Source organism: Limnohabitans sp. INBF002, assembly GCF_027924905.1.
Lineage (GTDB): Bacteria > Pseudomonadota > Gammaproteobacteria > Burkholderiales > Burkholderiaceae_C > Limnohabitans.
The window spans coordinates 222480-280150 of sequence record NZ_AP027055.1 but is presented as its reverse complement, the minus strand read 5'-3'; the positions used below and the strand labels follow the sequence as shown (position 1 = coordinate 280150).

The window sequence follows — 57671 nt, the reverse complement described above, 5'->3', positions numbered from 1 at the left end:
CGCTGCGTAGGCCGGAACGGTTTTTATTGGCTTTGCAGGCCTGTGAATGTGATGCGCGTGGGCGATTGGGTAAAGAGGATGAGGCTTATGCGCAAGGGCCTCGCTTGGCGTTGTTGTTGAAAGCGGCTCAGTCGGTGGACAGCGCATCTGTCAGCGCGCTGGCTTTGCAAGAAGGTCTCAAGGGGCCGGCTGTGGGGGCGCGGTTGGATGCGGCGCGCTTGGCGGCTATTTCTGCTGCGCTTTCTGTCTAACCCAACCAACTCGCGCGTCAAGCGGTGTGGGGTGCGCCTGCGGCAGCGACATTAGGCGCGAAGCGACGGCGGAGCAGAGCAGGTACACCCCACACCGCTTGACACCGAAGGGGAGTTAACCAGCTACAAAACCTTAGAAATCCCAGCACATACAAGGCTGAGGATGACAGTAGACGCAAGCGGAATAAATATCTCACGCCCAAAAAGCTTGAACCGAATATCCCCAGGCAAGCGCCCAAAACCCAGCTTTTGCAGCCAAGGCGTGACAGCGTTGATCAGCAACAACGCCAAGAAAACAACGATCAGCCAGCGGGTCATGTCGGCAACTTACAGCGCGTAGGTGCGGTCACCTTGCGCAAAGCCCATGGGCTCCCACTCGGTGGTGCCCAAGGCCACCACTTTGAACAGCTCGCCCATTTCGTGCTCGGTGATGAGTTTTTGGGCCATGCTCTTTTCGTCCATCGGCGCATCCACCAACGGGGGCAACAAGCCACAGTTGATCAAAAAATGCGCTTGGCTGGTGTAGCCCAACACGTTCAGGCCTGCGTCTTGCGCGGCCAGCGCCACGCCAGTGAAGTTCACATGTGCAGTAATGTCTTTACGGCCCACATCCACCAGCGGGTCTGTGTCTGACTTGTGCAGCTGGTGGCACATCAACGTGCCCATGCTGCGTTGGGGGTGGAAGTATTCGCTCTCGGGAAAGCCGTAGTCGATGAGGAACGCTGCGCCGCCCTTGCCTGTGGCTACTTCGCCCGCTTTGAAACGGTCGGCCAAGGTGGCCACAAAGGCCTCGGCTTGGCTGTGAATTTCGGTCAAGTAATCGTGCTCGCCTGGCACTTCCATGGGTGGACGCAAATCGGTCACGCGGTCTTCCCATTGCAACGGCGAAGCACTGGCCGCGTTGGCAGAAGCTTCGCTGTCCGACGGGGACACGCCCGCTTGGCTCTGGCTCAACGCGTCTGCGTTCCACACCACGCCACGCTCGTGCCATACACCGCTTTTACGCACCAGCAGTTGCACGGGCATGGCGTCTAGCACCTCGTTGCCCACCACCACGCCGCTGAGTTGTTCGGGCAGCGCATCAACCCATTGCACTTGATGCGCATGGGCTTTGAGGGTCTCTTGTTGGCGCGCGCGCAGGCTGCCCGACAAATCAACGATGGTGTAGCGCTTCACGCGATCACCCAAGTTATCCAGCAGCTGCAGGGCCAAGGCGCCAGAACCTGCGCCAAACTCCCACACCTCGTCGGTGCCCGTGACTTGCAAGGCTTCGGCCACTTGGTGGGCCAGCGTGCGCCCAAAGTGCTTGGACATTTCGGGAGCGGTGGCAAAGTCGCTGCCACTCTCCGGCGTGAGGCCAAATTTACGCAGACTGTTGGCGTAGTAGCCCATGCCGGGGGCGTACAGGGCCAGCGCCATGAAGCGGTCAAAGCCCAGCCAGCCGCCCGCATTGGCAATACTGCGCTGAATCAGGGTGTACAAAGCCTGCTGGCCCGGGTCGTTGGATAATTGAGGGGAATTCATTGGGTGCAGATCGTAACTCGACCCACACCGGCTTCTACACCTCACTTCCACCACAGGCACCTCACACCATGCGCTCTTGGGCACTCATCACTGGCGGCAGCGTTCGCTTAGGCCGCGAAATCGGCCTCGCCTTTGCACGTGCGGGGTGGAATGTGGCCTGCCATTACAACCGCTCAGACGCCGAGGCCCATGCCCTGTGTGTCGAGCTGCGCGCCTTGGGCGTAGACGCCTTGACCGTGCAAGGTGACTTAGAAGACGAAGCCAGCTGCCAAAGCATTTTTGACACCACGGTGGCCATCACCGGCACGGCGCTGCAGTGCGTGGTGAACAACGCGTCGTTGTTTGTGCCGGATGAGGGCGCCGACTTTGACGAAGCACAGGCCTTGGCGCAAATCAAGGTGAACCTGATGGCGCCCATGCGCTTTGGCAAGTGGCTGGCGGCGTTGCACGCACCAGCTCCCGAATTAGATGCATCTGCCAACGAAGGCACATTCAACGGGCACGCCAAACCGAGCGTCATTCACGTGTTGGACCAAAAGGTGTTCAACCTCAACCCCGATTATTTTTCGTACACGCTCTCGAAGCTTGCGCTGGAGCGCGCAGTCAGCCTGCAAGCCCAGTCGCTCGCGCCCACCTTGCGCGTGAACGCTGTGGCCCCTGGCCTGATGTACTTGAGCGGGCCACAAACCCAAGATAACTTCAACCGTGCCGCGCAAGCCAACTTGCTGCGCCAACCCATCAACCCTGCCGACGTGGCCAACAGCGTGGTTTTTTTGGCGGGTAACGCCAGCATCACCGGCACCACGGTGCGCGTGGATAACGGGCAACATTTGGTACCACTCGCACGTGATGTGATGTTTGTGGTCGAGGAGCTTTTTAAATCATGAACGACCAACTTTTACTGAACTGCCGCCGCTTGTTTTTGCGCGGCCTCACCGTGCAAGCGCACATCGGCATCCATGACCACGAGTTGCGTGCAGCGCAACGCATCATCCTTGACGTGGACTTGTATGTCTCGTTCGCGGGCACCAGCCCCAAAGACGACCGCATCGACGAAGTGGTGGACTACGACTTTGTACGCGCCGTGGTGCACGCCCGCATCGCACAAGGCCACATCAACCTGCAAGAAACTTTGTGCGACGACATCCTCACACACTTGCTAGAACACACCGGCGTGATGGCTGCGCGCGTGTCCACCCGCAAGCCCGACGTCTACCCCGACTGCGAAGCCGTGGGTGTAGAAGTGTTCCGCGCCAAACCAGGAGTGCTGTGACATGGCGAGCAAAGGCACCCAAATTTTGAACCTCACCGGCTTGCGCTTTGATGCCAACTTGGGCATCTTGGAGCACGAGAAAATTGATCCGCAGCCCATTCAAGTGGATGCCGAACTGAACTTAGGCACGCAACCCCTGCTGCCCCACGACGATGACATTTGCCATGTGTTGGACTACCGCAAGGTGCGCCAAATCATCATCAGCGAGTGCACGGCTGAGCACGTCAACTTGCTCGAAACACTCATTGGCAAACTCGCCCACCGCCTCATGCAACTGCCGGGCGTACTGGGCGTGCGCGTGAAAATCGCCAAGCTGGAAATTTTTGAAGACTGCGAAGTGGCCATTCGCATGGAAACAGGACAATGGTGACTATGACGACCGCTGAAAAAGACCTCAACAAAGACCCGAAGCAAATCAAGATCGAGCACGAAAACCACAAGCTCGAAAAACGCCTGTGCCGCCAAGTTGGCCAAGCCATCGTGGACTACAACATGATCGAAGAAGGCGACAAGATCATGGTTTGCATGTCGGGCGGCAAAGACAGCTACGCCATGCTCGACATCTTGCTCATGATGCAGCAGCGCGCGCCCATCAGCTTTGAGTTGATTGCGGTCAACCTCGACCAAAAGCAACCCGGCTTTCCTGCCGATGTATTGCCCAAGTATTTGGCGCAAGTGGGCGTGAAGTTCCGCATCGAAACGCAAGACACGTACTCCATCGTCAAAGAAAAAATCGCCGAAGGCAAAACCATGTGCAGCCTGTGCTCGCGCCTGCGCCGTGGCATTTTGTACCGTGTGGCGGGTGAGCTGGGCTGCAACAAAATCGCACTGGGCCACCACCGCGACGACATCTTGCAAACCTTCTTCTTGAACATGTTCTTTGGCGGCAAGCTCAAAGCCATGCCTCCGAAATTGGTGAGCGATGGCGGCGACCACATGGTCATTCGCCCCTTGGCCTACGTGGCCGAGAAAGACTTAGAGCGTTGGTCCAAAGTGCGCCAGTTCCCCATCATTCCCTGCACGCTGTGCGGCAGCCAAGACGGCTTGCAACGCCAAGTGGTGGGCGAGATGTTGCGCGATTGGGAGAAGAAGTTTCCAGGCCGCATTGAGAACATGTTTGCAGCCATGCAAAACGTGGTGCCGTCGCATTTGATGGACCACACGAAGTTTGATTTCAAGAACTTGGTGACCACGGGGGTGGCGTCAGAGGATGGCGACAAGGCGTTTGACCATGAAGAGTTTCCTATGGCTACCTTGCCTGGGATGCAGGTGGTGACGCTTTAGTTTTCTGAGCTCTTTTTCTGAGCTCGCTTCGGAGAGGGACTTAGGGCAGGTTCCTCATTCTGGAGTACCAGAAATCGTCACCCGCCCTAAGCCCCTCCCCGAAGTCTGCGTTCGACGTTGCTTCGCTCGTCTACTTTCGCGCATGCATGTGTTGCTACTGATGGAATGGCGTGGCACGCGATGCAGCTCTGGGGCCATAGCTGTTGTAGCGAGTACCCAAAGCGTTGCGAGCATAGGGTGCGGCGGCTGACGATTTCTGGTACTCCAGCATGAGGAAGCCGCCGCACCCTATGCTCGCAACGCGCCCGCGCCAAAGAAAAAGTCAGCAACAAATGTCGACAGCTATATATTGAGCTTGTTAAACACAAACCGTGGCAAGTGCATCACCACCAGCATGATGATCTGCCAAATGCCTGGCGTGTAAAACACAGGCTTACCGGAAGCGATGCCCTTGACGATGTCTTTGGCCACTTGCTCGACCGAAGCCATTTTTTGCCCCTTGGCTTTGAGGTCGCTGGTCATGGGCGTGTCTGTGGGGCCCGGCTTGACCAACACCACTTTCACACCTGTGTGCGCCAAACGGTGCTGCATGCCCTGCGCGTAGCGCGACACCAAGCCTTTGGCTGCACCGTACACATAATTGGTTTTACGACCACGGTCGCCCGCCACCGAACCAATGATGGCAATCGTGCCGTGGTTGGCAGCCACCATGGGTTTGGCAAAGGCTTCGGCAAACAACACGGGTGACACGCCGTTGATTTGCAAGGCTGCATCGCAAGCCAGCAGATCGTCTTGGCAAGTGCCTTGGTCTGACAACACGCCATGGGCGATCAACACCACATCCACGGCGGCCTGGGCAACGATGTGGCTCACGGTGCGCTGAATGGCTGTCGCATCGGCAAAATCAGACGTCATCACTTGCACATCGGACTGTGGGCTGCGCACGCGCAGGTCGTCGGCCACACGGCGGGTGCGCGCTTCGTCGCGACCCACGAGGGTCAGGCGCACAGGGGCGGCTTGCACCCACAAGCGTGCGCAGTGTTCGGCCATGGCCGAAGTGGCGCCAATGATGACCATGTGTTGCATTCTTAAACTCCCATCAAACGGCGCGACATGGCAGAGCTGATGCCCGCGTCACGGTGCGCCAAAAATTCAGACAAGCGCGGATACCCGGCTTCAAACAAATCGCGTGGCATGCGCGCATCTTTGGCCATGTACAAGCGGCCTTTCGCCTCGCGCACGATGGCATCCAATCGATCCATCAATTGCAAGGTGCGCTGGCCGCGGTTGGGAAAGTCCAGTGCCAACGTCACGCCAGGCTCTGGAAAACTCAACATGCCTTTGGCTTCTCGGTTGCCAAAGGTTTTGAGCACGGCCAAAAAAGACCCCTCGCCCGAAGCGGCAATGGCATCGAGCATGGCCTGCACAGCAAGCTGCCCGCCCTCGCGAGGCACCACACTTTGGTATTGGTAAAACCCTCGCGGGCCATACATGCGGTTCCAGTCCTGCAAGTTGTCCAGTGGGTACGAAAAGGGTTCGTAGTGCGCCACGTCAAAACCACTTTTGAGTTTTTGCAGCTCGTAGTAAGCCATGTTGAACGGCTTGAGTGACAAGCCATTCACCAACGACAGCGGCGGCACAAACGGCATGCGCAAGGGTTGGCTGTGTGTTTTTTGTTGATGTGCTGCCAGCACCGCCTTGAGCGACGGCATCGCTGCCGCTTGTGGCGCGCTCATGGGGTTGGCACGCATAAAAATGCCCCGTGCGGTTTGGCCTGCCAAACAATCAATCCACGAAACCGTGTGTTCCCAATCGTGCTCCGACGCATCCGCCAACTCAAAGAACTCGGCCAAGCCTTGATAGGGCAAGGTTTCGGTGCGCAGCCATGGGCTGCCCACACGGCGCAACTGCAACTCTGCCGTGACGATCACACCCGTGAGCCCCAAGCCCCCCAGCGTGGCGCCCATCAACGCGGGCGTCTGGGTCCAATCCAGCGACAACACCTCGCCCGTGGTGCGTGCCAAAGACACGCCCAATACATGGTCACCAAACGACCCAACCGCGTGGTGGTTCTTGCCATGCACATCGTTCGCAATCGCACCACCAACCGTGATGAGTTGCGTGCCAGGCGTGACGGGCAGCATCCAACCGCGTGGCACAAACAGGCGTTGAATGTCGCGCAGCAACACACCGGCTTCGCACACCAAACGGCCCGTGGCGTCGTCAAACGCCATGAATTTATTCAGCCCTGTGGTGTGCCACAAGTTGCCATGGGGGTTCAGGCACACATCGCCATAACTGCGGCCATTGCCAAAAGCCAAGCCAGGCTGGTGCGCGGCCAACACGGTGGCCACATGCGAACGGTCGGTCAGCACGTGCACATCGTGCAAATCGTTCGACAAACGGCCCCAGGCGCTGACGGGTTTCATGCCAACGCCTGCTTGAACACAAAGCGCTTGTCGAGGTGGTACTTGATGTACGACCCCAAGGTCAAGCCAATCGCACCACCCAAATAACGCATGGCGTCTGTGCCAAAGAGGTGATGAAACGCAAACTCAATGCCCCAGAAAATGGCCGTGGTGAACACGCCCATGAAACCGTAAAGGATGAACAAGCGGGTGTCGTGCCCAAGGTTGTCGGCCTTGAAGTCGAACACGTGTTTTTTCTCAAGCACGTATTTGATGGGGAAGCCCATGGCCGTCCCCGCCAACACCGACAGCTCAATGGCATACGCACCGCTGTACACCCACATGGATGCGGCTTGCGTGCCAATGTTGGCCACCGTGGCAAAGGCAGACACCAGTGCGTACACCAGCGCGATGCGCGCAGCCGTCTTCATGACAACACGCGCGCCAAGGCCAACACCGCCACCATGAACGCACCCACGCCCCAGCTGACTTTGTCTTTGAGGGCAAACACAATCGGGTCGTCATGCATGCGGCCACGATGGGCAATGAGCCAGGCACGTGAAATCCAAAACAGCATCACCGGACAAGCCAACCAAATGAGTTGCGGCGTGGCATACAAGTGCGCGGCCTGTCCATCTTGGATGTACAGCGCCAGCACCAACACCGCAATAAAACCTGCGCTGCCGCCCAAGCTAGACACCAGCTCTAAGTCGTCCGGCTCGTAGCCGCGCCCACGCAAAGCGCCTGTCTTGCCCGCCTCGCGCGCCACTTTGAGTTCGCTGTAACGTTTGATCAGCGCCAAGCTCAAGAAGATGAACATCGAAAACAGCAACAGCCAAAACGACACCGCCACATCAATGGCCGCCGCACCAGCAATGATGCGCAAGGTGTAAAGCGCCGCCAAGGTCAACACATCGACCACGGCCAATTGTTTGAGGTGCAACGAATATGCCACCGTCAACACAAAGTAAACGCCCAAGCTAACTGAGAACAACACGGGCATGAATAGCACCGACAACACCACGGCAACTAGCAGCAACAACGGCCACACCATCCACCCCGTGACCAGGCTCAACGCCCCCGATGCAAACGGACGATGACGCTTGCGCGCATGGTGGCGGTCGTCTTGCACGTCGACCAAGTCATTCAGCAAATACACGCTCGATGCGGTCAGGCTGAACACCACAAACGCCATCAGGGCCAACACATCGCGTGGCGCATCTGCGTATTGGTGGGCCGCCATGAGCGGCACAAACACCAAAAGGTTTTTCATCCACTGGTGCAAGCGCATGGCTTTGAGCATGGCCTGCCAAGACGGCGGCAGACCGCTGTCAAACACTTGGCCCACATGGCCTTGTGCTTGCGCGCGGCTCAGCAGCGATGCTGAAGCATCCACCACATGGGCGGTGTGCGCTGTGGCCCACACCTGCAGGTCGGGCCAGTCGTTGCCCACGTAATCAAAGCCAGATTCGCCAAAACGCGCCACCAAAGCGTTTGCTTTGGCGGTGGACTTGAGGTTGGTATCACCCTCTGTGGCCAGCACCTCGTCAAACAAATGCAGGTGCTGCGCCACTTGTTCGGCCAACACGCGGTGGCTGGCCGTGGCCAACACCAAGCGGCGGCCACTCTGCTTTTCCGCACGCAGCCAATCTAACAAGTCTGTGTTGTAGGGCAAAGCCGAAGCATCCAGGTGCACGCGATGGGCCAGCTCGGTTTTCAGCACTGCCTTGCCGCGCAAAAGCCACAGCAGAGGCTTGAAGCACTGAAACGGATGCTGAATCAAAAACTGGCTGGCACTCTCCACCAACAAGTCGGTGCGAATCAGAGTGCCATCTAGGTCGACCACCAGCGGCCGACTCAACGCGTGCAACGAACCACTCATGCTTTGAAAGCCACCACTTTTTGGTGTTGCTCGCCCAAGCCTTCAATGCCAAGGGTCATCACGTCACCGCGCTTCAAATACACAGGCGCTGGCTTGCCATCTTTCTTGACACCCATGCCCACACCGGGAGGGGTGCCTGTGCAAATCACATCGCCAGGTTTGAGCGTCATGAATTGGCTGAGGTAGCTCACGATTTTGGCGACGCCAAAAATCATGGTTTTGGTGTTGCCGGTTTGCATGCGCACACCGTTGAGGTCTAGCCACATGTTGAGCTTTTGCGGGTTGGCCACTTCGTCACGCGTGACCAGCCAAGGACCGATGGGGCCGAAGGTGTCGCAACCCTTGCCCTTGTCCCATGTGCCGCCGCGCTCGAGTTGGTATTCGCGTTCGCTCACGTCGTTGATCAGGCAATAGCCCGCCACGTGATCGAACGCCGCCTTTTGCGACACATGACGCGCTTCTGTGCCAATCACGATGCCCAGCTCCACTTCCCAGTCAGATTTGACCGAGCCTTTGGGCAACATCACATCGTCATTCGGGCCTTGGATGCAGCTGATGGCCTTGGTGAACACGATGGGTTCTTTGGGAATGGGCATGCCCGCTTCAGCGGCATGGTCGGCGTAGTTCAGGCCAATGGCCAAAAACTTGCCCACGTTCGCCACCGGGCAGCCCATGCGGGGCTTGCCTTTGACCAAGGGCAGTTTGTCTGTGTTGAGTTTGGCCAATTTGGCGAGAGCTTTGTCGCTCAGTTGCTCGGGCGTCACGTCTGGGATGATTTTGCTCAAGTCGCGCAGCTTGCCTGCGGCATCAATGAGGCCTGGTTTTTCTTTGCCGGGGTTGCCGTAACGCACGAGTTTCATGAAGAGCCTTTCAAAAATTAAATCAACGACACATCAGCGCCAGCGATGCATCCAAATGGTCCATCGGTGAACGCTTAAATCCAGAGCGCGCAAAGCGCTGCAACTGACCCAAGGCAAACGCCAGCAAGGCCGCAGCGCGCACTTGCGCGTCGGCGGTGGGCGAGGCCGATTGGTTGGCCTCTGCCGCGGCACGCAGCACTTGGCGCAGAGCCGACTCAATGCGCTCAAACAATTGGTTCATGCGCTGGTGCAAGCGCTCGTTTTCAAACACCAAGGCATCGCCCACCATCACGCGGGTCATGCCTGGGTTTTTTTCGCCAAACTGCAACAGCACCGTCACCATGCGCGCGGCCTTGTGTGCGCCATCGCCTTCGCGCTCGGCAATTTGGTTAATCAACCCAAACAGGCTGTGCTCGATGAAATCAATCAAGCCTTCAAACATCTGCGCCTTGCTGGCGAAGTGGCGATACAACGCAGCCTCGCTCACCTCCAGCTTGGCTGCCAAGAGCGCGGTGGTGATGCGCTCAGTGCCTGGCTGTTCCAACATGCCCGCCAGCGTTTGCAAAATTTGCTCACGCCGTTGGCCTGGCTTCATGCGTTGGCGAACCTTGGGCTCCTCGCGGTCGGAAGCTGCGTCGTCGGGCAAGGCGTTGTCAGACATGGCGTGCAAGTGAAGTTAGTGCGAACGGATCATGGTGCCGAACGCTTGCTCGGTCAAGACTTCCAGCAGCATGGCGTGTGGCACGCGACCGTCAATGATGTGCACCGCATTCACGCCGCTCTTAGCGGCATCCAAGGCGCCTGCAATCTTAGGAATCATGCCGCCGCTGATGGTGCCGTCGGCAATCAGCTCGTCAATGCGACGGGGGGTCAGCTCGGTCAGCAGTTCGCCCGCTTTGTCCAACACACCGCGGATGTTGGTGAGCATCAACAGCTTTTCAGCGTTCAGCACCGTGGCCAGCTTGGCCGCCACCACGTCGGCGTTGATGTTGAAGCTTTCGTTGTTTTCACCAAAACCAATCGGGCTGACCACGGGAATGAACGCATCGTCTTGCAAGGCTTTCACCACGCTGGGGTCGATGCTGACGATGTCGCCCACCTGGCCCACGTCGTATTCTTTGCTGGGGTCTTTGCTGTCGTGCACCGTAAGTTTCTTGGCGCGAATCATGGCGCCGTCGCGGCCGGTCAAGCCCACGGCTTTGCCGCCCGCTTGGTTGATGAGGCCCACGATGTCTTGCTGCACTTCGCCGCCCAACACCCACTCCACCACTTCCATGGTTTCGGCGTCGGTCACGCGCATGCCTTCGATGAACTCGCCTTTTTTGCCCAAGCGTTGCAGCAAGCCTTCAATTTGCGGGCCACCGCCGTGGACCACCACGGGGTTCATGCCCACGAGCTTGAGCAACACCACGTCTTCGGCAAATGCCTTTTGCAGCGCAGGGTCGGTCATGGCGTTACCGCCGTATTTGATGACCAAGGTTTTGCCGTGGAACTTGCGGATGTAGGGCAGGGCCTGGGCCAGGATGTCGGCGGGAGAAAAATCGCTCATGGGGTGCAACTCCGTGTGTTTACTAAGCGTTGTTTACTCTGCGTGGTCTGTCGCAGAAGCGTGTGCGGCTTGTGGGCCAAGCACCAGATCGCGCACCATTTCGCGCAACAGTTTTTTCTCTTGGAAACTCAAAGCACGCTCCAACACGCGGCGCACGCCCAACAACAACTGGCGGTCCACCTCTTGTGGAATGCCGCGTGTGTTTTGCAGCTCTTCGCGCAGCTCTTCACGCAGGTCTTCGGGCTCGTCGGCCCACCAGGTGTTGATGACGGTGTTGAGCTGCTCGCGCAACTGCTCGGGGTCAATTTGCGGCACAGCGTGCATCGAGCTGGCGTGGCGTGAACCACCTTCGCGCAAGGCTTGTGCGCCCAACACCACGCGCTGGTCGGCTTGCGACAGCAAGCGCGCCCAACCTGGGTCTTCGCGGTTGAGCTGCGTCATGTTGCGCGAAGCTTCGTCGGCCAGCAGGTGCACCGACATGCCGTGCAACTGGGCTTCGTCAATCAGGCTGATCAGTCGTTCGTCGTCGCTGCCCACCAAGAGGTGCTCGCACGCACCGCGTTCGGCCAAGCGTTTCAGGTCTGCGCCCAAAGTGCGCAGCATCGACAAACCGCCGTCTTGGCTGTGAGGCAGCACGGCACGGCTGACTTGTCCGCCAATGGCTTGGTCATCGGGGGTGTCGCTGTACCAATAAATGCGGCGCAGGTTCAGCTCCAAGCCGTTGTGGGCCAAGGCGTTGCTGAGCAGCTGATGCAGCTGCGGACGCACATGGTCTTGTGCGGTGTCGGTTTGGCCTTGCAACCACGCCAAAAAACGGGCGTCGATGAGGGCAATGCAAGATTCAGCGCCTGCGTGCGCTGCAGCGTGAGAGGAATGTGTGCGTTTCATGAAAGTACTAAAGGTAAGAAGATAGAAAACAGCTTCTGAGCGTGCTAACTGTGCCCGCCCACAAGCTGCATTTATTTTAGGGCTGAGACCGCATGCCTGCAGGGGATAATCACAAAACTTCTAAGAATTGCTGACATGACACATCCCATTTTGATTACCGGCGGAACAGGCTTCATTGGCTCGCACACCGTGGTCGCCCTCGCTGAGGCGGGCCAGCCCGTGGTCGTTTTGGACAATTTGTGCAATTCCAGCGCCAAAGTGCTGGACCGTCTGGCCAAGCTGGGCGCCAGCCCCCTTGCGTTTGTGCAAGCCGACATCCGCGATTCGGCGGCCTTGGACGCCCTGTTTGCCCGCTACAACTTTGCAGGCGTCATCCACTTTGCAGGCCTCAAGGCTGTGGGCGAATCAGTGGCCCAGCCTCTGCGCTATTTAGAAAACAACGTCAGCGGCACGATTAACCTGCTGCAAGCCATGGACCGCGCCAACGTGCGCCGCATCGTGTTCAGCTCGTCGGCCACCGTGTATGGCGACCCAGTCAGCGTACCCATTCCCGAAACCGCCGCCCTCACCGCCACCAACCCCTATGGCCGCACCAAGCTCATGTGCGAAGACGCGCTGCGCGAGCTGCACGCGGCTGACCCACGCTGGAGCATCGCCATCCTGCGCTACTTCAACCCCGTGGGCGCGCACGAAAGCGGCTTGCTGGGCGAAGCGCCCAACGGCATTCCCAACAACCTCATGCCCTACATCACGCAAGTGGCCTTGGGCCAGCGCGCGCACTTGCAAATTTTTGGCAACGACTACGACACCCCCGACGGCACCGGCGTGCGCGACTACCTGCACGTGAGCGATTTGGCAGCGGGTCATTTGGCCGCGCTGCGTGCGTTGAACGAACCCAAGCTGCTCACCGTCAACCTCGGCACCGGCCGTGGCGTGAGCGTGCAAGACATGGTGGACACCTTTGCTAGCGTCAACAGCGTGCCCATTCCTTATAAAGTAGTACCGCGCCGCCCTGGCGATGTGGCCCAGTGTTTGGCCGATCCACGCCAAGCCAAAGACTTGCTGAATTGGGAAACCTTGCTTGACCTAGAGCGCATGTGCGCCGACGCATGGCGCTGGCAGTCCATGAACCCACAAGGTTTTGACACACCCCTATGAAAAACCACGACGACGGCACGCTGTCCCTGTTTGACGACTTCCCGCCCGCCTACGAACCTGCGACCTTGCCGGCTGCGGCAGCACCTAAAAAACCTCGCGCCAAGCGTAAGGTGGCAGAGCCCAAGCTAGAAGTTGCCGACGCCAATGCGGGTGAAGCAGTGCCTAGCCCTGCGGCGCAACCCGTCGTCACTGACACTGCCCCGTCTGTTTCTGGCACTGCACACGATGCAGTTCAAGCGCCAACGCCTGAGCCAGCGGTCGACCAAGGCGTGCATGTCGAAACCACGCTGCATTTGGCAGGCCTGGTTGAACCCCAACGCCGCCGCAACAGCCCTTGGGCCAGCCTAGACATGGCCGCCTCGCAAGTTGCTGCGCAAATGCCGCACGTGATGGTGGTCATCACCAAAGGCGAAGCCGGCGGCGCGCAATCGCACGTGCGGGACTTGTGCCAAGCGTTGCAAGCACGCGTGCAATTCACCGTGGTGATTGGCGGACCGGTGGACGAATCGGTGCTGGGCCGCGAGCTCAGCGCGATGGGCATCACCGTGTGCCCCATGCCCGACATGGTGGAGTCACTCAACCCGCTCAAGCTTTGGCCTGCGGTGCAGCAGCTGACCGAACTGATCAACAAACACAAGCCCGACCTCGTGCATGGCCACAGCGCCATTGGTGGTGTGGTGGCTCGCATCGCGGCCAAACGCGCATATGTGCCCGCGCATTCTTCAGGGGTGCCGGCGGTGTACACCGTGCACGGCTTTGGTTTCAAACCCGAAGTGCCACTGGTGCGCCGCACTGCGTCCGCACTGGCGGAGCGTTTGCTGGCCCGCTGGACCACGCAAATGATTTGCGTGTCCAAATACGAACGTGAGCTGGCCTTTGACTTGGCCATTGCGCCTGAGCGCGTGCACATCATTGCCAACGGCATTGCACGTTTGCCTGCGCCTGACACCAAGACGCAAGACGACACCGCCGACACAAACGCGGCCCCCGCACACACCCCATCTGCCTTGCCGCGCCTCATCATGGTGGCGCGCATGAAAAGCCCCAAACGCCACGACCTGCTGCTGCAAGCCTTGGCCAAAGTGCGCAACGCCTTGGGCCACGAGCTGCCCGTCACACTGGCTGGCGATGGCCCGCTGCAGGCACAGCTGCGCGCACAAGCCAAAGCGCTGAACCTCAAAAACATCACCTGGGCAGGCGACGTGAGCCATGTGAGCGAGCTGCTCGCACAACACCAGGTGTTTGTGCTGCTGTCCGACCACGAAGGCATGCCCATCACCGTGCTCGAAGCCATGCGTGCGGGCCTGTGCGTGCTGGCCAGCAGCCTGCCTGGCATTCGCGAGCAAATCAACGCCTACCAAGACGGCATCTTGGTGGCCAACACACCGGAGGCTGTGGCAGAGAAACTTTTGCAACTCGTGCGTGACCCGCACATGTGCAAGCGCCTGGGCCGTGCTGCGCAACAAAAATTTGAAGACTGCTTTGCCGCCGAGCCCATGGCCGAGCGCGTGCTGGAGGTCTACCACCAATGCACGCAAGAAACCACAACAGCCAAACAACTCACCGCTGACGCAGCCACCAGCACGCACAACAGCGCAGGCCTGGTGTCCGCCTCGGTGCGCCGCCGCGATGCCCTGCAACGCTGGGCCTTGTGGGGCGTGTGGATGTTGGCGCCTAGCTTCATGGCGGCACAGCTGTTGGAAGACGCGGGCCTCATGACTTACCAGTTTGGTGAAACCCTCTGGTGGTGCGTGCTGCCCTATGCCGTGGCCACGCACTTGCTGATGCGTGCCTCGCACCTGCCCGTGGCCGAGCGCAGCGGTGTGTTGTGGGTGTCCACCACCGCGCCGTTTGTGTTCACGCCTTTGGGCTTTGCGCTGTTGCAGCAGCCTTACTCTCGTGCAGCGGTGGTCTGGGCCTATGCCGCCACCACGCTGTGGCTGTGGTGGGGCTATCGCCGCCATGTCAAACACCGCGCCTTGCGCTTGGTGCACATTGACGCCAACGTGCCCGCCCAACTGGCCGCGTGCCTGAGCCCCAACACGCTAGACCCACAAGCCGTGCAGCTCATCGCATGGACCCCCAACAGCGACACGCCCCTGCCCGCCTGCGACGGTGTGGTGCTAGACCGCCATGTGCGCAGCAGCGACGAGCGCACACGTTTGTTGGGCGAGCTCAAAATGCAACACCTGCGCCTGTACAGCGTGGAAGCCGTGGCCGAACTAACCAGTGGCCGCAAGATGCTGCCCACCGCCGCTGACTCGCTGTGGGAAATCGACAACGACCCGAGCTACGACCGTGCCAAACGTTTGCTGGATGTGGCCACCGTCATCGCGCTGGCCCCCTTGTGGGTGCCACTCGCCGCAGGCGTGGCGTTGGCTGTGCGCTTTGATTCCAAAGGCCCCGCGCTCTATTCGCAGCCCCGTGTGGGCCGCGATGGCCAAGTGTTCACGCTGTGGAAATTTCGCAGCATGGTGCACGGCTTGCAAGCCCCCGGCGTGCACTTTGCGCAAGCCGAAGACCCGCGCATCACACGCGTGGGTCGCGTGTTGCGCCGCAGCCGTTTAGACGAACTGCCGCAGCTCTTCAACGTGCTCATGGGCCACATGAGCCTCATTGGCCCACGCCCCGAGCAAACCGCGTTTGTGCGCGACTTTGCAGCCACCATTCCCAGCTATCCCTATCGCCACCTCGTGCGCCCTGGCCTCACCGGCTGGGCGCAAGTGCAACAAGGCTACGCCGACAGCGCCGACACCACGCGCATCAAACTCAGCTACGACTTGTATTACGTGGCGCACTACTCGCTCGCGCTCGATTTGCTGATTGCGGCCAAAACCGTCAAGACCGTGTGCACGGGTTTTGGCGCACGCTAAATAACGCCAAGCTGTTCTCCATACGCGCCCAACATGACCACCGCCTCTCACGCACGCCGCATCTTGTTGCTAGAAGAGCCCACCTGGGGCGGTGTACACACCATGACGCGCACCTTGGTGGATGCGCTCAGGGCACATGGCTGGCAAGTCACCGCGCTGCCTTGGCAGCAAACGCAGTGGCCCGCCTTGGTCAGCGCCGCCAAGCAACACGACGTCATCGTCGCCACGCACAACTTTGGCCCCACCTATTGCGGCGCGGCACTGAAGGCCATCACAGGCAAGCCACTGGTCAGCTGGGTGCATGGCCCGTTGATGGATGTGCTGCACGAAGCCGGCGCATCGGCGGTGAAAAAACTTTGGCTCAAACTGCTTTACAAACAAGTCAGCCAGTTTGTGTGTGTGTCGCGCACCACGCAAAATTCGTTGCTCGGCTTCATCACGCTCGGCAAGCAACAACGTTGCACCGTGGTGCCCAACGGCATTGCGCCCATGCCTGAAGGCCAAGCCATCCATGTGCATGCAGGCCACGGCGGCGAAGGCATGCCGCCTTTGCTGCTGGGCTATGTAGGCCGCTTGTCCGCCGAGAAACGCCCGCACCTGCTGCTAGACACCTTACGCTATTTGCCCGACGAAGCACAACTGGGCATCGTGGGCGAAGGCCCCATGCACCGCAAAATGATTCACGACGGCATGGACCTGATGTACCAAGGCCGCGTGCATTTTTTGGGCAAGCACCCCAGCGGCACGAGCCTGTACACGCCATGGCAAATGACGCTGCTCACCTCGCGCTACGAAGGCTGCCCCATGACCGCGCTAGAGTCGCTGGCCTGCGGCGTGCCCTGCGTGTCGCTGCCCATCCCTGCCATGCGCGAGCTGTACGATCTTGACGCACCTTATCTGCTGGCCCGAGGTGACGCCCCCGTGGCCTTGGCCGAAGCCGTGATGACGGTGTTGAGCTTGCCCGAGCAACAAGTGCGCGACGACATGGCCCGTATCGTGGCACGCCACCACATCGACCACTTTGTGGGCAACTGGCAAGAGGTGCTGCGCACATGTTGAACGTCACCACGCCGTTGAGCGCCAGCGCTCAAAAGCCGACCGTCTGTGTTCACTTCGTGCGAGGCGGCCCTGCGTACTTGCCAGAGATTGATGCGTATGTGGACTTCATCACCTCGCACGGTCACCAAGCCTTGGTGCATGACACGGGCGCTACCGTTCCCCTCAACGCGCAAGTGGCGTGGTGGATGTGCGGGCGTGTCTCTGCAGCAGAAGCACGTCGCTTAAAAAACGCATTTCACATCCACGAATACGCGTCGACTTCAGCCCCACCACACGCGCGGCTGAAAGACTTCGTCAAACACTGGACCCAGCCCAAACCCGACTACCGCTTGTTTCAAAACGGCTGGGTGCGCGAACGCATGGGCTTTGACGACGGCGTGCCCCACGCCCTGCGCGACATGGGCGTGGCACAAGCCTTTTTCGATGCGGCAGCCCCCGCATTGCCCGAACCTTCGTACGAAGACGATGCCCCCGCACGCATACCGCCCAACGAATTTGACTTGGTCTACTTGGGCGAAATGAACCGCTTGCTGCCCTTTGTGCCGCTGCTGCACAGCATTCACGATGCTGGCCGCACCTTGCTGCTGGTGGGCGATGTGCCCGATGCGTTGCGCACGCAGTTGCCCGCCAACGTGACGTGCACGGGCCGCGTACCCCATGCCGATGTGCCACACCAATTACGCCGCGCCCGCTTTGGCTTGAACCTGGTGGGCAACATCGAACCCTACAACCAACAAACCTCCACCAAGCTGCTGGAGTATTGCGCCGTGGGCCTGCCCGTGGTGAGCAACGACTACGCGTGGGTGCGCTACTTTGCCGCGCACTACCAAGGCAACCTGCACTTGCTGCGCGACGACCCCAACAGCTGGCAACACAGCTTTGGCGAGGCGCTAGACGCCTACCCCTATGTGGTGCCCGATGTGCGTCAACTCGCTTGGCCCAAACTGCTCGGCAAGCTGGCCATTTGGAAGCATTTGCACATCCTGCCTGAAGCGCCCAAACCCTCGTGGCCAATACACGCAACAGGCGTACTGGGTGGTTCCCGTTGAGCTGGGTCAGCCGCTTGCGCATCAGCAGCACCAGCCGCGTGGTGGCGCTGTCCAGCGCAGTGGCGTTTGCCACACAAGTGGCGTTTGCGCTGCTGATGCTGCGCTTGTTCTCACCGCAAGAAGTGGGCGAGTTTTCAGTCGTCAGCCAGATCGGCTTTTTTTGGATGACCCTCGCTTTGGCCCAATCGCCATTGGGCATGCTGGCCAACCAACATTTACCCGCGCACATCGCGGCACAACACGCATGGCGCGCCAGTTCTTTGCGTGGCTTGGGCTTGCTGCCGGTGGCGGCATTGGCCGTGTGGTTTAGCCAGCTGGCCATGTGGCCCACCTTGCTGTGGGCTTTGCTGCTGGCGTTTTGCCAAATGGGTTGGATGTTGGCGCAAAGCCTAACTCTGCGCATGGGCTCGGCTTGGCAGCAAGCGGCCGTGCGTGTGCTGCCTCCGCTCACAGCTGCGACGACCGCGCTCACGGCGGCACTGTTGGGCGCGTCCGTGGGTTGGGGTAGGCCAACCTTGGTGCTGTCTGCGCTGCTGGGCTATGCCTTGGGTGCTGCATGGCTGGTGCCGGCCTTGCGCGCTCGTGATGTGCGGGACGTGCATGCTGATAGCACCCCATCCGCTGACGCGGCGACCTCAACACACGACGCCACACAAGCCTCCATCACCCAACAATCCGACCCGCGCAGCGCCACACTGCGCATGGCGCACACCTTGGTCGATGCCCTGCTAGCCACCGCCATCATCGTGGTGTGGCAGCGTTTGTATGGCTCGCAAGAAACCGGTTGGATGAGCGCCCTGCTGCGCGTGCTGGGCTTCTTACCTGCGGTGGTGCACATGGCTTGGGCGCAAGTGGCTTTGGCGCAGGGCCACCGCCCAAACAGCCCTCACACGGCCAGCGGCACCCCGTGGTGGCTAGGCCTAGGCGCATTCGCCTGCGTCATTGTGTTGGGCTTGTCGTGCGCCGTGGCGCTGTACCAAGAGTGGTTAGACCCGCGCTGGCACGGCGTGTGGGCCTACATTGCGCCACTGGTACTGTGGCAAGGCAGTGCGTGCTTGTCTGCGGCGTTTAGCCACAGGCCTTTTCAAACACACGCGGCACACGCCTATTCGTGGGCGTGCATGGCGCTGGGTGTGCTGCAAGCCTTGGTGTTGTTGGCCCCCATGGGTTTGGCGCAGCCCATGGATGCAGAGCAGCACATGGCTGCGTTTGCGTGCGTCAGCAGCTTGGGGCTGCTGGGGTTGACGGTGTGGATGGCGCGGTTGCGTTAGCAAACGTCAACGCAGCCACATCCTTAGCCACCAACAAAGGCGGCGCATCCAACAGGTGCAGCGGCCATTCAATGCCAATTGCGGGATCGTTCCACAACAAACTACGCTCAAACTCGGGGTGGTAGTAATCGGTGGTTTTGTACAAAAACTCTGCGCTTTCGCTGCTCACCAAAAAACCATGCGCCAAGCCCTCGGGTATCCACAGCTGTTTTTTGTTTTCTGCAGACAGCTCTAGTCCAAACCATTTGCCAAACGTCTCAGAGTTTGGGCGAATGTCCACCACGACATCAAACACCGAACCCTGCGTCACGCGCACCAGCTTGCCTTGCGCGTGTTGGGTTTGGTAGTGCAACCCGCGCAGCACACCCTTCGCCGATTTGCTGTGGTTGTCTTGCACGAAGTTGCGCTGCAAGCCCGTGGCTTGTTCAAAGTCGCGGGCATTGAAGCTTTCAAAAAAGAAGCCTCGTGCATCGCCAAACACTTTGGGCTCTAACACCAGCACGCCGTCAATTGGGGTGGTTGTGACTTGGTAAGGCATGGTTTATTTCAGCAAGCCCAACAAATATTGACCGTAGCCGTTCTTGGCCAACGGCGCAGCCAGTTTTTGCAAGGCTGCGGCATCAATCCATTTTTGGTGAAACGCAATTTCCTCAGGACACGCCACCATCAAGCCTTGGCGTTTTTGCAGCGTGCCAATAAAGCTGGCGGCTTCCAGTAAGCTGTCGTGTGTGCCTGTGTCGAGCCACGCATAGCCACGACCCATGATTTCCACATTCAGCTGACCCATCTCTAGATAGCGCTTGTTGACGTCGGTAATTTCTAGCTCACCGCGGTGAGAAGGCTTGACGGCTGCAGCAATGTCGCACACCTGTTCGTCGTAAAAATACAGCCCTGTCACAGCGTAGTTGCTTTTAGGCTTCGCGGGTTTTTCTTCAATGCTCAAGGCACGAAACTGGGCGTCAAACTCCACCACACCATAACGCTCGGGGTCGTGCACATGGTAGGCAAACACACTGGCGCCACTGGTGCGGGCATCTGCGTTGTGCAATTGTTTGACCAAGTCGTGGCCGTAAAAAATGTTGTCGCCCAGTACCAAAGCACTGGGGTGATCTGCCACAAAGTCTTTGCCGATGACAAACGCTTGCGCCAACCCATCTGGGCTGGGCTGCACCGCGTATTCAATGTGCATACCCCATTGGCTGCCGTCACCCAACAGCTCTTTAAAACGTGGCGTGTCTTGCGGGGTGGAGATCACCAACACCTCGCGAATGCCACTCAGCATCAGCGTGGTGAGCGGGTAATAAATCATGGGCTTGTCGTAAACAGGCATGAGTTGCTTGCTCACGGCCTGTGTGACGGGGTACAGGCGAGTGCCTGAGCCGCCCGCGAGGATGATGCCTTTGCGCTGTTTGGTCATATCTGTGCTTCTTATTTAGAGTATTTCGGTCAGCATGCGGTCTACGCCCTGTTGCCACGGTGGCAGCACCAGGCCAAAAGCTTGCTGCAGCTTGTTTGTGCACAAGCGCGAGTTGAATGGTCGTGCGGCAGGTGTAGCAAATGCAGCGGTTGGCACGGGTGCGATATCGCTGACTTTCCAAGGCAAATCAGGGCTCATACGTTTGGCCTGTGCGATCACATGGCTGGCATAACCATGCCAAGTGGTTTCCCCGGAAGCCACCAAGTGGTACACGCCACCCAAAGAAATATTTTGCGTATTCAGCACACGGCGCATGGCGTGTGCGGTGATGTCGGCAATCAAGTCTGCGCCCGTGGGTGCGCCATGCTGGTCGTTGATGACCGTGAGCTTGTCGCGCTCTTGGGCCAAACGCAGCATGGTTTTGGCAAAGTTGCCACCGCGCGCCGCGTACACCCAGCTGGTGCGAAATATCAAATACTTGCAGCCACTGGCCGCAATGGCTTGTTCGCCTTCGTGCTTGGTTTGGCCATAGACGTTGAGTGGGCCTGCACCCTCACCCTCTTCGCGTGCATGGCTACCACTGCCGTCAAACACATAGTCGGTCGAGTAATGCACCAACCATGCGCCTATCTGTGCCGCCGCTTTAGCCAAAGCTGCGGGCGCCTCGGCATTGAGAAGACGGGCTAGCTCGGGCTCTGACTCTGCTTTGTCGACTGCCGTGTGTGCAGCAGCATTCACGATGAAGTCTGGCTTGTAGGCCAACACTGTCTGCGCCAGCTTGTCGGGCTGACTTAGATCGCCGCAATAGGTGGTGCTGTGTCGGTCAAGTGCCAACACCTCGCCCAAAGGAGCCAAGCTGCGTTGCAGCTCCCAGCCCACTTGGCCGTTTTTGCCGAGTAGCAAAATTTTCATCGCCAGGCCCTACGCGCCGTATTGCTTGCCCACCCATTGGCGGTAAGCACCACTGGTCACACCTTCTACCCATGCTTGGTTGGCCAAATACCATTCCACTGTTTTGCGAATGCCCGTCTCAAACGTTTCTTGGGGCTTCCAGCCCAGCTCGCGTTCAATCTTGCGGGCGTCAATGGCGTAGCGGCGGTCGTGGCCGGGGCGGTCTTTGACGTAAGTAATTTGCTCGGCGTAGCGCTTGCCGTCTGCACGGGGTTGCAGCTCGTCCAGCACGGCGCACAAGGTGTTGACCACTTCCAGATTGGGCTTTTCGTTCCAGCCACCAATGTTGTAGGTCTCGCCTACTTTGCCAGCTTCTAACACGCGAGCAATGGCGCGGCAGTGGTCTTGCACATACAACCAATCGCGCACTTGCTGGCCATCGCCATAAATGGGCAACGGCTTGCCAGCCAAGGCGTTGAGCAACACCAAAGGAATCAGCTTTTCTGGAAAATGATAAGGCCCATAGTTGTTGCTGCAATTGGTGGTCAACACAGGCAAGCCATAGGTGTGGTGCCATGCGCGCACCAGGTGGTCGCTGGCGGCCTTGCTGGCGGAGTACGGGCTGTTGGGTTCGTAGGTCTTGGTCTCGGCAAACGGCGGGTCGGTAGGAAGCAAAGTGCCATACACCTCGTCGGTCGACACATGCAAAAAGCGGAAAGCTGTTTTTTCAGCTTCGGGTAACTCTTGCCAATAAGCGCGCACGCTTTCAAGCAAGTTGAACGTGCCCACCACGTTGGTTTCAATGAAATCACCAGGGCCATGGATAGAGCGGTCGACATGGCTTTCTGCGGCAAAGTTCAGCACGGCACGGGGCTTGTGTTCGGCCAGCAGTTTAGAAACCAAAGCACGGTCGCCAATGTCGCCCGGCACAAAGATATGACGCGAGTCGCCTTTGAGGGCGTCCAAATTGGCCAAATTGCCTGCGTAGGTGAGCTTGTCTAGGTTGGCCACGGGCTCAATTGACGACAACAACCATGTGTGAACAAAATTACTGCCAATGAAACCGGCGCAGCCTGTGACAAGAATGGTCATTTGCTATTTCCTAATTTAAAGAGTTTGTGTTTGTGGCTTGGCCAATTCAAGCGACTTAGGAGCCAAAAAGACCAACAAAATCAACAGGGTGAAATGCCCCTCCTCCATATCAATCATCATGGAGTTGGTGGTGATGCTGAGCATGAACAAAAACACAAACATCACCAACCCAATGCGTTGCACCTCGTCTGTTTTGCTCCATGCAACACGGCAAGCTTGGACGAAGATGGCCAAATACAAAGCCAACCCCACCACGCCTGTGGTGGCCAGCATGTACAGGTACTCGTTATGTGGATTACCCCAGTTATATGTTGCCCAAGACTGCGGGGCTACCCCTAGCGCTGTTGCGGCCGCCTGATAGGCCTGCGAAAAACCGAGACTACCCACCCCCACCCACCAGTTGCTTTGCTTAATAGTTTCCCATGCTGTGGCTGCGTATTGCATGCGCACCGAAACCGAGCCAAACACGGCAGCCGAGCGCTCTTGCGGGGTCATGGCTAGATACTGGCCAAACTCAACGGCAGCCAAGGCCATGCGTCGGTGCACCACATCCGAAGTGGACACCACGCCCATCACACCCACCACAGCCAGCAACAGCAACCATTTGTATTTGCCCACGAACAAACGCTTGGCATTTAACAGGCCCCAAACCCCAAACCCTGAGGCCAAAAGCAGCCAACCTGTACGGCGCTCGCTAGCCAAGAACAAAGAAGCCACCAGCAAAACCAAGGGCACAGCCACGCGCCACGCCAACTGCGGGCGTACCAGCCACATTTGAGCCAGCACAAACACCAAGCCCACCAGCGCCTGCCCATACATATGCGACATGTGCGACATACGCATGTACCCTGTTGTGAAATATTCGCCTTCCGGCACATAGCCCGTTAGCGTGAGCAGCAAGTTCAAGCTGCCCAACAGCAACACACTGCCAGCAAATGCCCAAAACGCCACACGCGCCACGCGTGGGTTAACAAACACCGCCCACAGTACCACCACAAAACCCAGCGTGCGCAAGTCATGCAGCAGGTCTTTCAGCGCAGCACCCAAACCAAAACCCGCCAACACATTGGTGCACACATCCCACACGCACAGGGCCAATACAAAGCCCAAAAACAGCTTGGCATCGGGCTCTATCACTTGCTTGGTTTTTAAATAATCACGCCAAGCAAAAGGGGCCAACAACACCAGCCCCAACACCGCAATATTGGTAAATGCCACCGAGGTGAATACGGCCATGCCTAATAAACAAACCATGGCCATCGCTATTTGGGCATGGCGCGGTGTTTGAGGCATTGCTGTGGCTGCTTCTGTGTGTGTCATGGCGATGTGGTCTTGGTTGGGTTGTTTGCCAAATATACCCAGTCCACCACTTCGCCCTCGGGCTGGTAGCCGGGTACGAGGCCTTTAAGTAAGGTGCGAATCAGCGCTACATCGTTGGCGTCTAGCGCTAGGCCTAGGGCTGCCAACTTGCTTTGCAGCTCGCCCCAAGGTAAAAAGTCTTCATGCGCTTTCATGATTCGGGCATGGCTGGTGGGCAGCGGGTTGTCGCCAATCAGCAGCTCTTCGTACAGCTTTTCGCCGGGGCGCAAGCCTGTCACTTGTATTTCTATGTCGCCATTTAGGTTGGCATCATCTCTTACCGTCAAACCCGACAACTCGACCATGCGCTTGGCAAGGTCAATAATTTTGACGGGCTCACCCATGTCCAACACAAACACATCTCCACCGCTGGCCATCGCACCAGCCTGAATCACTAGCTGCGCTGCCTCTGGGATGGTCATGAAGTAGCGGGTAATACGCTCGTCCGTTAGGGTAATGGGGCCACCGTCTTTGATTTGTTTGCGAAACAGGGGCACCACTGAGCCAGATGAGCCCAACACATTGCCAAACCTCACCATGCTGAAACACGTTTTGCCACCGGCATCGGACATGGCCAAAGCCTGAGCCTGCAACACCATTTCGGCCAAGCGCTTGCTGGTGCCCATCACATTGGTGGGGCGCACCGCTTTGTCGGTGCTGATCAGCACAAAGTCACGCACCCCGTGCGCGGCTGCTAACTGTGCAGTATTTAATGTACCCAGCACATTGTTCTTTACGCCCTCTGCCGGGTTGTGCTCGACCAGTGGCACATGCTTGTAGGCTGCTACGTGGTACACCGTATGCGGCTTCCATGTGCGCAATATTTCTTCCATGCGCGATGCATCACGCACATTGGCCAGCAACGGCAACAATCGAACATCGCCCATCCACGCGTCTGAAACCAAGCTTTGCAGCTCATGCTCTACGGCATACAGCGCATACTCAGTCAGCTCAACCAGCAGTAGCACTGCAGGCCTAGCCTTCACAATTTGCCGGCATAATTCTGAACCAATCGAGCCACCGGCCCCCGTCACCATCACTACCTTTCCCGTGATGTTTTTGGCCAGCATCAGCGGGTTGGGAGGCACGGGGTCGCGGCCCAGTAAGTCTTCAATGTCCAGCTCTTTCAGGTCAGATACCTGCACCTTGCCTTGGGCCAGCTCTAGCACCCCTGGCAAGGTCCGCACCTGCACATGGGCCGAGCGCACCAGCTCTAATATCTGGTTACGCCGCCCACGTGATACCGAAGGGATGGCCAAAAACACCTGCGTGACACGCAGCTTGGCCACCAAGGCCACGATGGCTGCGGGGTCGTAGATTTTTAACCCATTGAGCACCTGCCCATGCAAGCGGGCATCGTCATCTAACAAACCCACCACCACCAACTCGGGGCTAGTTTTGAGGGCCGCAGCCAATTGCCGCCCTGCCGAGCCTGCGCCATAAATCAACACCCGTGGCAAACGCTCGCGGTGCACGATGCCCAGATAAATACCGCCCAACCAATAACGCACAAACGCTCGAGACAGCGTGATGCCAAGCAACAACAACAGTGGCTGCAAAACGCCCACTGTGCGCGGCACGCCGGGCACACCCACCACAGCAAACGCCAAACAATAAAGCACAGCGTAAAGCGCCACAGCCTTTAGCACCGTCATCAGCGCGGGCAAGCCCGCATAACGGAAGATGGCGCGGTAAAGGCCAAACACAATAAACACTGGCAAAGCAAAAGCAACCGCCCCTACAAAGGCAATGAAGTGCGCATGCGACCAAGACGTCCATGCCTCTAAACGCAAGTTAAACGCCATCCACACCGTGATGGCGCAAATAAATGCATCTGCCCCCAAAGCCAAAGCCCGCTTTACGGGACGTGGCAGCATCAACAAAAGGTTAGTTAAAAAAGATAAGTTCATTTCAAAACTGAAAACACACTGATGCAGCCTCAGACACTGGCCTGAAGCACCACTTTTCGGATGACTTCACACGTTTTATCTATCTCGGCCTCTGTCAACGTTGGGTGTACTAAAAACATAATTGACGTTTCACCCAACTCACGAGCTACAGGTAATCGAGCATTCGGTCGCCAGCCTGTGTTGTCAAACGCCTTTTCTAAATACACCTCAGAACAAGAACCTTGATAACAAGGCACCCCCTCTGCGCTAATCGCCTCGATGACACGGTCACGCGACCACCCAGAAGCCAAACGCCCTGGCTGTACATAGACATAGCACTTGTAGTGCGCATGCTCACAAGCCGCGCCCTCGGCTGCGCAGCCACTTGGGCAGCTCGCGCACTTAACCTGCGGAACATGCAATGCCGCAAACTCAGCGCAAGCTGCCCAAATGGCCAGCGCATTGTGTTTGCGAGCAGCGGCCCAATCATTCATGCGTTTCAGCTGAATCCGTCCAATCGCAGCTTGCATCTCCAGCATGCGCCAATTGGTGCCAAAACTCTCATGCAACCACCTGAAACCCGGCGGGTGCTTGCGTTCATACACTGCCTCATAACTCTTGCCATGGTCTTTGTAAGACCACATTGCACGCCACAGCGCCTCGTCATTGGTCGTCACCATGCCCCCCTCGCCGCCCGTAGTCATGATCTTGTCCTGGCAGAAGCTCCAAGCCCCCACATGACCCATGCTGCCCACTGGCCGCCCCTTGTACCTCGCTCCATGCGCCTGAGCGCAATCCTCAATCACTGCAAAACCACGCTCAGCGGCCAACGCCATGATTGGGTCCATGTCGCAAGGCCAACCAGCCAAATGCACACACACCACAGCCTTGGTCCGAGGCGACAGCGCAGCCTCAATCGTGCGAGCCGACACATTGCCGCTGTCCGCTTCCACATCGGCAAACACAGGCACCGCTCCAGCATTAACCACACACGAAATTGATGCAATGAAGGTGCGCGGCGTCACCACCACCTCGTCGCCGGGCCCTACGCCCAAAGCCTTCAGCGCCACATCCAGCGCCAGCGTGCCATTGGCCAGGGCCACGGCATGCGCCGTGCCACACCAAGCGGCAAATTCTTTTTCAAACTCGCGGGTCTCGGCACCCGTCCAATAGTTCACCTTGTTGGACATCACCACGCGGTGCACCGCGTCGGCCTCTTCGGGGGTAAAACTGGGCCAGGGGGAAAAGGAAGTGTTCAGCATTGGTTTCTTCAGTTTTTAATCAACGGTCGCGCCGGATTGCCCACCACCGTCACGCCCGGTGGCACGCTCTTGGTCACCACCGCGCCCATGCCCACCACCGCGCCACGGCCAATGACCAATGGCGCACCGGGCAGGCCCTGCTTGATCACCGCGCCTGCGCCAATGTAGGCATGGTCCTCAATATGCACATTGCCGTTACACATCACGCCAGGGGCCAAAGTCACGAAGTCGCCCAACATGCAATCATGCTCGACATAGCTGTAAATGTTGGCGTGGAAATGTTTGCCAATGCGAATGTTGCTGGTGAGCGTGACAAAGGGGCACAACACAGCGCCCTCACCCAACTGCACATCGTCGAGCTGCACCACATTGGCCGCCCGTGCCTCAAAAAAATGCACCCCATCGGCCTCGCAGCGCTGCACCAGCTTCTGGCGCACCTGACTGTTAGCAATGGTCACATTCATGTGGCGACTGCTGGCGGACTCGCTCAGCCACTGCGCATAGGTAAACACCCGTTGCCCGTTGACCACAGGCGCTGGCGGGTGGTCGTCCACGAACACCAGATCGGCATCACCCGCCGCCAAAGCGGTCTGCAACTGCTGGCGCACCAAAGGCAACACGCCACGGCCACAACCACTGGCCCCAAAAATGGCATATCGCTTCATGACTCGTTGCCCTCAAACCTAGGCATAGTGGCATCCCCTGCCGCACTGATGCCATCACGCACCAATACCTTGCGCACCGTTTGCCACAAAATACGCACATCCAGCCACAGACTGCAGTGGTCCACATACCAAACGTCTAACGCAAACTTGTCTGCCCAGCTAATAGCGTTGCGGCCATTGACCTGCGCCCAGCCCGTGATACCTGGGCGCACCTCGTGGCGGCGAGCCTGCTCGGGCGAATAGAGCGGCAAATATTCCATGAGCAAAGGGCGGGGCCCGACCAGACTCATCTCACCGCGCAACACATTCCATAACTCGGGCAACTCGTCCAGACTGGTGGAACGTAAAAAGCGGCCAAATGACGTGAGGCGCTGAGCATCGGGCAGCAAAACTCCACTTTCATCACAAATGCATCTCATTGTGCGAAACTTGACCATTTTGAAAGGTTTACCACGTAATCCTGGCCGCGCTTGCGTGAACAGTACAGGGCTGCCCATCTTGTACCGGATCAGCAAGACTAATACAAACAACGGCACCGCGAAGAACATCAAAGCCACAAATGAAACGAGCAAGTCGAATAACCGTTTCATCCCTACTCCATCTTGTTTAAACATTACCTACTCGTCCTTGTGCATCGTTTGAAATGGCCGCGTTCGAATATCCAGCGAACTGTAAAATGCCAACATACGACGCCAATGCTCCCCTCGCTCGAAGCGCTCAACAACGCGCTTACGTGCAGATCGCCCCATGGCTTGCAGACTCGTTACCGGTGTATTCAACGCTTGGCGCATGGTCAACGTAAGCGCTTGCGTATTTTTAACAGGAACCAGCCAGCCATTCAGGCCTGGAGCAATGATTTCATTGCAACCACTAATGTCAGTGGCCACAACCGGCCGCTCCATGGCGCCAGCTTGCAGCACCACATTGGGGAAACCTTCCCGATAACTGGGCAGCACGAGCACATCAGCAGCCAATAAGGCTGGACGAATATCGTGCTGAAATCCCACCCAATGAATGCGTGGATGCGACGTCAGCGTGCTCATGGCTTGGTTGCTGACAGGGGCAGTGTCATCCAAGCCGCCTACGACAATCAGACGACTGTGATTTGGCAAGTTTTCAAAGGCAGCAAGCAATTCATTGACGCCCTTATCCCGATTTAAGCGCCCAACAAATGCATAAACAAAGTCAGTTTTTTCGATCTTGTACAGCAGGCGCAACTGAGCACATGCGTACTCTAAACCTGATGCATGCGGTGAGAAATATTCGACATCCACACCAGCAACATTACCGTGCCCAATCACATAAAGCGGCTTGCTGGTGATCTGCCCCGCCTGAAGATCCTGCAGTACACCCCGACCTTCGGGAACAATGTGCGTAGCACAAGCGCACAACAAGCTATCTACTGTTTTTAACATACGCTGTTTCCAGCCTTGCCTAGTAGGCCAAATCAAGCCAGTGAAAGTATGGACTCGAATCGGCACACGACATAACCACGCTGCTAACATGCAAACCAAGCCAGCTTTAGGCGTATAAGAATGAACGATCTCCGGGCGCAGTTCAAACATCAGCAAAACCATGCGACAAACAGACACAAAATCCTGAAGCGGACTGATGCCGCGCCGCATAGGCACCACATGTACAGAAACACCCTCATGAGCCAGTCTGTTTAATTCGCAGCCAGGACTTGTGACCAACGCCACCTCAAAATGTTGACTCAAAAATCGTGGCTGATCTCGCAAGATCACAGCCATTGTTTCCGGCACGGTAGTTGCTATAAGTAACCGACTCTTCATTAATAATCAGCTAAAAACTTAATAAATATTAAATACGTAATTTATCGAATCACTGACCGCAAATAATTTAAATAACGTTGCATCAACGTAAGGATTTTTTCCAATACGCCATAACGCCTCATTTTAAGAGAATACAAATCAGGATGAACAACATCTATAATTCCTTGAGAAGTTTGCACTTCGAATTTCTCAAGAAGATCTGCACGCGAACTATTTATGAAAACCAAGGAATTTTGCTTATACCAAACAGCAACATTTTGATCATTCCAAAATTCGTCTCTAATTTTGATTGAGTGTGAAAATCCTTTATTTGAAAATTTTTCAACCCAATAAGATTGCCATTGTTCATTTATGTGATGTGCACCACCCTGCCCAGGTATTGCTGCACCAAAAAGCACAACATCTGCCGAAGCACATAAAAATTTCACGATAGCATCCGCTCTAGAGGCTGGCAAATGTTCCGCGACCTCCATGCACAAGGCTAAATCGGCCTTGTGCACATCAGGGGTATCTTGCAAAAGGTCTACCGAAAAAAATTCAGACTCATCAATTTGTAATTGGTTTTTATTTACATATGCGCCATCAAAACCCAATACTGCAGTACAACCTAACTTTTTCGCAACACGCAACCAACATCCGACACCGCAACCCAAGTCGATTATAACTTTTGGACTAATCAATTGAAAAAAAGATGGGAGCATTATCTTTGCTGAAGCCTCTGCACCTCCTGACATTTTTTCATAAAAATCAACATTGTATTCACTCATTTATAACCACTCCTTAAAAAGAAAATTGAAAAAAGAAACCCATACAGAAGCAAAATAAGCTCAGCCACTACGACAGCCCCAGGAATAATGAAGATATTCATCAATCCGAAAAAAACCAACGACACAACAATGCCAACATACACAATCAAGGCAGCAAATAACCCAGAAATCCACAAAAAGCGATGCCCACGGCCAAGCAACATAAACGTTACATAATGATGTGAAATCCCCAAGAAAGCCAAGCCCACAATTAAAATTCTAAAACACAAAAGTGCGACTGGATCTACATAGAATATATAAAAATATATCTCTCCAATAATTAATACCAATCCAGCATAAAGAAAACTTATATACAGCCTAGATCTAGTAATATGCAAATTTTCGCGAGTTTTACCTTGATATTGGCCAGATATCAATGAGGATTTTCGAGAAATTTTAACAAAAGTGAACTGTACAAACGGTAAATAAACGGCTCTGACAGCAGCAAGTAACCGCTCCGCAGTTGCATACGATGCAGCAAGAGGTTTCCCCAGAAAATAATCAGCAAAAAAAACTCCAGAATTTAGCGTAAGGTAAGATGAAATACCACCAAGAACATAAATAAGGCCAGGGTTAAAATCTGTAAACTTAAGCCTCACAAATGATCTTGCATTAAAGATAAAAAAAGACAGCCTATTTACCTTAGTAAATTTATAACGTATCGCTAGAGTAAATAGCAGTAAAGCAATGTAGTACATCAGAAAACAGTCATAAATTGGAACGTTTGAAAAAATAGATCCAAACAAAATTATCAATGTCACCAACCTCATTTTCAGCAAGGTTAAATTTACCTTGGAATACCATTGGAACCCCACAATTGCCCAATTGGGAAAAATCAACTGCGATGCGGACGCAATTCCAACAAGACTAAGAAATTGCTGATACCCCTCCCGCCCTTCTTGCAGAGCGCCATTGGCGAGTGCCAAATAAAAAATAGACATGGATATCAAACAATTAATAACTCGAAGGCTCTCTCCTTTGATAAAAATTTTATCAAGTTTATTTTCTGAGCCAATTACCTCCACTAACTTTTGAGCACCCAATGTTGAATGCCCCCAATCTGAAATTACGTAAATCAATGCAACTATAAAAAATAGTTTTGTTATTCCGACTATGGAATTCGACTCGACAAATGGCGCAAGAAGTGGAATAATAACCAAATTAGGCAACTGCCACAAAATTTGATAACAATATGCATTGAGCAATCCCTTATTCATATTGCCTCACCGAGACCAGACTCTTTTGAGCAAGAAGCATTGCCACATACGAAAACAAACCAATATCAATTATTCCTTTCGCATTAACGACGAGAAAAGAGATTGCATAAACAAAAAGCAAGATTTTATAATCATCTTTGCTACTATTATTAATCTTATTTACCAGCAACCACCCTTTTACAACAGGATAGATATTCGCAATTAAATATAAATTTAAAAACCCAATACCACCATATAAAGTTAATCTTGAATAACCCAAGTCTGTATTTTCAAAAAAAAGACCCTCATCAAAAAATTTACCGTAGCCAGCAAGCCACCCAAAAAGATCAGTTGGAAACTTTATCATTTCCAGATTTGCATTAGTGCTAGCTGTATAAATCTCGCCGCTACCGAAATAGTTCACACCAGGCTCAAGTATTTGATATAAAATGCTATCAGTATTTCCATACAAATAAAATGCATATGATGCGCAGTAGTAAAGGAATATCACCACTAAAAATCGGAAAGTTGATTTAAAAATCAAAAGAACCGCAGCAACAATTAAAGCAGTTCTTGCAACAAAAAAACTTAACAATAAGGAGGCGATTAAAAATATCTTCTTAAAGAAATTTACATGCTCATACATAATATAAAGTGCGCATGCAGAAACTATTGTATATGCTCCATATACATGAACAACACCAAAACCGATGCCCCTCAGTCCTCCAATTTGGCTATAAACATCGTAACCAGCAGCGCCTGAAAACAAAACTAAGAAATCGAATACTGGCGCACTACCAATCGAGAGAAAAATTAATATTGATTGCACACAAATCCAAATTAATAAAATCTTTTTATTTCTACATATCAACTCGACCACGACAATTGCACTACATATGGTCAATACGCATTTAGCAAACAATACGAATAGAAACTTAAAATCCAAAAAATCTGAAGCATCATGAATTAACCAAACACATACTCCATACACAAACACAGCCATTGAGCAAAATAATGACCGTTTAATTGATTCTAACAAAAATCCATCAATTAATACTCGCCAATAAAAAGGAAGTAAAACAACACACAAGGGGATGTCAGACTCAGGGAAGCGAGGAAATCCGATAATAACAATTAATGAAAAAAAATTTATCAATGATTTCATGATGAGACGCATATCTTCAGAAATTTAATTTTTAATTCATTTGCTTCTTACGCACCCAAAGTAAACGCTTAATAATGGTAGCTCCAGCTCCAAGCAGCCATTTTAGATTCAAGGTGACAACAAATAATCGTAGTTGTGCGCTAGCCATGGCCGCATATGCATACTTTGATTTTCTTGCATCACTCGAACTCATCGATCGATATAGCAGCAGCGGCTCTTCAATTGCCGCGAATTTTAACAAGTTATTTTGCGCCAATCTAATCCATAAATCATAATCTTCCGATTGGAGCCCCCCCATGTAGCCGCCAACCTTACAAATTTCGTTTTTTCTATAAATTACGCTTGGGTGACAAATAGGATTTCGCCAAAACAATGCTTTCCTTATGCCTGAATCTGTATATGGCAATCTTATTATCTCTTTAATCAGTCCACTCTTATCAATTATCCTGAAATAACTCCCAAGCACACATACTTCAGGATGTTGGTTCATATATTCCATTTGTATTTTTAATCTATCCTGTACACATCTATCATCGGCATCCATTCTGGCAACGAGCTCAGCCCTACACAAATCAAGACCCAAATTTAAACTATGAGTCAAATACTTTAAATTACTAGTAACAATAGTCAACCGATCCTCGTTAGCATACTTTACCAATAAATTTTGAGCAATCTTCTCACTCAAATCGCCATTGCAAACGAAAATCATTTCAAAATCAGAATAAGATTGAACAAAACAGGAATCTAACGATTCGTATAATAGTAAATCTAGTACATGCGAGCAAATCAACCAACTTACCTTTGGATTAATATTTTTCGACTGCTTTATTATTTTCATAATTTTCCGAGTTGCTGATAAAGTCCACAGTTTTAATAGCTTAAAAATTCAACATTAAAAGAGCAAGTACTTTTTATTTTTTATTACAACCCAGTCTAAATAAGTCACGAAAATTGCTCGACACCAACTTTCTTGTAGCAAATCTCGTCGTCTTTGGGTACTACCTATTAACTCTTGCGCACAAGCACCTCAAGATTGTCGAGGACAAGGCTTTTTTAACTCTCTATTTTTAGCTCTCTACATCCCACTTCGAAGCTGAGATTGGCATAGCACGCCATCAAAACTTATACTTGCATCCAAATTAGTCTCTCCCTGCACAGAGTAAACGTCTGATTAACTGGACCTTCCCTGAAGCAATCGGATCTCGCACGGTTGATTGCCATGCTTTACGAATAAACACAAAAATAAGTAAAGCAAAACACGACGACAACATTGCAAGTAGCGCCACCAGCACTTGTTTTGGCGAAACTTTACGCTGCGGCAGACTAGCCTGCTGCACATATACCTCATCACCGCGCACAGCCAAGCTCTTTTTCAGCTCAATGTTTTCAAGCTCTTTCTTAGCCACTTCGGCAGTTAACGACGCGTAATACTTCATCACCACCTCTAGGTCCGCATCGTTTTGGCCCGCTTTGCCAATTTGCTTTTGCAGCTGCTCAATAGCGTCAGCAGAACTGGCAATGATGCGTTCGTTCGACAGAATTTGTGCTCCCCCTGGTCTTTGTTTTTACCTTTGGGTAGCAGCTCTTTCAACAAAGCATCCATAGCCGCCTTGCCTAGCTCTTGCGCACGCTCAGGCGTGCTGGCAGCCGCAGTGATGGTGGCTAGGCCTGTTTTTTTATCGAGCTTGCCTACCAGCTTTTTGGTTAGATACTGACGGGCATCGTCTTGAATGCCGTCAAACTCAGGCAACAAGCCAAATTTTTCAATGATCGGATCTAGAACGGGGGCAGAGTTGATCAAGGCCAGCTCTTGCTCAGTCAATCGGACGATGGAGACAGACTCAAAAGTTTTAGGCCACAAAAAGCTTAAACCCCCAACCAACACTCCAGCAATCAAGGGGCCAAATACCAACAGCCTCCACGACTCGGCCAAGGTGACCAAGATGTCTAGAAAGCTTATTTCATCTTCGTGTTCAAAGGCTTGTTCTGTCATGCGGCTTCTTTTACGTGGGTGTGGGTAACTTTGCCAAAACGGCGCTCACGGGTAGCGTACCAGTGCAGCGCCTTGGCTAGCTCGGCCCCGTCAAATTCGGGCCATAGGGCGTCAGTGAAATACAACTCTGCGTAGGCAGCCTGCCATAGCAAAAAGTTGCTGATGCGCTGCTCGCCGCCTGTGCGAATGAGCAAGTCTGGGTCGGGCATGCCTGCAGTGCTGAGGTGTTGGGCAAGCTGCTCTTGCGTGAGGCTTGCCACGTCTGCGCCTGGGTTGGCTGCTTGCCAGCTTTTAACGGCTTGCACCATATCCCACTGGCCGCCGTAGTTGGCAGCCACAGTGAGGGTAATGGCTTGGTTGTCTTGCGTGGCAGCCTCTGCAGCACGGATTCGGGTTTGCAGCTCAGCGGGGAACCCCGCCACATCGCCAATAACCTTGAGGCGCACACCTGCTGCGGCCAAGGCCCCCATTTCTTTTTCAAGGTACTGCACAAACAGGCCCATGAGGGTAGACACCTCGTCGGCGGGGCGTTTCCAGTTTTCGGTGCTGAAGGCGAAAAGGGTGAGGTATTTGATGCCTTTTTGAGCGCAAGACTCAACCAGCGCTTTGACACCCGATGCGCCCTTGGCATGACCCACGGTGCGGGGCATGTGGCGTTTTTGTGCCCAGCGGCCATTGCCGTCCATGATGATGGCAATGTGCTCAGGGATGGTTAACAAAGAATTAGCAGACACTGGCAAAGCTATATAAATAAAGGGCTGGGCACGCTACCGCCCTTTCGCTCATGAGCAAAAATAGATTATCTGTCAAATACTCATCAAGATAGTATGCAATGCGACGGATATGAGCTCTTTTTGATTCGTTGCAATGAAATATATTTTCATTTTTATATTTATATATTTATAAACTCACTCGCAAGCTCTCGATAGCCATGCGTAATTTTTGTGGCTGGCCCAACAAATCGACCAGCACAAAAGCTCGGGTTTCGCCATCATGCGCGATGTATTTACCCTCCAAACCCTGCAGAGGGCCATTGGCGATTTGCACCGCGTCACCTGGGGCAAACATGTGTGCTAGAGCTTCGGGCGGGGCCTCTTTTAAAAAGTCGATGAACTCGGGTGGCACTTTGGCGGGCTGGGGGCCGAAGCTCACCAGCTTGCTAACGCCCAGGGTAGAACGAATGGGGCCCCAGTTTTGCGTGGTGTCGTCAAGCTGGATAAACAGGTAGCGGCTGAACATGGGCTCGGCCACGTTTTGCACGCGTTGGTTGCGCAGCTTTTGCACCTGCATCATCGGCAAGAAACAGTCGAAGCCTTGGTTTTGTAAATTTTCTAGGGCGCGCGTTTCTTGACGGGGCTTGGTGTGGACGACGTACCAAGCGGTGTGGGTTGTGTCTGGCGTTTCGCTGTTCATTGTTTGATGAGTCTAACTAAACTTCCTATGGTGTTTGGCTGCACACAGCGTTAAAGTGCAGTTTTATGTTTTGTTTGAAAGCTTGCAAAGATGTCTACCAAAAACCCTTTTGACCCCGCAGCTATGTCTGACAACGTGAAAGAACAAGCGCAGCAAATTTGGCTCGCTGGTTTGGGCGCGTTTGCCAAAGCGCAAGAGGACGGTACCAAAGCCTTTGAGAAGCTGGTGAGCGACGGCATCACCATGCAGCGCAAGGTGCACACCACCGCCGAAGAGAAACTGGCTGAGGCCACGCAAAAAGCCACGCAAGCCGCGCACACGCTGAGCGAGCGCGCCACTGGGCAATGGGGCAAGCTGGAAGGTATTTTTGAGGAACGTGTGGCCAAAGCGCTGCACAGCTTGGGGCTACCAACTGCCGCCGAGATGCAGGCACTGCATGCACGTGTGGCGGCGCTTGAGGCGCAGCTAGGCGCCAAACCTAAGGCAACTGCTAAAACGGTTGCAAAAACTACCGCAAAGAAAGCGCCAGCTAAGAAAACGGCCAAGAAATAATTGGGCGCTGACCCCGATTAAGAACCATGGCAAAGAAAGCGCCACGCCGTACCGCTGAGCGGATTTTGGAGGTCACGCTCGACCTGTTTAACCGCTTTGGCGAGCCCAATGTGTCGACCACATTGATCTCATCAGAGCTCAACATCAGCCCCGGCAACCTGTATTACCACTACCCCGCCAAAGAAGAGCTGGTCACCGCGCTGTACAACCGCTACGAGGCGGCGCTGGATGAGTTGCTAGAGGCGGCACCCGGCGTGCATGACGTGGAAGACGCTTGGTTTTTCATGCACACGCTGTTTGAGCTGGTCTGGCAATACCGCTTTTTGTACCGCGACTTGAACGATCTGCTCAGCAAAAACCGCAAGCTTGAAACCCACATCAAAGACGCGCTACTGCACAAAACCACGGCGTTTCGCACCTTGCTGGATAGCCTAGAACACGATGGTGCGCTGGCCATTACGGTGTCTGAGCGCGAAGCCACCGCCACGCACATGGTGGTGATGCTGACTTGGTGGCTGAGCTACGAATACGTGCGCAACCCACGCCATGCGCTAGAGCCAGAAAGCGCACAAGCGTCGTTGCTGCGAGGGGCTAAGAGTGTGTTGGGCTTGTTGCTGCCTTATGCGACAGCGGAGCATAAAGAGCATTTGAACGCGCTTCTCTCGGCTTACTGAATCAATGCAACTCACACCGAGTGTGAGTTAAATAATTAGGTTCTGACCCCAATTGGCGAAACAGCAAGCCACCAGAAAAAGCCCGCTTGATGCGGGCTTTTTTATCGCAACGAGGCTTCGACCAGCTTGACCCAATAGGTGGCCCCCAACGGAATCAATGCATCATTGAAGTCGTAGTTAGGGTTATGCAAAGTACACGGTCCTTCGCCATGCCCCATCTCACGATGCACGCCGTCGCCGTTGCCGATGAAGCAATACGCACCGGGTTTGGCTTGCAGCATGTACGAAAAGTCTTCTGCGCCCATGGTGGGTTCTTGGGCCAGCACGTTGTCCGCGCCCACGATGTCGGCCATCACCTCGCGTGCAAAGTTGGCTTCAGCAGGGTGGTTGATGGTGGGCGGGTAGTTACGTTCAAACTCAAAGGTGCAGGTGGCGCCAAAGGCGGCGCAGGTGTGGGTGGCGATGTCGCGCATGCGTTGCTCGATCATGTCAAGCACGTCGATGCTGAAGGTGCGCACGGTGCCTTGTAGCTCGCAGTGGTCGGGCACGACGTTGGTGGCTTCGCCTGCGTTGATCATGGTGACCGAGATCACGCCAGCATCCACCGGTTTTTTGTTGCGGCTGATGATGGTTTGAAAGGCTTGCACCATTTGGCAGGCCACCAACACAGGGTCGATGCCGTTGTGGGGCAGCGCAGCGTGGCAGCCTTTGCCGTGGATGGTGATTTTGAATTCATTGCTTGACGCCATCACAGGGCCCGCACTCAAGGCAAACTGGCCTTCTTTCAGGCCGGGCCAGTTGTGCATGCCGTAGACGGCTTGCATGGGGAACTTGTCGAACAAGCCATCGCGCATCATTTCGCGGGCACCACCACCGCCCTCTTCTGCGGGTTGGAAGATGAAGTACACCGTGCCGTCAAAGTTTTGGTGCTTAGACAAATATTGCGCAGCAGCCAAGAGCATGGCCACATGGCCATCGTGGCCGCAAGCGTGCATCTTGCCGGCGTGTTGGCTGGCGTGAGCGAATTGGTTGAACTCTTGCATGGGCAAGGCGTCCATGTCGGCGCGCAGGCCTATGGCACGATCACTCGTGCCACATTTCAAAATGCCCACCACGCCTGTTTTGCCCATGCCGCGATGGATGGGGATGCCCCACTCGGTCAGCTTTTGCGCCACCAAATCGGCGGTTCGAATTTCTTCAAAACACAGCTCGGGGTGGGCGTGGATATCGCGGCGAATGGCCGCGATGGAGGAAGCTTGCTTGGTGAGTGAATCAAGGACTTTCATGGCCTTGAGTCTAGCCGCTGCCCTAGTCCTCTGTCATGAAGGGCTATCCCGTAAAGTGCTGCTCAGTACAAACCGCGTGACGGCCACACAGGTGTGGGGTGGTCCAAGCGGTGTTTGGCAATTTCTAACAAACCATCAAAGATGAGCGAGTCGACCAGCTCAAACTGCACCGACATGCTGGGGGCCATCTTCCAACCCGCACCACCGGTCATGTAGCACGCAGGCTCGGCGCCGCAGTGTTGGCGCACGTGTTGCACCATGCGCTCAACTGCGCCAGCAATGGCGTAGGTGCCGCCGCTGGTCAGCGCATCACTGGTGTTGGTGGGGAACTCGCACACCTCGCCCGTGGGCACGCGCAAACCCGCAGTGCCCGACTCCAAAGCGCGCAGCATGATGCCGTGCCCGGGCAAGATGAGGCCGCCCAAAAACTTGCCGCTTGCATCGATGGCTTCTACCGTGACAGCTGTGCCCACCATGACGACCACCATGGGTTTGGGCGCACCGCCGTTGACTTGCTGCAGCATGCGCGCGTGCGCGCCGATCATGGCCACCCAGCGGTCTGCACCTAAGCGTGTGGGGTGGTCGTAGCCATTGGTCATGCCAGCTTCGGCAGCAGACGACACGGCCCAGTGGGGGGAGATGTCCCACAGCTCCATTTGTTCTTCAACGCGACGGCGAATGGCTTCGCCCGCCACGATGCAGCCCAGCATGTGCGTGGGCTCTGGCAGCTCGCGCCAGTCTTCGTCGGCCAAGCGGTCAATGTTTTCTAAAAACACCGCGCCGTGGCCCAGCAGTGTGGCGCCGGGTGCGGGGCTGTCATACAGGCCCCACTTGAGGCGTGTGTTGCCCACATCGAGTGCAAGGAATGTCATAGGTGTGTGAATTAGTTTTGGCGCCAAGGCAAGCCGCGCATGCGCCAGCCGCCTTGGGTGCCACGATGGCCGTCTGCATTGGCATCGCCCTCGAAACCTTCGAGGATGTTGTAGGCCTCTAGACCCAGCTCGGTGGCGCGTTGAGCAGCTGCGACAGAGCGCACACCACTGCGGCACAAGAGCACTATTTTTTTGCCGTTGGCAGCCGCGCACACGGCGTCGTCAAACGCGGGATTCATGGCCATGCCTGGCCATTTTTTCCAAGGCACAGACACAGCGCCCGGCACAAAACCGACCCATGCCAATTCGGCCTCGGTGCGCACGTCAATCATCACGGCAGCGCCAGACTGCATCCACTCGTTGGCAGTTTCAGGGGTGATGTCGCCTGCATAGCCAAGCTGGTTATTGCTCATATTTATAAAGCGAAAGAAGTTGGTTCTCAGTATAGAAGCGCCTCGTCCCCAAGGAGACAAATTGGCGGCTTTTCACGCATGGTTCCGGGGAAAACCCTTGTCAATAAAAATGAAGTGGGGATAAGAATCACTGTTCCCTTTCATGTCTTTGACAAAAAACTAGGAGACTTCCCCATGACCGATACCAAAAAGACAACTGCTCGCCGTAACGTACTGAAAGGCGCCGCTGTTGCAGCCGGTGCCGTTTCAGCCCCCATGATCGCCAAGGCCCAATCTGGCCCGATCAACATGCGTTGGCAAAGCACGTGGCCAGCCAAGGACATCTTCCACGAGTACGCGCTCGACTACGCGAAGAAGGTCAACGACATGACGGGCGGCGATTTGAAGATCGAAGTGTTGCCCGCAGGTTCTGTGGTGCCCGCTTTCGGCTTGCTGGAAGCCGTGTCTAAAGGCACCTTGGACGGCGGTCACGGCGTGTTGGGCTACCACTATGGCAAGCAAAACGCATTGGCCTTATGGAACTCTGGCCCCGCTTTCGGTATGGATGCCAACATGGTTTTGGCTTGGCACAAATACGGCGGTGGCGCTGAGCTGCTGGCCAAGTTGTACGCGTCTATCGGCGGCAACGTGCAATCATTCTTGTACGGCCCGATGTTCACGCAACCTCTGGGCTGGTTCAAAAAGCCAATCACCAAAACATCTGACTTCAAAGGCTTGAAGTTCCGCACCAACGGTTTGGCCATTGACTTGTTCACCACCATGGGTGCGGCTGTGAACGCCTTGCCAGGCGGCGAGATCGTGCCAGCGATGGACCGCGGCTTGCTGGACGGCGCCGAGTTCAACAACGCCACCTCTGACCGTATCTTGGGCTTCCCAGACGTGTCCAAAGTGTGCATGCTGCAAAGCTATCACCAAAGCGCAGAAACGTTCGAAATCATGTTCAACAAGAACAAGTACGACGCGTTGCCAGCCAAGATGAAGTCTGTGATTGCCATCGCGACAGAAGCTGCGTCTGCAGACATGTCATGGAAGTCTGTGGACCGTTATTCCAAAGACTACGCCGAGCTGCAAACCAAAGACAAGGTCAAGTTCTACAAGACACCTGACTCCATCTTGCAAGACCAGCTCAAAATTTGGTCTGAAATCTTGGAGAAGAAGTCTGCCGAGAACCCCATGTTCAAAGAGATCGTGGCTTCACAAAAAGCGTTCGCACAGCGCGCTGTGAAGTGGGAGCAAGACACCGTGGTGAACCGTCGCATGGCGGTGAACCACTTCTTCGGAGCCAAAAAGGCGTAAGCCCGAACGACTGCGATAGCTTGACTTATGGGACTGAATTCTGTGCATCACAGAACTTCAGTCCCTTTACTTTTAAGAACGATATGAACACACTGAAACTGCTACACACAGTTGACAGCATCAGCACATGGGTAGGCAAAGCCTTTGCATGGTTGATCGTTGTGCTGATGGTGATGGTGATGGGCGAAGTTTTCAAGCGCTACGCCTTGAACGCCCCTACAGCTTGGATTTTCGAAGCCAGCAACATGCTTTACGGCACCGCCTTCATGATGTGCGGTGCTTACACCCTGAGCCAAGACGGTCACGTTCGCGGCGACTTTTTTTACGGCAGCGCCAAGCCCCGCACACAAGCGTCGCTTGACTTTGTGCTGTACATCCTGTTCTTCATTCCAGGCGTGATTGCCTTGACATGGGCGGGTTGGACCTATGCCGGCGACGCCATCGCCATTCGTGAAATGACGAACAGCGCCGACGCGATTCCTTTGTACCCCTTCAAGGCCATCATCCCGATCACCGGCTTCATCGTCTTGATGCAAGGGCTAGCTGAAATTGTGCGTTGTGTGGTTTGCCTGAAAACTGGTGAATGGCCTGCACGCTTGAAAGATGCCAACGAGATTGACGTGGTCGAGCAGCAGTTGTCTGCCAGCATTTATGTCAGTGAAGAAGACAAACGTGACGCCATTGAGCGCGCACACCATATTGACGAAGAGGCCCATCAGCGCGGTGGCCACGCGATGGGAGAACACAAATGAGCGATCCAGCACTCGGACTAACGATGCTCTGTCTGATCATCGTGGTGATCATGATGGGCTTTCCTACAGCGTTCACGCTGATGGGCTTAGGTATGGCCTTTGGCTTCACGGCCTTTTACGACCCCAGCCAACCTTGGCTAGACAACCGCGTTTTTAACCTGATGGTGCAACGCACCTATGGCGCGATGACCAACGACACACTGCTGTCCATTCCGCTGTTTGTGCTGATGGGCTATGTGATGGAACGGGGCGCCTTGGTGGACAAAATGTTCCACAGCGTTCAGTTGGCCTTCCGTCGCTTGCCCGGCTCATTGGCCGTGGCCACCTTGGTGATTTGCACCTTCTGGGGCATTGCCAGCGGCTTGGTGGGCGCTGTGGTGGTGCTGATGGGCGTGATTGCGATGCGCCCCATGCTGAATGCGGGCTATGACACACGCTTGGCAGCAGGCGTGATCACGGCTGGCGGTACCTTGGGTATTTTGATTCCACCGTCGGTGATGATCATTGTGTACGCCGCAGTGGCCGGACAGTCTGTGGTGAAGCTCTACGCAGCGGCCATGTTCCCCGGTTTCTTCTTGGCTTTCTTGTATTTGATTTACGTCATCGGCTGGGTGTTGATTGACCCATCGATTGCACCTAAGTTGCCTGAAGACCAAACCAAAGCACCTGTGTCGCCTTGGCTAGAAAAGCTGGGCCAGCAATACTCCAAACGCATGCTGCCCGCCTTGGCAAAGGCCGTCGTGATGCCTGGCCGCGCGCTGCAAATCAGCACGTCAGAGGTGCGCGTGACGTGGGGCCTGTTGGTTCGCAGCTTCAGCATGGCGTTGGCACCTGTGTTCATCGTGTTGGCAATGCTGGCAACGTCGTGGTGGTATGTGGTGATTTATTCGCAAGCCACCGCCAACGCGCAAGCTGGCACTGAAATCGTCCAGATGTCCACCGACATCGTGGCTGAGAAAACCACCACCTCCGCAGAACCTGAAGGTCTGCAAGAGATGGGCGGCGACTCAGTGGCAGATGCGCCTGAAGCCAACAACGACGCTGTGTCTCTGGGCGATGAAGTGGTGGAAGCAGACAAGGTGATTGCGGTGCCTGACGGTTTCTACACCGGGTTCTGGGGCACCGCACTGATTCTGTTTGGCTTGCTGGCTTGGTACTACAAAGGCTTTGATGCCGAACAGTTTGAGATTCTCAACATGCTGGTCAAGTCGGTGATGCCATTGGGCATCCTGACGGCCGTCGTGTTGGGTGTGATCTTGCTGGGATTGGCCACCGCCACGGAATCAGCAGCGGTAGGCGCCACAGGCGCATTCATCATGGCCTGGTGGTCTGGCTCGCTGGACTTTGACAAAACCAAGCAAGCGGTGTTCTTGACCGCCAAAACCACCTCGATGGTGTGTTGGTTGTTCGTGGGCTCGGCCCTCTTCTCTGCCGTGTTTGCCGTCTTGGGCGGTCAGCGCTTGGTGGAAGAGTGGGTCATGGCGATGGACCTGACACCGCTGCAGTTCATGCTGCTGTCACAAGCCGTGATCTTTGTGCTGGGCTGGCCACTGGAGTGGACCGAAATCATTGTGATTTTTGTGCCCATCTTCTTGCCACTGCTCACCCACTTCCAGATCGACCCAATCTTGTGGGGCGTGCTGGTGTTTGTGAACCTGCAAGCGGCCTTCTTGTCACCGCCTGTGGCGATGTCGGCCTTCTATCTGAAAGGGGTGTCACCGCCGCATGTGACCATCAATCAAATTTTTGCGGGCATGATGCCTTACATGTTCATCGTCATCATCTGCATGGTTTTGATGTACATCTGGCCAGGACTGACCCTCTGGTTGCCTGATTACCTGTACGGTCCTAAGTAAACCGCACACGGGTTTCAGACCAAGCCGCAGCGCCTTTTGGCCCTGCGGCTTTTTTATTAGGGCAAATCCTCCCCACAAAAGCTGCCAAATCGCTATGATTGACGTTTACGTAAACGTAAACTTGTTCCTTTCCGCTTTACTCCCGTTTTTTCGGAGCCTTCGATGTCAGACCTTTCCGCCGAATTCCAAGCCCTTGCCAACTACAAGCCCACGCAAAAAGTGCGCTTCGTCACCGCCGCGTCTTTGTTTGACGGGCATGACGCCGCCATCAACATCATGCGCCGCATCTTGCAGGGCATGGGCGCAGAGGTGATTCACTTGGGCCACAACCGCTCGGTGGACGAAGTGGTGACTGCCGCGCTGCAAGAAGACGTGCAAGGCATTGCCATCAGCTCGTACCAAGGCGGCCACGTGGAGTACTTCAAGTACATGGTCGATTTATTGCGCGAACGCGGCGGCGAGCACATTCAAGTGTTTGGCGGCGGCGGCGGCGTGATCGTGCCCCCCGAAATTCGCGAGCTGCAATCCTACGGCGTGACACGCATTTACAGCCCAGAAGACGGCCAGAAGATGGGCCTGCAAGGCATGATTGGCGAGATGATCATGCGCTGCGACAAAGACTTGTCGGGCTACGCACCCAAAGCGGTGAAAGAGATTCAAGGCCATGACGAAATGGCGTGGCGCAAATTGGCGCAGCTCATCACCGCACTTGAGAACGAGAAGGCTGACCAAAAGATGGTCGAAGCCGTGCGCAAAGAATCGCTCAACCACAAGGTGCCCGTGCTCGGCATCACCGGCACCGGCGGTGCGGGCAAGTCGTCACTCACCGACGAACTGGTGCGTCGCATCCGTTTGGACCAAGGCGATGCATTGCGCATTGCTGTGATTTCGATTGACCCCTCACGCCGCAAGAGCGGTGGCGCTTTGCTGGGCGACCGCATTCGCATGAATGCCATCGGCCCATGGAGCAGCGGACAGCGCGTGTTCATGCGCTCACTCGCCACACGCGATTTCGGCAGCGAAATCAGCGCGGCCTTGCCCGATGTGTTGGCCGCTACCAAGTGCGCGGGGTTCGATTTGATCATTGTGGAAACCTCGGGCATTGGCCAAGGTGACGCCGCCATCGTGCCGCACGTGGATGTGCCCATGTACGTGATGACACCCGAATTTGGCGCCGCCAGCCAGCTCGAAAAAATCGACATGCTCGACTTTGCCGAGTTCATCGCCATCAACAAGTTTGACCGCAAAGGCGCCAGCGACGCGCTGCGCGATGTGGCCAAACAAGTGCAACGCAACAAAGAAGCGTGGCACACACCGACCGAAGAAATGCCGGTGTTTGGCACCATGGCCGCGCGCTTCAACGACGACGGCGTGACCGCGCTGTACCAAGCCCTCAAAGGCCGCTTGACCGAGCTGGGCCTGACCTTCAAAGAAGGCCGTTTGCCCTTGGTGAACGTGCGCCACAGCAGCAACCAAACGCCCGTCGTGCCCGCCGCACGCACGCGCTATTTGGCCGAAATCACCGACACCGTGCGCGGCTACAAAAAGCGCGCACGCACACAAGCCAAACTGGCCCGCGAAATTCAACAACTGCGCGAAGCCGCACGCATGCTGGCCGAAGACAAACCAGGCCGCGCCAAAGCCTCAGAAGCCGCCATCGACTTGGCCTTTGCGCGTGAAGAAAACCTAGGCGGTGCAGAGCGCAAACTGCTGGCCCAATGGCCCGACATGCAAGCCGCCTACGCGGGCGACGAGTACGTGGTGAAGATTCGCGACAAAGAGATTCGCACCGCGCTCACAACCAAGTCCCTCAGCGGCACGGTGATTCGCAAAGTGGCACTGCCACAGTACGAAGACCATGGCGAAATTTTGAAGTGGCTCATGCTCGACAACGTGCCCGGCAGCTACCCCTACACCGCTGGCACCTTTGCATTCAAGCGCGAGGGCGAAGACCCCACGCGTATGTTTGCGGGCGAAGGCGACCCTTTCCGCACCAACCGTCGTTTCAAGCTGGTGAGCGAGGGCATGGATGCCAAGCGCTTGTCCACCGCGTTTGACTCGGTCACGCTCTACGGCAACGACCCAGACCCACGCCCAGACATCTACGGCAAAGTGGGTAACTCGGGCGTAAACGTGGCCACGCTGGACGACATGAAGGTGTTGTATGACGGATTTGACCTGTGCAACCCCACCACCAGCGTGTCGATGACCATCAACGGCCCTGCACCGTCCATCTTGGCGATGTTCATGAACACCGCCATCGACCAAAACATTGAGAAGTTCAAAAAGGACAACGGCCGCGACCCGACCGAAACCGAGACCGCGAAGATCAAAGAGTGGGTCATGCAAAACGTGCGCGGCACGGTGCAAGCCGACATCTTGAAAGAAGACCAAGGGCAGAACACGTGTTTGTTCAGCACCGAGTTTTCATTGAAGGTGATGGGCGACATCGCGCAGTACTTTGTGCACAACCAAGTGCGCAACTTCTACAGCGTGTCCATCAGCGGTTATCACATCGCCGAAGCGGGTGCGAACCCGATTTCGCAATTGGCATTCACCTTGTCGAACGGCTTCACGTTTGTGGAAGCCTACTTGGCGCGCGGCATGCACATTGACGACTTCGCGCCCAACCTGAGCTTTTTCTTCAGCAACGGCATGGACCCCGAGTACACCGTGATGGGCCGCGTGGCACGTCGCATCTGGGCCGTAGCCATGAAAGAAAAATACGGCGCGAATGAGCGCTCACAAAAACTGAAATATCACATCCAAACTTCAGGCCGTTCATTGCACGCGCAAGAGATTCAGTTCAACGACATCCGCACCACGCTGCAAGCGCTGATTGCGATTTACGACAACTGCAACAGCTTGCACACCAACGCGTTTGACGAAGCCATCACCACGCCCACGGAAGACTCGGTGCGCCGTGCCATGGCGATTCAGCTCATCATCAACCGCGAGTGGGGCTTGGCCAAAAACGAAAACCCCAACCAAGGCGCGTTCATCATTGAAGAACTCACCGAGTTGGTGGAGGAAGCCGTGTTGGCCGAGTTCGAACGCATTGCCGAGCGCGGCGGTGTGTTGGGCGCGATGGAGACCGGCTACCAACGCGGCAAGATTCAAGACGAATCGATGACCTACGAAATGCTCAAGCACACCGGCGAACTGCCCATCATCGGCGTGAACACCTTCCGCAACCCACATGGCGAGCAAGTGATGGACAAGCTCGAACTGGCCCGCTCCACCGAAGAGGAAAAGCAAAGCCAGCTGAACCGCTTGAATGACTTCCACACGCGCCACAAAGACGCGGCGGCTGTGCAACTCAAACGCCTGCAACAAGCCGTCATCGATAACGCCAACGTGTTCGAGGTGTTGATGGACGCGGTGCGTGTGTGTTCACTCGGTCAAATCACCAATGCTTTGTTTGAGGTGGGCGGGCAGTACCGACGCAACATGTAATTGGGCTGTTGCGAGCGCCGTCAGAAAGTGACACAAAGCGCTCGTAACATCGGGGGATGAGCATTCGTCCCCCCTTCACCGCCCCCACCCGTCACACCGACGCCGACAGTGCGCTTGCCCAAGTGCAGGCGCTGTATCAAACCAGCCTTGACCACTTGCGACTCGCCATGCGCGAGTTTGTGGCGGGCAAGCAGTTTGAGCAACGTGTGCGGGCGTTCTATCCGTTTGTGCGCATCCATACTAAAACGGGGGCGCTTCAGGCCAACAGCGATGGTGGCAGTTTGAGCTACGGCTTTGTGGCCGAGCCTGGCCGCTACGAGACCACCCTCACCCGCCCCGATTTGTTTGCCGCGTATTACCGCGAGCAATTCCGCTTGCTGCTGCAAAACCACGGCGGCACGCTGGAGGTGGGCGTGAGCCACCAACCCATTCCTGTGCACTTCTCGTTCGCCGACAACGACCATGTGGAAGGCGAGATGAGCGCCGAGCGCCGCCAGCTGATGCGCGAGGTGTTTGACCTGCCCGACCTCACCGCCATGGACGACGGCATTGCCAACGGCACGTTCGAAGCCAAGCCCAATGAGCCGCAGCCTTTGTCGCTGTTCACCGCAGCACGCATGGACTATTCGTTGCAGCGCCTGCGTCACTACAGCGGTACCAGCCCTGAACATTTTCAGAACTACGTGTTGTTCACCAACTACCAGTTCTACATCGACGAATTTGTGCGCTTGGGCCACGAGGCCATGCAAGACCCCAACAGCGAATACATCGCGTTTGTGGAGCCCGGCAATGTGGTCACACGCCGCGTGGGTTTAGCTGCTGAAGCCAACGACGCACTGGGCAAAGTGCCACCGCGCTTGCCGCAAATGCCTGGCTACCACTTGGTGCGCCCAGACCACACCGGCATCACCATGGTGAACATTGGCGTGGGCCCCGCCAACGCCAAAAACATCACCGACCACATCGCCGTGCTGCGCCCGCATGCATGGCTGATGCTGGGCCACTGCGCGGGCTTGCGCAACACGCAACAGCTGGGCGACTACGTGCTGGCCCACGGCTATGTGCGCGAAGACCATGTGCTGGATGAAGAACTGCCGCTGTGGGTGCCTATCCCCGCACTGGCCGAGATTCAAGTCGCGCTAGAGCAAGCGGTGAAAGACGTGACGCAATGCCATGGCGCTGAGCTCAAACGCATTTTGCGCACAGGCACCGTGGCCAGCACCGACAACCGCAACTGGGAACTGTTGCCCGACAACACGCCCCAGCGTCGCTTCAGCCAAAGCCGCGCCGTGGCACTCGACATGGAAAGCGCCACCATTGCCGCCAACGGTTTTCGGTTCCGTGTGCCCTACGGCACGTTGCTGTGTGTGAGCGACAAACCGCTGCACGGCGAAATCAAACTGCCGGGCATGGCCAACCATTTCTACCGCGAACGTGTGGACCAACATTTGCGCATTGGCATGCGCGCCATTGAACTACTACGCCAGCAAGGGCCTGCGCAATTGCACAGCCGCAAGTTGCGCAGCTTTGCTGAGGTGGCGTTTCAATAAAAAGGGTCGGAATAGAAGACACTAGCTGGCTTACTAAGCCGATACCCAAATGAATACAAGTTTTCAAAATCACATCAATGGTTTACGTGCAATAGCGGTACTAGGCGTTATCTTTTTCCATTTCCAGCTGATGGGAATTGACTCTGGGTTTGTGGGCGTGGATGTATTTTTTGTCATCTCAGGCTATTTGATGACTCGTATTCTTTTTGAAAAAGAGTCTGAATCATCCATTTCATATTTCACTGAATTTTGGATGGCGCGAATTCGTCGAATTGCCCCTGCACTCATCGTCTTAAGCATTGTTTGTTTATGTGTGTTTACAACCATCTTGCTGTTTCCTGATTACAAAAAATTCCTACGAAGTAACGTAACAGCAAATCTTTTTCTGTCTAACTACTTCTTTTCAGCTCAAAGCAGTTATTTCGATACGGAAGCGGACAACAACCCCTTACTTCATACCTGGTCGCTCTCTGTCGAATGGCAGTTCTATCTGATTTACCCGCTCATCATTTACACATTAAAAAGATATGGTTTTGCAATCAGGTTAAGTGTCATCACTGCATTGATTGCATGCTCATACATCTACTGTGGCAACTTAACCAGTACAGATGCCACGGGCGCTTATTTCGAACTCTTTCCGCGTGTGTGGGAATTCTTAATTGGGGCTATTGTTTACTTGATCGCTTCAAGAAAAACCATGCCCTCGTGGACACAAAACTCTCCTCTATTTCTAACGTTATCTGCAACGTCAATTTTGGCAATCTTTGCTTCACTCATAACGGTAGACAAAGGTATGTTTCCCGGATGGATCGCAGCGATTCCAGTGATGGCAGCTGGATTCATCATCTTGACTGGCGAACGCGGCATTACAAACAAAACGCTATCTATCGCACCGCTCCAAATTGTTGGCAATCTGTCCTACTCTCTCTACTTGTGGCATTGGCCAGTCTACGTTTACTTTGTCATGGCCGTAGCTGTTGACAGGCCGCTCGACCTGATCGAAAAAATTGCTGCATTGCTCACATCATTCGCAATTGCGTTTGCTTCATATAAATGGGTCGAACAGCCAATTCGATCTAAAAACGGATATTGGAGTAACACGCGCATCATTGCACTTTGGATTTTCTCAATAGCTGTCTCAATAACGGCACTCGCGATCGCTCAAAAATCTACTGAAACTAGTTATCGCTTACCGACCTATTTAGTAAATGCAGAAAAGGCACTTGTAGACAAGAATCCGCGTCAAGGCGAATGTTTCCTTGATCGCAACCAGGTGGCATCAGAAGCATATAAACCTAAGCTTTGCCCGATAGGCGTGAAAAACTCGACGCATGTGCAAGCAATTCTTTGGGGCGACTCATTTGCAGATGCAATTCAACCGATGGTCGACGATGCACTGATAGCAAACCACTTGTCGGGCGTTGTTTCTTCGGTCGCAGGTTGCCTGCCTCTACATAAAAACGCATACAAAAAAGAAGCAGACAAAAATGAGTTTAGCTACTGCGACAAAGGCGTCAGCCTGAAAACACTTCAATTTATTTCTTCGACACCCTCGCTAAGGTACGTTCTCATAAGCGCCAATTGGATTCGATACGATTCAGATGTACTCAATCGTGATTTCGTCGATCAACTCTGCGAGTTAAAGAGACTGCACAAGATTCCAATTTTGATTGGCCCTGTTCCTCGACCAAACTACGACGTGCCAAGGCAATGGGGACGAATGGAGCTCAAACAACGAAAAGTCATCGAAGACATGACGTTCAGTCGCGGCTTGACCACAGAGGCAGAGCTTAAGTTCACCAAACTGATGGCCGCAACGTCTGCGTCATGCGGCACAGTTGCCGCTATCTATCCCTCAAACTTACTGTGCGAAGGTGAGCAGTGTTTCTCTGTGAAAAATGGAGAAGCCGTGTTTTTAGACAGCGCTCATCTTTCTACCAAGGGCGCAGCCATATTGCAAACAGATTTAGAAAATGTTCTTCAAAAAGAGCTGCGTCAATAACCTGCTACTTGAGGGCAAAAATATCAGTCACTGAATGCATCGCCCATCTTCTCACCCAAACGCACACCTTGTGCGGCTTGCAAAGCGGGGTTGAGCGCGATGGTGCTCTTAGGCCACAGCAACACCACGGTAGAGCCGAGTAAGAAGCGGCCCATCTCGTCGCCTTGCTTCAAGCTCAGGTCTTGATCGTCATACGTCCACTCGCGCACGGTGCCTGGGCGCGGTGGGTTCACCACGCCATGCCACGGCGTGGCCATGCTGCCAACAATCGTTGCGCCGACTAGCACCAACACGTATTGCTGAGGTTTTTGCCCTGAGGCAGCAGGCATGTCAAACACACACACCACGCGCTCGTTGCGCGCAAACAAACCTGGCACGCCACGCGCCGTGGCGGGGTTGACCGAGAACAAGTCACCCGGCACATGAATCATGCGGCGCAAGCGGCCAGCGCTGGGCATGTGGATGCGGTGGTAGTCCTTAGGGCTGAGGTAAATCGTGGCGAACTCGCCATCTTGGAACTGCGCTGCCAATGTCGCATCACCGCCCACCAGCGCTTGCGTGCTGTAGCTGTGGCCTTTGGCTTGAAACACTTGGTCGCCATCGATGTGACCCAGCTGGCTGATGGCGCCGTCCACAGGGCACACAAACGCGGCATCGGCCAAGGGGCGTGCGCCGGGCTTTAAGGCACGGGTGAAGAAGTCATTGAAGCAGGCGTACTGCGTGATGTCGGGCTGAGCCGCCTCGTCCATGTTGACTTGGTATTTGCCCACAAACCATTTGATGAGGGCGTGCGTCCATTTGCCACAACGCGCACGCGCCACAGCGCCCGCAAATTGCGTGAGCAACTGTTTGGGCATCACATATTGGGAGAGAACAAATAAGGTATCAGACACGTCGTAGCCCTGTAATTAGTTGCGTAGATTTTAGGCGCTTCAACACTGCCTCAAGAATGGCGCTGACGGGTTACGAGTTGGTCGCTCACAGGCACAATGGCACGTATGAGCACCCCACTTTTTGAATGTAACCACCTCCTCAAACGCTACGGTGACAACACTGTGGTGAACGATGTGTCTTTCAGCATCGTGCCTGGCGAATGTTTGGGCGTCATCGGCCCCAACGGCGCTGGCAAAACCACCACGCTGCGCATGTGCCTCGGCCTCGCACAGCCCGATGGCGGCAGCATCAACGCCTTTGGTTTGTCCATGCCCGATGACGCGCTGGCCATCAAAGCACGCTTAGGCGTGGTGAGCCAGTTCGACACGCTCGACCCTGACTTCACCTGTGCCGAAAACCTCATGGTGTTTGGCCGTTACTTCGGCATGAAGAAGGCCGACATTCAAGCGCGCATTCCACAACTGCTGGAGTTTGCGGCGCTGTCACACAAGGCCAACGCCAAACCCGGCGAGTTGTCGGGTGGCATGAAGCGCCGACTTAGCTTGGCCCGCGCCCTGATCAACAACCCCGACTTGTTGCTGCTCGACGAGCCCACCACCGGCCTAGACCCGCAAGCCCGCCACCTGATGTGGGAGCGTTTGCAGCAACTCTTGCAACAAGGCAAATCGATTTTGCTGACCACCCATTTCATGGACGAAGCCGAGCGCTTATGCAACCGTTTGTTGGTGCTCGACCACGGCAAAAAAATTGCCGAAGGCACGCCGCGTGATTTGATTGCGCAGCACCTTGAACCCGATGTGGTGGAGGTCTACGGCAGCGGTGCTTTGGCCTTGGTGGACAGCCCCATCGCCGCACTGGCGCAACGTGTGGAAACCAGCGGCGAGACCGTGTTTTTCTACACCCAAGATGCCGCACAGTTGCTGCAAGCGCTCAGCGCCCACGCAGGCTTGCGCACGCTGCACCGCCCTGCCAATTTGGAAGATTTGTTTTTGAAAATGACCGGGCGCCAAATCCGCGAGGAAGGCTAAGCGCGATGAACACCTATTTCCGTTTCTGGCCCGTCTTCTTACGCAACCTGTTGGTGTGGCGCAAGCTCGCCATCCCCAGCCTTGTGGCCAACATCGCCGAACCCTTGATGTGGTTGGTGGCCTTTGGCTACGGCCTGGGCGCGCTGGTGGGCGATGTCACGCTAGGTGAAGACAAAGTGCCCTACATCTTGTTCTTGGCCAGCGGCTCCATCTGCATGAGCGCCATGAACGCGGCCACGTTTGAAGCGCTGTACTCAGCCTTCTCGCGCATGCATGTGCAAAAAACTTGGGACGGCATCTTGAATTCCCCCATGCGATTGGACGATGTGCTGTTGGCCGAAATGCTCTGGGCCGCGTTCAAATCGCTGTTCACCATCACCGCCATTTTGGGTGTGATGTTTGCGCTGGGCATCACCCAAAGTTGGAAGCTCTTGGCTGCATGGCCCATTTTGCTGTTCGTCGGCATCACCTTCAGCTGTATTGCCTTGATCTTCAATGCACTGGCCAAAGGCTACGACTTCTTCACGTATTACTTCACGCTGTTTTTGACGCCCATGATGTTTTTGAGCGGCGTGTTCTTTCCGCGCGATCAACTGCCCGGCATCGTGCGCGACATTTCGGCATGGTTGCCACTGACCCAAGCCATCGCCTTGGTGCGCCCCTTGTTTCTAGACCAATGGCCGGCTGACGCAGCGATGCACCTCGGTGTGCTGGCCGTCTACACCGTGGTCGCCTGGAAGATTGCGCTGCATCTGACGAAGAAACGTTTCAAAGCCTAAAGCGCCTCCGCACGTGGCGTGAAGCAGGTAGCGAAAAGTTCAAAACTTGGCGAATACCCAAGCGCGGCCCAAGAAGGCACGAGCACCGCAAAGTGCCGAGACAGACACTCGGAGGTGAATGGGCTTGGGGCGGCTGACGATTTCTGGTACCCCAGCATGAGGAAGCTGCCCCAAGCCCATTGACCGGAGCAAACAAAAAAACACAGGCGACAAGATATTGACCAACGTCAGCCAAACGCAACCCTTCCCCCGCTAATATTGAAGTTTTGATTCAACCCAAACACAAGGATTTCCCAATGAGCAGCATTCAAACCGTAGGCATCATCGGTGCCGGCACCATGGGCAACGGCATTGCACAAGCCTGTGCGGTCTCTGGCGTGAACGTGGTGATGGTCGACATCTCTGAGGCTGCCGTGGCCAAAGGCCTTGCAACGGTGGCGGGCAGCCTGGACCGTTTGATCAAGAAAGAAAAAATCACCGAAGCCGACAAAGCCGCAGCCTTGTCGCGCATCAAAACCAGCACCAGCTACGACGACCTCAAAGGCGCAGAGCTGGTCATTGAAGCTGCCACCGAGAACTACGACCTCAAGGTCAAAATCGTCAAACAACTCGACGGCATGTTGGCCCCCGAAGCCATCATCGCGTCCAACACCTCGTCCATTTCCATCACCAAGCTGGCCGCCGTCACCGCACGTGCCGACCGCTTCATTGGCATGCACTTTTTCAACCCCGTGCCCATGATGGCCTTGGTAGAAATCATCCGTGGTTTGCAAACCTCCGATGCCACACACGCCGCTGTGCACGACCTGTCCACACGCTTAGGCAAAACGCCCATCACCGTCAAGAACGCACCGGGCTTTGTGGTCAACCGCATCTTGGTGCCCATGATCAACGAGGCATTCTTTGTGTTGGCAGAAGGCGTGGCCTCGGCCAAAGACATCGACGCCGGCATGATGCTTGGCTGCAACCAACCCATCGGCCCCTTGGCTTTGGCCGACATGATTGGCTTGGATGTGTGCTTGGCCGTGATGGAGGTGTACTTGCAAGAGTTTGGCGACAGCAAATACCGCGCATGCCCCTTGCTCAAAGAGATGGTCGCGGCAGGCCACTTGGGCCGCAAGACAGGCCGCGGCGTTTACTCGTATTAAACGAGCGCCCCAGCCACGTCGCACGCGTTGACATGAAGTACGCCCTGCTCTCAGACATCCATAGCAACTTGCACGCGCTCGATGCGTGCTTGGCACACGCACAAACGCAGGGCGTTGAACGCATCGCGCTCTTGGGTGATTTGGTGAGCTATGGTGCCTTTCCTGCCGAAGTGGTGGCACGCTGCCAAAAGCTTCAGCAAGACGGTGCCATCGTGCTGCGTGGCAACCATGAAGAGCTGATTCAAACGCACAACATCAACTCGGCCAACCCCAACCCTTCGTTGGGCAGCCAAACGGCTGAATGGACGCACAACCAGCTGTCGCCCGCACAGCGTTTTTGGTTAGAAATCTTGCCGCTCACCGCACAGGTGGACCACATGCTATTGGTACACGCCAGCGCCGATGCGCCTGACCGCTGGCGTTATGTGGAAGACGAACGCACCGCCAGCCTGAGCTTGGATGCCGCTTGCGCCCACCCCGATGTGCGCTATGTGTTTGGTGGCCATGTGCACCACCAGTCGTTGTATTACCGGGGCACGGGCCGTCAGTTGATGGCGTTCAAGCCCACGTCGGGCGTGCCCATCCCCACCCCCAAACACCGCCAGTGGATTGCCACCATTGGCTCGGTAGGCCAGCCGCGCGACGGCAACCCACGCGCCATGTACGCAGTGTTTGACAGCACGGCTGCCAAGCTCACCTTCCACCGCGTGGCCTATGACCATCGCGCGGCCGCTCGTGCCGTGCGCGAAGCAGGCTTGCCCGAGTTCTTTGCGCAACGCTTGGAGACCGGCAAGTGAAACGCCTAGAAGCGGGCACCGAGCTGGACGGGTTCCGCATTGGCGCTTGCTTGCATGCGGGTGGCATGGCGCACATTTATGAAGTGACCTATGCCGACGAGCGCCCCGCGCCGTTTGACATGGTGATGAAAGTACCACGCATGACGGCGGGCGATGGTGCAGAAAACATTGTCGGCTTCGAAGTGGAGCATCAAATTTTGCAAGTGCTGCACGGCACGCATGTGCCACGTTTTGTGGCGGCAGGCGATTTGGTGAACATGCCCTACTTGGTGATGGAGCATGTGCCGGGCCAAACCTTGCAGCAAGTGTTGGATGCACACACGCACAACCGCACGCGGGCAAAAGTAGCCGACATCACGCGCCTTGGTGCGGCCATCGCCCGCGCAGCCCACAGCTTGCACCAACAAAACACCTGCCACCTCGACATCAAGCCCGCCAACGTGCTGATGCATCCAAACGGTCATGCCGTTTTGCTGGATTTTGGTTTGTCGTCACATGCGCACTACCCCGATTTGCTGGCCGAAGAGCTGCGCAAAGCCGTGGGCTCACCCGCATGGATTGCGCCCGAGCAAGTGGTGGGCGTACGCGGCGACCCGCGCAGCGACATCTTTGCCATTGGCGTCATGCTGTACGAACTGGCCACGGGTGAGTTGCCCTTTGGCAACCCACAAACAAACGGCGGCATGCGTCAACGTTTGTGGATGGACCCCACGCCGCCGCGCCGCTTGCGCGACGACTTGCCCGAGTGGTTTCAAGAAGTGGTGTTGCGTTGCCTAGAGCCCGAAGCGGCCAAGCGCTATCCATCGGCCGCGCATTTGGCGTTTGACCTGGAGCATCCGGAACAGATCAAGGTCACCAAGCGCGGCAAGCAGGTGCTTGGCACGCCGTTCTTCACGCACTTCAAACGTTGGCTGAAAGCGGCAGGCATGCACTACCAGCCTAGCCCCCTGCCATCGCAGCAAATTGATGAAATTCCCATCGTCATGGTGGCTGTGCCAAACCACGAGGCCAGTGATGCCACCTTGTATTCGCTGCGTCAATCTGTGGCGCGCTCTTTGGGTTTGCGCCCTGGCGCACGCCTGGCGGTGGTGACGGTGATTTCGCCCAACCTCAGCAGCACGTCCGAGCACGACAAGAGCGAAACCACCCTACACCGCCAATACCGCACCATGCTGCAGCAATGGGCGCAACCGCTGGATTTGAGCGAGCACCAAACCTCGTACCACGTGCTTGAAGCAAGCGATGTCGCCAACGCCATCGTGCGCTATGCGGAGGGCAACAACGTGAGCATCATCGTCATGGGGGCGGCCACACATGGCTTGCAGATGCAAAGGTTCGTGGCGACTATCCCTATCAAGGTGGCCATGGACGCGCCCTGCACCGTGATTTTGGTGAAGCAGGCGTTGCCGTTTGAGCACTTGAACAACTAAGCCAAACGCCCACAAAAAAAGCCACCCGAAGGTGGCTTTTGTTTTGTCACAAGCTCAGTGGTGGGCTTAGTCAGCGTACACGCCAGCAGCCTGAATGATCGGGCCCCACTTGGCGATTTCAGCCGCCACAAACTTCTTGTGCTCGGCGCCATCGGTGCGCTTGTCGGTCACGACCACAGCGCCCAAGCCTTGTTGCTTCTTGAGGAACTCGGGGTCTTTCAAAGCCACCTTCAACGCCTTGTTGATCTTGGCGGTCACATCAGCAGCTGTGCCTTTAGGGGCATACAAACCGTGCCAAATGGTGACTTCAAAACCTTTGAGGCCTGACTCATCCAAAGTAGGCAAATGCTTCAAGGCCGGCGTGCTCAAACGCTTGGTGGTGGTGACAGCGAAAGCCTTGACAGTTTTGGCTTCGATTTGGCTGGTGGTGTTGGTGGTTTGGTCACACAGCAAATCGATTTGGCCGCCCATCAGGTCGTTCATCGCAGGCGCTGTACCTTTGTAAGGCACTGTCGTCATGTCGGTCTTGAGTGCGTTTTGGAACAACAAGCCGCACAGGTGTGAGGCAGCGCCCAAACCGGCGTTGCCCAAATTGACGGAGCCTTTGTTTTGTGCA

Annotated in this window: 56 protein-coding genes (2 of these 56 cut by a window edge); 23 read left to right on the top strand and 33 right to left on the bottom strand. The window is 55.5% G+C overall.

Going from position 1 to position 57671, the window contains the following annotated elements; translation table 11 throughout:
• Positions 1-251, top strand: partial view of a multifunctional CCA addition/repair protein gene (locus QMG15_RS01465; RefSeq protein ID WP_281789156.1) — the 3' portion only. 976 nt of this gene lie to the left of the window's left edge; the window shows 251 of its 1227 coding nt (coding positions 977-1227); its start codon lies beyond the left edge, outside the window; the stop codon is at positions 249-251.
• Positions 252-374: 123 nt separating this feature from the next.
• Here the strand turns inward: QMG15_RS01465 and QMG15_RS01460 are convergent, their stop codons facing one another.
• Together QMG15_RS01460 and QMG15_RS01455 are read right to left on the bottom strand one after the other, a co-directional pair.
• Positions 375-569, bottom strand: coding sequence for a DUF2905 domain-containing protein (locus QMG15_RS01460; protein WP_108359853.1), 195 nt, complete (start codon positions 567-569; stop codon positions 375-377).
• A 9-nt stretch (positions 570-578) separates the two neighbouring features.
• A complete protein-coding gene (locus QMG15_RS01455; protein WP_281789155.1) occupies positions 579-1775 on the bottom strand; it encodes an SAM-dependent methyltransferase in 1197 nt (398 codons plus the stop codon).
• A gap of 68 nt (positions 1776-1843) precedes the next feature.
• Here QMG15_RS01455 and QMG15_RS01450 point away from each other — a divergent pair, with 68 nt between their 5' ends.
• Genes QMG15_RS01450 through ttcA form a run of 4 tightly spaced genes read left to right on the top strand, consistent with a single transcriptional unit; the run spans position 1844 to position 4332 of the window.
• Entirely contained in the window at positions 1844-2662 is an 819-nt protein-coding gene (locus tag QMG15_RS01450; protein ID WP_281789154.1) for an SDR family oxidoreductase, read from the top strand.
• Positions 2659-3048, top strand: a complete 390-nt coding sequence (locus tag QMG15_RS01445; RefSeq protein ID WP_281789152.1) for a dihydroneopterin aldolase — start codon at positions 2659-2661, stop codon at positions 3046-3048. Before QMG15_RS01450 ends, QMG15_RS01445 begins: the two co-directional genes overlap by 4 nt.
• Before the next feature lies 1 nt (position 3049).
• A complete protein-coding gene (locus QMG15_RS01440; protein ID WP_104796644.1) occupies positions 3050-3418 on the top strand; it encodes a dihydroneopterin aldolase in 369 nt (122 codons plus the stop codon).
• 2 nt (positions 3419-3420) lie between these two features.
• Positions 3421-4332 (top strand): tRNA 2-thiocytidine(32) synthetase TtcA, encoded by a 912-nt coding sequence (ttcA, locus tag QMG15_RS01435; protein ID WP_281789151.1) that lies wholly within the window; start codon positions 3421-3423, stop codon positions 4330-4332.
• 342 nt (positions 4333-4674) lie between these two features.
• On the opposite strand, the gene QMG15_RS01430 is transcribed toward ttcA, so the two are convergent.
• The 8 genes from QMG15_RS01430 to QMG15_RS01395 are packed head-to-tail and all read right to left on the bottom strand — an operon-like array spanning position 4675 to position 11919.
• On the bottom strand, positions 4675-5418 hold the full coding sequence (locus QMG15_RS01430; protein WP_281789150.1) for an SDR family NAD(P)-dependent oxidoreductase: 744 nt from the start codon (positions 5416-5418) through the stop codon (positions 4675-4677).
• Between the two features lie 2 nt (positions 5419-5420).
• Complete coding sequence (locus tag QMG15_RS01425) at positions 5421-6761, bottom strand: FAD-binding oxidoreductase (RefSeq protein WP_281789149.1); 1341 nt, start codon at positions 6759-6761, stop codon at positions 5421-5423.
• Positions 6758-7171: a GtrA family protein gene (locus tag QMG15_RS01420; protein ID WP_108402210.1), complete on the bottom strand. Its 414-nt coding sequence runs from the start codon at positions 7169-7171 to the stop codon at positions 6758-6760. Before QMG15_RS01420 ends, QMG15_RS01425 begins: the two co-directional genes overlap by 4 nt.
• Positions 7168-8622, bottom strand: a complete 1455-nt coding sequence (locus QMG15_RS01415) for a UbiA family prenyltransferase (protein WP_281789148.1) — start codon at positions 8620-8622, stop codon at positions 7168-7170. Before QMG15_RS01415 ends, QMG15_RS01420 begins: the two co-directional genes overlap by 4 nt.
• Positions 8619-9482 (bottom strand): fumarylacetoacetate hydrolase family protein, encoded by an 864-nt coding sequence (locus QMG15_RS01410; protein WP_281789147.1) that lies wholly within the window; start codon positions 9480-9482, stop codon positions 8619-8621. Before QMG15_RS01410 ends, QMG15_RS01415 begins: the two co-directional genes overlap by 4 nt.
• 22 nt (positions 9483-9504) lie before the next feature.
• A complete protein-coding gene (gene slmA, locus QMG15_RS01405) occupies positions 9505-10143 on the bottom strand; it encodes a nucleoid occlusion factor SlmA (RefSeq protein ID WP_281789146.1) in 639 nt (212 codons plus the stop codon).
• A gap of 15 nt (positions 10144-10158) precedes the next feature.
• Positions 10159-11031 (bottom strand): acetylglutamate kinase, encoded by an 873-nt coding sequence (gene argB / locus QMG15_RS01400; RefSeq protein ID WP_281789145.1) that lies wholly within the window; start codon positions 11029-11031, stop codon positions 10159-10161.
• Positions 11032-11064: 33 nt separating this feature from the next.
• Positions 11065-11919, bottom strand: coding sequence for a hypothetical protein (locus QMG15_RS01395; RefSeq protein WP_281789144.1), 855 nt, complete (start codon positions 11917-11919; stop codon positions 11065-11067).
• A 135-nt stretch (positions 11920-12054) separates the two neighbouring features.
• Between QMG15_RS01395 and galE the strand changes: the two genes are divergently transcribed.
• The 5 genes from galE to QMG15_RS01370 are packed head-to-tail and all read left to right on the top strand — an operon-like array spanning position 12055 to position 19329.
• A complete protein-coding gene (gene galE / locus QMG15_RS01390) occupies positions 12055-13077 on the top strand; it encodes a UDP-glucose 4-epimerase GalE (RefSeq protein ID WP_281789143.1) in 1023 nt (340 codons plus the stop codon).
• Positions 13074-15950 (top strand): sugar transferase, encoded by a 2877-nt coding sequence (locus QMG15_RS01385; protein ID WP_281789142.1) that lies wholly within the window; start codon positions 13074-13076, stop codon positions 15948-15950. Before galE ends, QMG15_RS01385 begins: the two co-directional genes overlap by 4 nt.
• Before the next feature lie 33 nt (positions 15951-15983).
• Positions 15984-17009, top strand: a complete 1026-nt coding sequence (locus QMG15_RS01380) for a glycosyltransferase family 4 protein (RefSeq protein ID WP_281789141.1) — start codon at positions 15984-15986, stop codon at positions 17007-17009.
• Entirely contained in the window at positions 17003-18058 is a 1056-nt protein-coding gene (locus QMG15_RS01375) for a glycosyltransferase (protein ID WP_281789140.1), read from the top strand. The genes QMG15_RS01380 and QMG15_RS01375 overlap by 7 nt, the downstream gene beginning before the upstream one ends.
• Complete coding sequence (locus QMG15_RS01370; protein ID WP_281789139.1) at positions 18055-19329, top strand: hypothetical protein; 1275 nt, start codon at positions 18055-18057, stop codon at positions 19327-19329. Before QMG15_RS01375 ends, QMG15_RS01370 begins: the two co-directional genes overlap by 4 nt.
• Here the strand turns inward: QMG15_RS01370 and rfbC are convergent.
• From rfbC to rfaH, 18 genes are all read right to left on the bottom strand, one after another.
• On the bottom strand, positions 19277-19867 hold the full coding sequence (gene rfbC, locus QMG15_RS01365) for a dTDP-4-dehydrorhamnose 3,5-epimerase (RefSeq protein ID WP_281789138.1): 591 nt from the start codon (positions 19865-19867) through the stop codon (positions 19277-19279). The two genes, QMG15_RS01370 and rfbC, sit on opposite strands and share 53 nt — an antisense overlap.
• A 3-nt stretch (positions 19868-19870) precedes the next feature.
• On the bottom strand, positions 19871-20746 hold the full coding sequence (rfbA, locus tag QMG15_RS01360) for a glucose-1-phosphate thymidylyltransferase RfbA (RefSeq protein ID WP_281789137.1): 876 nt from the start codon (positions 20744-20746) through the stop codon (positions 19871-19873).
• A gap of 15 nt (positions 20747-20761) precedes the next feature.
• Positions 20762-21658: a dTDP-4-dehydrorhamnose reductase gene (gene rfbD / locus QMG15_RS01355; protein ID WP_281789136.1), complete on the bottom strand. Its 897-nt coding sequence runs from the start codon at positions 21656-21658 to the stop codon at positions 20762-20764.
• 9 nt (positions 21659-21667) lie between these two features.
• Positions 21668-22729 (bottom strand): dTDP-glucose 4,6-dehydratase, encoded by a 1062-nt coding sequence (gene rfbB, locus QMG15_RS01350; protein WP_281789135.1) that lies wholly within the window; start codon positions 22727-22729, stop codon positions 21668-21670.
• A gap of 15 nt (positions 22730-22744) precedes the next feature.
• Positions 22745-24049, bottom strand: a complete 1305-nt coding sequence (locus QMG15_RS01345) for an O-antigen ligase family protein (protein WP_281789134.1) — start codon at positions 24047-24049, stop codon at positions 22745-22747.
• Positions 24046-25965, bottom strand: a complete 1920-nt coding sequence (locus QMG15_RS01340) for a nucleoside-diphosphate sugar epimerase/dehydratase (protein ID WP_281789133.1) — start codon at positions 25963-25965, stop codon at positions 24046-24048. The genes QMG15_RS01345 and QMG15_RS01340 overlap by 4 nt, the downstream gene beginning before the upstream one ends.
• A gap of 62 nt (positions 25966-26027) precedes the next feature.
• Positions 26028-27239, bottom strand: coding sequence for a DegT/DnrJ/EryC1/StrS aminotransferase family protein (locus QMG15_RS01335; protein WP_281789132.1), 1212 nt, complete (start codon positions 27237-27239; stop codon positions 26028-26030).
• Between the two features lie 8 nt (positions 27240-27247).
• Positions 27248-27904: an acetyltransferase gene (locus QMG15_RS01330; RefSeq protein ID WP_281789131.1), complete on the bottom strand. Its 657-nt coding sequence runs from the start codon at positions 27902-27904 to the stop codon at positions 27248-27250.
• The gene (locus QMG15_RS01325) at positions 27901-28494 is read right to left on the bottom strand and encodes a sugar transferase (RefSeq protein WP_281790053.1); all 594 of its coding nucleotides are present in this window, start codon (positions 28492-28494) and stop codon (positions 27901-27903) included. The genes QMG15_RS01330 and QMG15_RS01325 overlap by 4 nt, the downstream gene beginning before the upstream one ends.
• 27 nt (positions 28495-28521) lie before the next feature.
• Positions 28522-29622 (bottom strand): glycosyltransferase family 4 protein, encoded by a 1101-nt coding sequence (locus QMG15_RS01320; RefSeq protein WP_281789129.1) that lies wholly within the window; start codon positions 29620-29622, stop codon positions 28522-28524.
• Positions 29623-29738: 116 nt separating this feature from the next.
• On the bottom strand, positions 29739-30464 hold the full coding sequence (locus QMG15_RS01315) for a methyltransferase domain-containing protein (RefSeq protein ID WP_281789128.1): 726 nt from the start codon (positions 30462-30464) through the stop codon (positions 29739-29741).
• Complete coding sequence (locus QMG15_RS01310; RefSeq protein ID WP_281789126.1) at positions 30461-31720, bottom strand: hypothetical protein; 1260 nt, start codon at positions 31718-31720, stop codon at positions 30461-30463. Before QMG15_RS01310 ends, QMG15_RS01315 begins: the two co-directional genes overlap by 4 nt.
• Entirely contained in the window at positions 31713-32864 is a 1152-nt protein-coding gene (locus tag QMG15_RS01305; protein ID WP_281789125.1) for a hypothetical protein, read from the bottom strand. Before QMG15_RS01305 ends, QMG15_RS01310 begins: the two co-directional genes overlap by 8 nt.
• A 31-nt stretch (positions 32865-32895) precedes the next feature.
• Complete coding sequence (locus QMG15_RS01300; RefSeq protein ID WP_281789124.1) at positions 32896-33702, bottom strand: glycosyltransferase; 807 nt, start codon at positions 33700-33702, stop codon at positions 32896-32898.
• Positions 33703-34003: 301 nt separating this feature from the next.
• The gene (locus tag QMG15_RS01295) at positions 34004-34300 is read right to left on the bottom strand and encodes a hypothetical protein (protein WP_281789123.1); all 297 of its coding nucleotides are present in this window, start codon (positions 34298-34300) and stop codon (positions 34004-34006) included.
• An 8-nt stretch (positions 34301-34308) separates the two neighbouring features.
• Entirely contained in the window at positions 34309-34857 is a 549-nt protein-coding gene (locus tag QMG15_RS01290) for a hypothetical protein (RefSeq protein ID WP_281789122.1), read from the bottom strand.
• Positions 34854-35597, bottom strand: a complete 744-nt coding sequence (gene uppS, locus QMG15_RS01285; protein WP_281789121.1) for a polyprenyl diphosphate synthase — start codon at positions 35595-35597, stop codon at positions 34854-34856. The genes QMG15_RS01290 and uppS overlap by 4 nt, the downstream gene beginning before the upstream one ends.
• Before the next feature lie 160 nt (positions 35598-35757).
• On the bottom strand, positions 35758-36270 hold the full coding sequence (gene rfaH, locus QMG15_RS01280; protein WP_281789120.1) for a transcription/translation regulatory transformer protein RfaH: 513 nt from the start codon (positions 36268-36270) through the stop codon (positions 35758-35760).
• Between the two features lie 90 nt (positions 36271-36360).
• Here rfaH and QMG15_RS01275 point away from each other — a divergent pair, with 90 nt between their 5' ends.
• Positions 36361-36822, top strand: coding sequence for a phasin family protein (locus tag QMG15_RS01275; protein ID WP_281789118.1), 462 nt, complete (start codon positions 36361-36363; stop codon positions 36820-36822).
• A gap of 26 nt (positions 36823-36848) precedes the next feature.
• Complete coding sequence (locus QMG15_RS01270) at positions 36849-37496, top strand: TetR/AcrR family transcriptional regulator (protein ID WP_281789117.1); 648 nt, start codon at positions 36849-36851, stop codon at positions 37494-37496.
• A 101-nt stretch (positions 37497-37597) separates the two neighbouring features.
• Here the strand turns inward: QMG15_RS01270 and QMG15_RS01265 are convergent, their stop codons facing one another.
• From QMG15_RS01265 to QMG15_RS01255, 3 genes are all read right to left on the bottom strand, one after another.
• On the bottom strand, positions 37598-38782 hold the full coding sequence (locus QMG15_RS01265) for a M20 aminoacylase family protein (protein ID WP_281789116.1): 1185 nt from the start codon (positions 38780-38782) through the stop codon (positions 37598-37600).
• Between the two features lie 62 nt (positions 38783-38844).
• Positions 38845-39654 carry a type III pantothenate kinase gene (locus tag QMG15_RS01260; RefSeq protein WP_281789115.1) on the bottom strand — a complete coding sequence of 270 codons (810 nt, stop codon included), beginning with the start codon at positions 39652-39654 and terminating at the stop codon, positions 38845-38847.
• An 11-nt stretch (positions 39655-39665) separates the two neighbouring features.
• Positions 39666-40067: a rhodanese-like domain-containing protein gene (locus tag QMG15_RS01255; protein WP_281789114.1), complete on the bottom strand. Its 402-nt coding sequence runs from the start codon at positions 40065-40067 to the stop codon at positions 39666-39668.
• 174 nt (positions 40068-40241) lie between these two features.
• Between QMG15_RS01255 and QMG15_RS01250 the strand changes: the two genes are divergently transcribed.
• From QMG15_RS01250 to QMG15_RS01225, 6 genes are all read left to right on the top strand, one after another.
• On the top strand, positions 40242-41363 hold the full coding sequence (locus QMG15_RS01250) for a C4-dicarboxylate ABC transporter (protein WP_281789113.1): 1122 nt from the start codon (positions 40242-40244) through the stop codon (positions 41361-41363).
• An 83-nt stretch (positions 41364-41446) separates the two neighbouring features.
• On the top strand, positions 41447-42115 hold the full coding sequence (locus QMG15_RS01245) for a TRAP transporter small permease subunit (protein WP_281789112.1): 669 nt from the start codon (positions 41447-41449) through the stop codon (positions 42113-42115).
• Between the two features lie 23 nt (positions 42116-42138).
• Positions 42139-43971, top strand: a complete 1833-nt coding sequence (locus tag QMG15_RS01240) for a TRAP transporter large permease subunit (RefSeq protein ID WP_281789111.1) — start codon at positions 42139-42141, stop codon at positions 43969-43971.
• 162 nt (positions 43972-44133) lie between these two features.
• Complete coding sequence (gene icmF, locus QMG15_RS01235) at positions 44134-47427, top strand: fused isobutyryl-CoA mutase/GTPase IcmF (RefSeq protein ID WP_281789110.1); 3294 nt, start codon at positions 44134-44136, stop codon at positions 47425-47427.
• A 56-nt stretch (positions 47428-47483) separates the two neighbouring features.
• Complete coding sequence (locus QMG15_RS01230) at positions 47484-48977, top strand: AMP nucleosidase (protein ID WP_281789109.1); 1494 nt, start codon at positions 47484-47486, stop codon at positions 48975-48977.
• Between the two features lie 49 nt (positions 48978-49026).
• On the top strand, positions 49027-50979 hold the full coding sequence (locus tag QMG15_RS01225; protein ID WP_281789108.1) for an acyltransferase family protein: 1953 nt from the start codon (positions 49027-49029) through the stop codon (positions 50977-50979).
• Between the two features lie 23 nt (positions 50980-51002).
• On the opposite strand, the gene asd is transcribed toward QMG15_RS01225, so the two are convergent.
• The gene (gene asd / locus QMG15_RS01220; RefSeq protein ID WP_281789107.1) at positions 51003-51872 is read right to left on the bottom strand and encodes an archaetidylserine decarboxylase; all 870 of its coding nucleotides are present in this window, start codon (positions 51870-51872) and stop codon (positions 51003-51005) included.
• Positions 51873-51977: 105 nt separating this feature from the next.
• Here asd and QMG15_RS01215 point away from each other — a divergent pair, with 105 nt between their 5' ends.
• The 5 genes from QMG15_RS01215 to QMG15_RS01195 all read left to right on the top strand — a co-directional run bounded on the left by QMG15_RS01215 (position 51978) and on the right by QMG15_RS01195 (position 57055).
• On the top strand, positions 51978-52901 hold the full coding sequence (locus tag QMG15_RS01215; protein WP_281789106.1) for an ATP-binding cassette domain-containing protein: 924 nt from the start codon (positions 51978-51980) through the stop codon (positions 52899-52901).
• A gap of 5 nt (positions 52902-52906) precedes the next feature.
• Positions 52907-53680: an ABC transporter permease gene (locus tag QMG15_RS01210; protein ID WP_281789105.1), complete on the top strand. Its 774-nt coding sequence runs from the start codon at positions 52907-52909 to the stop codon at positions 53678-53680.
• A gap of 296 nt (positions 53681-53976) precedes the next feature.
• Positions 53977-54828 (top strand): 3-hydroxybutyryl-CoA dehydrogenase, encoded by an 852-nt coding sequence (locus QMG15_RS01205; protein ID WP_108360218.1) that lies wholly within the window; start codon positions 53977-53979, stop codon positions 54826-54828.
• A gap of 32 nt (positions 54829-54860) precedes the next feature.
• Complete coding sequence (locus QMG15_RS01200; protein WP_281789104.1) at positions 54861-55625, top strand: metallophosphoesterase family protein; 765 nt, start codon at positions 54861-54863, stop codon at positions 55623-55625.
• Entirely contained in the window at positions 55622-57055 is a 1434-nt protein-coding gene (locus tag QMG15_RS01195) for a bifunctional serine/threonine-protein kinase/universal stress protein (protein ID WP_281789103.1), read from the top strand. Before QMG15_RS01200 ends, QMG15_RS01195 begins: the two co-directional genes overlap by 4 nt.
• A gap of 66 nt (positions 57056-57121) precedes the next feature.
• Here the strand turns inward: QMG15_RS01195 and QMG15_RS01190 are convergent, their stop codons facing one another.
• A protein-coding gene (locus QMG15_RS01190) for a tripartite tricarboxylate transporter substrate-binding protein (protein ID WP_281789102.1) crosses the window boundary here: on the bottom strand, positions 57122-57671 show its 3' portion. The gene runs 431 nt beyond the window's last position; only the last 550 of its 981 coding nucleotides appear in the window; its start codon lies beyond the right edge, outside the window; it ends in the stop codon at positions 57122-57124.

Excerpts from the sequence above, each read along its gene's own strand:
- galE (WP_281789143.1), top strand. The coding sequence starts at position 12,055 with ATGACACATCCCATTTTGATTACCGGCGGAACAGGCTTCATTGGCTCG.
- QMG15_RS01275 (WP_281789118.1), top strand. The coding sequence starts at position 36,361 with ATGTCTACCAAAAACCCTTTTGACCCCGCAGCTATGTCTGACAACGTG.
- QMG15_RS01455 (WP_281789155.1), bottom strand. The coding sequence starts at position 1,775 with ATGAATTCCCCTCAATTATCCAACGACCCGGGCCAGCAGGCTTTGTAC.
- rfbA (WP_281789137.1), bottom strand. The coding sequence starts at position 20,746 with ATGACCAAACAGCGCAAAGGCATCATCCTCGCGGGCGGCTCAGGCACT.
- QMG15_RS01460 (WP_108359853.1), bottom strand. The coding sequence starts at position 569 with ATGACCCGCTGGCTGATCGTTGTTTTCTTGGCGTTGTTGCTGATCAAC.
- QMG15_RS01375 (WP_281789140.1), top strand. The coding sequence starts at position 17,003 with ATGTTGAACGTCACCACGCCGTTGAGCGCCAGCGCTCAAAAGCCGACC.
- QMG15_RS01380 (WP_281789141.1), top strand. The coding sequence starts at position 15,984 with ATGACCACCGCCTCTCACGCACGCCGCATCTTGTTGCTAGAAGAGCCC.
- QMG15_RS01295 (WP_281789123.1), bottom strand. The coding sequence starts at position 34,300 with ATGAAGTATTACGCGTCGTTAACTGCCGAAGTGGCTAAGAAAGAGCTT.
- QMG15_RS01315 (WP_281789128.1), bottom strand. The coding sequence starts at position 30,464 with ATGAGTGAATACAATGTTGATTTTTATGAAAAAATGTCAGGAGGTGCA.
- QMG15_RS01410 (WP_281789147.1), bottom strand. The coding sequence starts at position 9,482 with ATGAAACTCGTGCGTTACGGCAACCCCGGCAAAGAAAAACCAGGCCTC.
- QMG15_RS01310 (WP_281789126.1), bottom strand. The coding sequence starts at position 31,720 with ATGAATAAGGGATTGCTCAATGCATATTGTTATCAAATTTTGTGGCAG.
- QMG15_RS01270 (WP_281789117.1), top strand. The coding sequence starts at position 36,849 with ATGGCAAAGAAAGCGCCACGCCGTACCGCTGAGCGGATTTTGGAGGTC.
- QMG15_RS01240 (WP_281789111.1), top strand. The coding sequence starts at position 42,139 with ATGCTCTGTCTGATCATCGTGGTGATCATGATGGGCTTTCCTACAGCG.
- QMG15_RS01230 (WP_281789109.1), top strand. The coding sequence starts at position 47,484 with ATGAGCATTCGTCCCCCCTTCACCGCCCCCACCCGTCACACCGACGCC.
- QMG15_RS01265 (WP_281789116.1), bottom strand. The coding sequence starts at position 38,782 with ATGAAAGTCCTTGATTCACTCACCAAGCAAGCTTCCTCCATCGCGGCC.
- QMG15_RS01445 (WP_281789152.1), top strand. The coding sequence starts at position 2,659 with ATGAACGACCAACTTTTACTGAACTGCCGCCGCTTGTTTTTGCGCGGC.
- rfbC (WP_281789138.1), bottom strand. The coding sequence starts at position 19,867 with ATGCCTTACCAAGTCACAACCACCCCAATTGACGGCGTGCTGGTGTTA.
- QMG15_RS01215 (WP_281789106.1), top strand. The coding sequence starts at position 51,978 with ATGAGCACCCCACTTTTTGAATGTAACCACCTCCTCAAACGCTACGGT.
- QMG15_RS01395 (WP_281789144.1), bottom strand. The coding sequence starts at position 11,919 with ATGAAACGCACACATTCCTCTCACGCTGCAGCGCACGCAGGCGCTGAA.
- QMG15_RS01420 (WP_108402210.1), bottom strand. The coding sequence starts at position 7,171 with ATGAAGACGGCTGCGCGCATCGCGCTGGTGTACGCACTGGTGTCTGCC.
- ttcA (WP_281789151.1), top strand. The coding sequence starts at position 3,421 with ATGACGACCGCTGAAAAAGACCTCAACAAAGACCCGAAGCAAATCAAG.
- QMG15_RS01450 (WP_281789154.1), top strand. The coding sequence starts at position 1,844 with ATGCGCTCTTGGGCACTCATCACTGGCGGCAGCGTTCGCTTAGGCCGC.
- QMG15_RS01385 (WP_281789142.1), top strand. The coding sequence starts at position 13,074 with ATGAAAAACCACGACGACGGCACGCTGTCCCTGTTTGACGACTTCCCG.
- rfaH (WP_281789120.1), bottom strand. The coding sequence starts at position 36,270 with ATGAACAGCGAAACGCCAGACACAACCCACACCGCTTGGTACGTCGTC.
- QMG15_RS01425 (WP_281789149.1), bottom strand. The coding sequence starts at position 6,761 with ATGAAACCCGTCAGCGCCTGGGGCCGTTTGTCGAACGATTTGCACGAT.
- QMG15_RS01200 (WP_281789104.1), top strand. The coding sequence starts at position 54,861 with ATGAAGTACGCCCTGCTCTCAGACATCCATAGCAACTTGCACGCGCTC.
- QMG15_RS01290 (WP_281789122.1), bottom strand. The coding sequence starts at position 34,857 with ATGACAGAACAAGCCTTTGAACACGAAGATGAAATAAGCTTTCTAGAC.
- icmF (WP_281789110.1), top strand. The coding sequence starts at position 44,134 with ATGTCAGACCTTTCCGCCGAATTCCAAGCCCTTGCCAACTACAAGCCC.
- QMG15_RS01225 (WP_281789108.1), top strand. The coding sequence starts at position 49,027 with ATGAATACAAGTTTTCAAAATCACATCAATGGTTTACGTGCAATAGCG.
- slmA (WP_281789146.1), bottom strand. The coding sequence starts at position 10,143 with ATGTCTGACAACGCCTTGCCCGACGACGCAGCTTCCGACCGCGAGGAG.
- QMG15_RS01325 (WP_281790053.1), bottom strand. The coding sequence starts at position 28,494 with ATGAAACGGTTATTCGACTTGCTCGTTTCATTTGTGGCTTTGATGTTC.
- QMG15_RS01330 (WP_281789131.1), bottom strand. The coding sequence starts at position 27,904 with ATGAAGCGATATGCCATTTTTGGGGCCAGTGGTTGTGGCCGTGGCGTG.
- argB (WP_281789145.1), bottom strand. The coding sequence starts at position 11,031 with ATGAGCGATTTTTCTCCCGCCGACATCCTGGCCCAGGCCCTGCCCTAC.
- QMG15_RS01300 (WP_281789124.1), bottom strand. The coding sequence starts at position 33,702 with ATGAAAATAATAAAGCAGTCGAAAAATATTAATCCAAAGGTAAGTTGG.
- QMG15_RS01245 (WP_281789112.1), top strand. The coding sequence starts at position 41,447 with ATGAACACACTGAAACTGCTACACACAGTTGACAGCATCAGCACATGG.
- rfbD (WP_281789136.1), bottom strand. The coding sequence starts at position 21,658 with ATGAAAATTTTGCTACTCGGCAAAAACGGCCAAGTGGGCTGGGAGCTG.
- QMG15_RS01440 (WP_104796644.1), top strand. The coding sequence starts at position 3,050 with ATGGCGAGCAAAGGCACCCAAATTTTGAACCTCACCGGCTTGCGCTTT.
- QMG15_RS01345 (WP_281789134.1), bottom strand. The coding sequence starts at position 24,049 with ATGACACACACAGAAGCAGCCACAGCAATGCCTCAAACACCGCGCCAT.
- QMG15_RS01260 (WP_281789115.1), bottom strand. The coding sequence starts at position 39,654 with ATGACATTCCTTGCACTCGATGTGGGCAACACACGCCTCAAGTGGGGC.
- QMG15_RS01415 (WP_281789148.1), bottom strand. The coding sequence starts at position 8,622 with ATGAGTGGTTCGTTGCACGCGTTGAGTCGGCCGCTGGTGGTCGACCTA.
- QMG15_RS01210 (WP_281789105.1), top strand. The coding sequence starts at position 52,907 with ATGAACACCTATTTCCGTTTCTGGCCCGTCTTCTTACGCAACCTGTTG.
- QMG15_RS01255 (WP_281789114.1), bottom strand. The coding sequence starts at position 40,067 with ATGAGCAATAACCAGCTTGGCTATGCAGGCGACATCACCCCTGAAACT.
- QMG15_RS01340 (WP_281789133.1), bottom strand. The coding sequence starts at position 25,965 with ATGCTGCCACGTCCCGTAAAGCGGGCTTTGGCTTTGGGGGCAGATGCA.
- rfbB (WP_281789135.1), bottom strand. The coding sequence starts at position 22,729 with ATGACCATTCTTGTCACAGGCTGCGCCGGTTTCATTGGCAGTAATTTT.
- QMG15_RS01335 (WP_281789132.1), bottom strand. The coding sequence starts at position 27,239 with ATGCTGAACACTTCCTTTTCCCCCTGGCCCAGTTTTACCCCCGAAGAG.
- QMG15_RS01305 (WP_281789125.1), bottom strand. The coding sequence starts at position 32,864 with ATGAAATCATTGATAAATTTTTTTTCATTAATTGTTATTATCGGATTT.
- QMG15_RS01250 (WP_281789113.1), top strand. The coding sequence starts at position 40,242 with ATGACCGATACCAAAAAGACAACTGCTCGCCGTAACGTACTGAAAGGC.
- QMG15_RS01430 (WP_281789150.1), bottom strand. The coding sequence starts at position 5,418 with ATGCAACACATGGTCATCATTGGCGCCACTTCGGCCATGGCCGAACAC.
- QMG15_RS01205 (WP_108360218.1), top strand. The coding sequence starts at position 53,977 with ATGAGCAGCATTCAAACCGTAGGCATCATCGGTGCCGGCACCATGGGC.